57 protein-coding genes (2 of these 57 only partly in view) are annotated in these 55,557 nt (G+C 65.6%); 32 read left to right on the forward strand and 25 right to left on the reverse strand.

Annotated elements, in window-relative coordinates:
* On the reverse strand, positions 1-1,668 hold the 5' portion of the coding sequence (locus SPO_RS04760; RefSeq protein ID WP_044027942.1) for a capsule biosynthesis protein. 51 nt of this gene lie to the left of the window's left edge; 1,668 of the gene's 1,719 nt are visible here — the first part of the coding sequence; its start codon is at positions 1,666-1,668; its stop codon lies off the left edge, out of view.
* Positions 1,646-2,305 carry an ABC transporter ATP-binding protein gene (locus SPO_RS04765; protein ID WP_044027943.1) on the reverse strand — a complete coding sequence of 220 codons (660 nt, stop codon included), beginning with the start codon at positions 2,303-2,305 and terminating at the stop codon, positions 1,646-1,648. Before SPO_RS04765 ends, SPO_RS04760 begins: the two co-directional genes overlap by 23 nt.
* Positions 2,306-2,567: 262 nt before the next feature.
* On the opposite strand from SPO_RS04765, the gene SPO_RS04770 reads away from it, so the two are divergent.
* Together SPO_RS04770 and SPO_RS04775 are read left to right on the forward strand one after the other, a co-directional pair.
* A complete protein-coding gene (locus SPO_RS04770; RefSeq protein ID WP_011046699.1) occupies positions 2,568-3,194 on the forward strand; it encodes a uracil-DNA glycosylase family protein in 627 nt (208 codons plus the stop codon).
* Complete coding sequence (locus SPO_RS04775; protein WP_011046700.1) at positions 3,163-3,951, forward strand: SseB family protein; 789 nt, start codon at positions 3,163-3,165, stop codon at positions 3,949-3,951. The genes SPO_RS04770 and SPO_RS04775 overlap by 32 nt, the downstream gene beginning before the upstream one ends.
* A gap of 15 nt (positions 3,952-3,966) precedes the next feature.
* Here the strand turns inward: SPO_RS04775 and SPO_RS04780 are convergent, their stop codons facing one another.
* Together SPO_RS04780 and yghU are read right to left on the reverse strand one after the other, a co-directional pair.
* Positions 3,967-4,974, reverse strand: coding sequence for a hypothetical protein (locus SPO_RS04780; protein ID WP_044027944.1), 1,008 nt, complete (start codon positions 4,972-4,974; stop codon positions 3,967-3,969).
* Between the two features lie 263 nt (positions 4,975-5,237).
* Entirely contained in the window at positions 5,238-6,116 is an 879-nt protein-coding gene (yghU, locus tag SPO_RS04785) for a glutathione-dependent disulfide-bond oxidoreductase (RefSeq protein WP_011046702.1), read from the reverse strand.
* 222 nt (positions 6,117-6,338) lie between these two features.
* Here yghU and SPO_RS04790 point away from each other — a divergent pair, with 222 nt between their 5' ends.
* Both SPO_RS04790 and SPO_RS04795 read left to right on the forward strand, forming a co-directional pair.
* A complete protein-coding gene (locus SPO_RS04790) occupies positions 6,339-6,863 on the forward strand; it encodes a YHS domain-containing (seleno)protein (RefSeq protein WP_011046703.1) in 525 nt (174 codons plus the stop codon).
* Positions 6,864-7,164: 301 nt separating this feature from the next.
* Positions 7,165-8,943, forward strand: coding sequence for an amidohydrolase (locus SPO_RS04795; protein ID WP_230981771.1), 1,779 nt, complete (start codon positions 7,165-7,167; stop codon positions 8,941-8,943).
* 51 nt (positions 8,944-8,994) lie between these two features.
* On the opposite strand, the gene SPO_RS04800 is transcribed toward SPO_RS04795, so the two are convergent.
* Positions 8,995-9,591, reverse strand: a complete 597-nt coding sequence (locus SPO_RS04800; RefSeq protein WP_011046705.1) for a GcrA family cell cycle regulator — start codon at positions 9,589-9,591, stop codon at positions 8,995-8,997.
* 149 nt (positions 9,592-9,740) lie between these two features.
* Between SPO_RS04800 and SPO_RS04805 the strand changes: the two genes are divergently transcribed.
* Complete coding sequence (locus tag SPO_RS04805) at positions 9,741-10,532, forward strand: ABC transporter permease (RefSeq protein WP_011046706.1); 792 nt, start codon at positions 9,741-9,743, stop codon at positions 10,530-10,532.
* Between the two features lie 60 nt (positions 10,533-10,592).
* On the opposite strand, the gene SPO_RS04810 is transcribed toward SPO_RS04805, so the two are convergent.
* From SPO_RS04810 to SPO_RS04820, 3 genes are all read right to left on the reverse strand, one after another.
* Positions 10,593-11,825, reverse strand: a complete 1,233-nt coding sequence (locus SPO_RS04810) for an MFS transporter (RefSeq protein ID WP_011046707.1) — start codon at positions 11,823-11,825, stop codon at positions 10,593-10,595.
* A 197-nt stretch (positions 11,826-12,022) separates the two neighbouring features.
* Complete coding sequence (locus SPO_RS04815; RefSeq protein ID WP_044027945.1) at positions 12,023-12,907, reverse strand: DMT family transporter; 885 nt, start codon at positions 12,905-12,907, stop codon at positions 12,023-12,025.
* A gap of 164 nt (positions 12,908-13,071) precedes the next feature.
* Positions 13,072-13,437 carry a MerR family transcriptional regulator gene (locus tag SPO_RS04820; protein ID WP_011046709.1) on the reverse strand — a complete coding sequence of 122 codons (366 nt, stop codon included), beginning with the start codon at positions 13,435-13,437 and terminating at the stop codon, positions 13,072-13,074.
* Positions 13,438-13,520: 83 nt separating this feature from the next.
* Between SPO_RS04820 and SPO_RS04825 the strand changes: the two genes are divergently transcribed.
* The 6 genes from SPO_RS04825 (at position 13,521) to SPO_RS04855 (ending at position 19,184) form a co-directional block, all read left to right on the forward strand.
* On the forward strand, positions 13,521-13,778 hold the full coding sequence (locus SPO_RS04825; protein ID WP_011046710.1) for a zinc ribbon domain-containing protein: 258 nt from the start codon (positions 13,521-13,523) through the stop codon (positions 13,776-13,778).
* 240 nt (positions 13,779-14,018) lie between these two features.
* Positions 14,019-15,194, forward strand: a complete 1,176-nt coding sequence (locus tag SPO_RS04830; RefSeq protein ID WP_011046711.1) for an aspartate aminotransferase family protein — start codon at positions 14,019-14,021, stop codon at positions 15,192-15,194.
* An 88-nt stretch (positions 15,195-15,282) separates the two neighbouring features.
* Positions 15,283-16,209 (forward strand): ornithine carbamoyltransferase, encoded by a 927-nt coding sequence (gene argF, locus SPO_RS04835; protein WP_011046712.1) that lies wholly within the window; start codon positions 15,283-15,285, stop codon positions 16,207-16,209.
* A 117-nt stretch (positions 16,210-16,326) separates the two neighbouring features.
* Positions 16,327-17,244: an N-acetyl-gamma-glutamyl-phosphate reductase gene (gene argC, locus SPO_RS04840; RefSeq protein ID WP_011046713.1), complete on the forward strand. Its 918-nt coding sequence runs from the start codon at positions 16,327-16,329 to the stop codon at positions 17,242-17,244.
* Positions 17,241-18,131 (forward strand): GNAT family N-acetyltransferase, encoded by an 891-nt coding sequence (locus SPO_RS23060; RefSeq protein ID WP_011046714.1) that lies wholly within the window; start codon positions 17,241-17,243, stop codon positions 18,129-18,131. Before argC ends, SPO_RS23060 begins: the two co-directional genes overlap by 4 nt.
* 57 nt (positions 18,132-18,188) lie before the next feature.
* Positions 18,189-19,184, forward strand: coding sequence for a 2-dehydropantoate 2-reductase (locus tag SPO_RS04855; RefSeq protein ID WP_011046715.1), 996 nt, complete (start codon positions 18,189-18,191; stop codon positions 19,182-19,184).
* An 85-nt stretch (positions 19,185-19,269) separates the two neighbouring features.
* On the opposite strand, the gene SPO_RS04860 is transcribed toward SPO_RS04855, so the two are convergent.
* The 4 genes from SPO_RS04860 to SPO_RS23275 form a co-directional block, all read right to left on the reverse strand.
* The gene (locus SPO_RS04860; protein ID WP_011046716.1) at positions 19,270-20,748 is read right to left on the reverse strand and encodes an inorganic phosphate transporter; all 1,479 of its coding nucleotides are present in this window, start codon (positions 20,746-20,748) and stop codon (positions 19,270-19,272) included.
* A 92-nt stretch (positions 20,749-20,840) separates the two neighbouring features.
* On the reverse strand, positions 20,841-21,299 hold the full coding sequence (locus SPO_RS04865; RefSeq protein WP_011046717.1) for an NUDIX hydrolase: 459 nt from the start codon (positions 21,297-21,299) through the stop codon (positions 20,841-20,843).
* Between the two features lie 200 nt (positions 21,300-21,499).
* Positions 21,500-21,805, reverse strand: a complete 306-nt coding sequence (locus SPO_RS23270) for a chloramphenicol phosphotransferase CPT family protein (protein ID WP_230981772.1) — start codon at positions 21,803-21,805, stop codon at positions 21,500-21,502.
* Positions 21,806-21,809: 4 nt separating this feature from the next.
* Positions 21,810-22,046 carry a chloramphenicol phosphotransferase CPT family protein gene (locus SPO_RS23275; protein WP_230981773.1) on the reverse strand — a complete coding sequence of 79 codons (237 nt, stop codon included), beginning with the start codon at positions 22,044-22,046 and terminating at the stop codon, positions 21,810-21,812.
* Positions 22,047-22,352: 306 nt separating this feature from the next.
* On the opposite strand from SPO_RS23275, the gene aqpZ reads away from it, so the two are divergent.
* A complete protein-coding gene (gene aqpZ, locus SPO_RS04875; RefSeq protein ID WP_011046718.1) occupies positions 22,353-23,048 on the forward strand; it encodes an aquaporin Z in 696 nt (231 codons plus the stop codon).
* 114 nt (positions 23,049-23,162) lie between these two features.
* Positions 23,163-24,767 (forward strand): GMC family oxidoreductase, encoded by a 1,605-nt coding sequence (locus tag SPO_RS04880; RefSeq protein ID WP_011046719.1) that lies wholly within the window; start codon positions 23,163-23,165, stop codon positions 24,765-24,767.
* A gap of 42 nt (positions 24,768-24,809) precedes the next feature.
* Here SPO_RS04880 and hrpB read toward each other — a convergent pair whose 3' ends face one another.
* A complete protein-coding gene (gene hrpB, locus SPO_RS04885) occupies positions 24,810-27,260 on the reverse strand; it encodes an ATP-dependent helicase HrpB (protein ID WP_011046720.1) in 2,451 nt (816 codons plus the stop codon).
* 223 nt (positions 27,261-27,483) lie between these two features.
* Between hrpB and meaB the strand changes: the two genes are divergently transcribed.
* The 4 genes from meaB to SPO_RS04905 all read left to right on the forward strand — a co-directional run bounded on the left by meaB (position 27,484) and on the right by SPO_RS04905 (position 30,052).
* On the forward strand, positions 27,484-28,461 hold the full coding sequence (meaB, locus tag SPO_RS04890; RefSeq protein WP_011046721.1) for a methylmalonyl Co-A mutase-associated GTPase MeaB: 978 nt from the start codon (positions 27,484-27,486) through the stop codon (positions 28,459-28,461).
* 227 nt (positions 28,462-28,688) lie between these two features.
* The gene (rpmB, locus tag SPO_RS04895) at positions 28,689-28,976 is read left to right on the forward strand and encodes a 50S ribosomal protein L28 (RefSeq protein WP_011046722.1); all 288 of its coding nucleotides are present in this window, start codon (positions 28,689-28,691) and stop codon (positions 28,974-28,976) included.
* 200 nt (positions 28,977-29,176) lie between these two features.
* Complete coding sequence (locus SPO_RS04900; protein WP_051420317.1) at positions 29,177-29,527, forward strand: hypothetical protein; 351 nt, start codon at positions 29,177-29,179, stop codon at positions 29,525-29,527.
* Positions 29,528-29,572: 45 nt separating this feature from the next.
* Entirely contained in the window at positions 29,573-30,052 is a 480-nt protein-coding gene (locus tag SPO_RS04905) for a copper chaperone PCu(A)C (protein WP_011046724.1), read from the forward strand.
* A gap of 50 nt (positions 30,053-30,102) precedes the next feature.
* Here SPO_RS04905 and SPO_RS04910 read toward each other — a convergent pair whose 3' ends face one another.
* Positions 30,103-31,107 carry an ornithine cyclodeaminase family protein gene (locus SPO_RS04910; RefSeq protein WP_051420318.1) on the reverse strand — a complete coding sequence of 335 codons (1,005 nt, stop codon included), beginning with the start codon at positions 31,105-31,107 and terminating at the stop codon, positions 30,103-30,105.
* A complete protein-coding gene (locus tag SPO_RS04915) occupies positions 31,104-31,802 on the reverse strand; it encodes an NAD-dependent deacylase (protein ID WP_011046726.1) in 699 nt (232 codons plus the stop codon). Before SPO_RS04915 ends, SPO_RS04910 begins: the two co-directional genes overlap by 4 nt.
* Before the next feature lie 44 nt (positions 31,803-31,846).
* Between SPO_RS04915 and SPO_RS04920 the strand changes: the two genes are divergently transcribed.
* Complete coding sequence (locus SPO_RS04920) at positions 31,847-32,308, forward strand: low molecular weight protein-tyrosine-phosphatase (protein WP_011046727.1); 462 nt, start codon at positions 31,847-31,849, stop codon at positions 32,306-32,308.
* 274 nt (positions 32,309-32,582) lie between these two features.
* On the opposite strand, the gene SPO_RS04925 is transcribed toward SPO_RS04920, so the two are convergent.
* A complete protein-coding gene (locus tag SPO_RS04925) occupies positions 32,583-33,548 on the reverse strand; it encodes a LysR family transcriptional regulator (protein ID WP_044027946.1) in 966 nt (321 codons plus the stop codon).
* A 77-nt stretch (positions 33,549-33,625) separates the two neighbouring features.
* On the opposite strand from SPO_RS04925, the gene hisD reads away from it, so the two are divergent.
* Positions 33,626-34,927: a histidinol dehydrogenase gene (gene hisD, locus SPO_RS04930; RefSeq protein ID WP_011046729.1), complete on the forward strand. Its 1,302-nt coding sequence runs from the start codon at positions 33,626-33,628 to the stop codon at positions 34,925-34,927.
* A gap of 47 nt (positions 34,928-34,974) precedes the next feature.
* Here the strand turns inward: hisD and SPO_RS04935 are convergent, their stop codons facing one another.
* Together SPO_RS04935 and SPO_RS23065 are read right to left on the reverse strand one after the other, a co-directional pair.
* The gene (locus tag SPO_RS04935; RefSeq protein WP_044027947.1) at positions 34,975-35,292 is read right to left on the reverse strand and encodes a hypothetical protein; all 318 of its coding nucleotides are present in this window, start codon (positions 35,290-35,292) and stop codon (positions 34,975-34,977) included.
* Positions 35,293-35,577: 285 nt separating this feature from the next.
* Positions 35,578-36,825 (reverse strand): hypothetical protein, encoded by a 1,248-nt coding sequence (locus tag SPO_RS23065; protein ID WP_158454157.1) that lies wholly within the window; start codon positions 36,823-36,825, stop codon positions 35,578-35,580.
* A gap of 106 nt (positions 36,826-36,931) precedes the next feature.
* Between SPO_RS23065 and lepA the strand changes: the two genes are divergently transcribed.
* On the forward strand, positions 36,932-38,731 hold the full coding sequence (gene lepA / locus SPO_RS04950) for a translation elongation factor 4 (protein ID WP_011046731.1): 1,800 nt from the start codon (positions 36,932-36,934) through the stop codon (positions 38,729-38,731).
* A gap of 1,003 nt (positions 38,732-39,734) precedes the next feature.
* On the opposite strand, the gene SPO_RS04955 is transcribed toward lepA, so the two are convergent.
* From SPO_RS04955 to SPO_RS04965, 3 genes are read right to left on the reverse strand one after another with little or no spacing between them, the layout of a single operon-like run.
* On the reverse strand, positions 39,735-40,529 hold the full coding sequence (locus tag SPO_RS04955) for a metal ABC transporter permease (RefSeq protein WP_044027949.1): 795 nt from the start codon (positions 40,527-40,529) through the stop codon (positions 39,735-39,737).
* A complete protein-coding gene (locus tag SPO_RS04960) occupies positions 40,529-41,299 on the reverse strand; it encodes an ATP-binding cassette domain-containing protein (RefSeq protein WP_011046733.1) in 771 nt (256 codons plus the stop codon). The genes SPO_RS04955 and SPO_RS04960 overlap by 1 nt, the downstream gene beginning before the upstream one ends.
* Positions 41,296-41,775, reverse strand: a complete 480-nt coding sequence (locus SPO_RS04965) for a transcriptional repressor (protein ID WP_011046734.1) — start codon at positions 41,773-41,775, stop codon at positions 41,296-41,298. The genes SPO_RS04960 and SPO_RS04965 overlap by 4 nt, the downstream gene beginning before the upstream one ends.
* Positions 41,776-41,868: 93 nt before the next feature.
* Here SPO_RS04965 and SPO_RS04970 point away from each other — a divergent pair, with 93 nt between their 5' ends.
* Entirely contained in the window at positions 41,869-42,831 is a 963-nt protein-coding gene (locus tag SPO_RS04970) for a zinc ABC transporter substrate-binding protein (RefSeq protein WP_044027950.1), read from the forward strand.
* Positions 42,832-42,843: 12 nt separating this feature from the next.
* Here SPO_RS04970 and SPO_RS04975 read toward each other — a convergent pair whose 3' ends face one another.
* The 3 genes from SPO_RS04975 to SPO_RS04985 all read right to left on the reverse strand — a co-directional run bounded on the left by SPO_RS04975 (position 42,844) and on the right by SPO_RS04985 (position 44,823).
* Positions 42,844-43,902 carry a YeeE/YedE family protein gene (locus SPO_RS04975; protein ID WP_011046736.1) on the reverse strand — a complete coding sequence of 353 codons (1,059 nt, stop codon included), beginning with the start codon at positions 43,900-43,902 and terminating at the stop codon, positions 42,844-42,846.
* Positions 43,903-43,965: 63 nt separating this feature from the next.
* Positions 43,966-44,301, reverse strand: a complete 336-nt coding sequence (locus tag SPO_RS04980; protein ID WP_044027951.1) for an ArsR/SmtB family transcription factor — start codon at positions 44,299-44,301, stop codon at positions 43,966-43,968.
* Positions 44,302-44,445: 144 nt separating this feature from the next.
* Entirely contained in the window at positions 44,446-44,823 is a 378-nt protein-coding gene (locus tag SPO_RS04985) for a regulatory protein (protein WP_011046738.1), read from the reverse strand.
* A gap of 95 nt (positions 44,824-44,918) precedes the next feature.
* On the opposite strand from SPO_RS04985, the gene SPO_RS04990 reads away from it, so the two are divergent.
* The 11 genes from SPO_RS04990 to SPO_RS05040 all read left to right on the forward strand — a co-directional run bounded on the left by SPO_RS04990 (position 44,919) and on the right by SPO_RS05040 (position 54,823).
* A complete protein-coding gene (locus SPO_RS04990) occupies positions 44,919-45,656 on the forward strand; it encodes a cytochrome c biogenesis CcdA family protein (protein ID WP_011046739.1) in 738 nt (245 codons plus the stop codon).
* A gap of 27 nt (positions 45,657-45,683) precedes the next feature.
* Positions 45,684-46,259 carry a thioredoxin family protein gene (locus SPO_RS04995; RefSeq protein ID WP_011046740.1) on the forward strand — a complete coding sequence of 192 codons (576 nt, stop codon included), beginning with the start codon at positions 45,684-45,686 and terminating at the stop codon, positions 46,257-46,259.
* 130 nt (positions 46,260-46,389) lie between these two features.
* Positions 46,390-46,863 carry a sulfur oxidation c-type cytochrome SoxX gene (soxX, locus tag SPO_RS05000; protein WP_044027952.1) on the forward strand — a complete coding sequence of 158 codons (474 nt, stop codon included), beginning with the start codon at positions 46,390-46,392 and terminating at the stop codon, positions 46,861-46,863.
* 42 nt (positions 46,864-46,905) lie between these two features.
* Complete coding sequence (gene soxY, locus SPO_RS05005; protein WP_011046742.1) at positions 46,906-47,322, forward strand: thiosulfate oxidation carrier protein SoxY; 417 nt, start codon at positions 46,906-46,908, stop codon at positions 47,320-47,322.
* 33 nt (positions 47,323-47,355) lie between these two features.
* A complete protein-coding gene (gene soxZ, locus SPO_RS05010; protein WP_011046743.1) occupies positions 47,356-47,685 on the forward strand; it encodes a thiosulfate oxidation carrier complex protein SoxZ in 330 nt (109 codons plus the stop codon).
* A 77-nt stretch (positions 47,686-47,762) separates the two neighbouring features.
* A complete protein-coding gene (gene soxA / locus SPO_RS05015) occupies positions 47,763-48,614 on the forward strand; it encodes a sulfur oxidation c-type cytochrome SoxA (RefSeq protein ID WP_011046744.1) in 852 nt (283 codons plus the stop codon).
* A gap of 101 nt (positions 48,615-48,715) precedes the next feature.
* Positions 48,716-50,419, forward strand: a complete 1,704-nt coding sequence (gene soxB / locus SPO_RS05020) for a thiosulfohydrolase SoxB (RefSeq protein WP_011046745.1) — start codon at positions 48,716-48,718, stop codon at positions 50,417-50,419.
* A gap of 78 nt (positions 50,420-50,497) precedes the next feature.
* Positions 50,498-51,781 (forward strand): sulfite dehydrogenase, encoded by a 1,284-nt coding sequence (gene soxC / locus SPO_RS05025; RefSeq protein WP_011046746.1) that lies wholly within the window; start codon positions 50,498-50,500, stop codon positions 51,779-51,781.
* Positions 51,765-52,808: a c-type cytochrome gene (locus SPO_RS05030; RefSeq protein ID WP_011046747.1), complete on the forward strand. Its 1,044-nt coding sequence runs from the start codon at positions 51,765-51,767 to the stop codon at positions 52,806-52,808. The genes soxC and SPO_RS05030 overlap by 17 nt, the downstream gene beginning before the upstream one ends.
* Positions 52,809-52,811: 3 nt before the next feature.
* Entirely contained in the window at positions 52,812-53,522 is a 711-nt protein-coding gene (locus SPO_RS05035; RefSeq protein WP_011046748.1) for a c-type cytochrome, read from the forward strand.
* A 38-nt stretch (positions 53,523-53,560) separates the two neighbouring features.
* Complete coding sequence (locus tag SPO_RS05040; RefSeq protein WP_011046749.1) at positions 53,561-54,823, forward strand: NAD(P)/FAD-dependent oxidoreductase; 1,263 nt, start codon at positions 53,561-53,563, stop codon at positions 54,821-54,823.
* Between the two features lie 24 nt (positions 54,824-54,847).
* On the opposite strand, the gene SPO_RS05045 is transcribed toward SPO_RS05040, so the two are convergent.
* A protein-coding gene (locus SPO_RS05045; RefSeq protein ID WP_011046750.1) for a GlxA family transcriptional regulator crosses the window boundary here: on the reverse strand, positions 54,848-55,557 show its 3' portion. It continues 295 nt past the right edge of the window; only the last 710 of its 1,005 coding nucleotides appear in the window; its start codon lies off the right edge, out of view; its stop codon occupies positions 54,848-54,850.

The raw sequence follows: 55,557 nt of genomic DNA on the forward strand, positions 1-55,557 counted from the left end.
GTAGATACCAGCAAACAACAGGAATGCCAAAATCGTATTTTCGAAGCTGCGCGGATAGCTCGGTTCGTCGCTGGGCACCGGATTGACCGAAATGGTCAGATAGCGCACCTGACGGTTGGCCTCCATCCGGGTGGTTTCCATTTGCTGCAAGGCACCTTGCAGCATCATGTCCCGGCTGGCCAGGTCAGCTTGGGCCATCTGGATGCGCACGCTGAGCCGGGCCAGCGAGTTTTCGCCACTCGAGGTGTCCAGCATCCGGGCGTTGAGATCGTCCAGCACATCGTTGAGGCGGGCGATATCGGCGCGGGCGCCATCCACCTTGGCCTTGCTGGGGCGCGGGTTATCGAGCAGCGCGGCCAGTTGCAGCTCTTTTTCCTGCAACTGCACCTCGACCTGATCAATGCGGCCACGCAGGCTGGCGATCACGCTTTCGGGATCCAGCAGCGCGCCCTGCTGTTGCAGCTCGACCAGCGCTTCCTGCGCCTTGCGCCGCTCTTTCTGCGCATCCTCGAAACTCTTGCGGGCCTCGCGCATCTGGTCTTCGCGCTTCTGGCCGGACAGGTTGTTGACCCGGCTTTCGGCATAGGACAGCAGGCTGTTCGAGAAATCGGTGGCGACCTGCGGATCGGGGGCGGCGACCTCCATCCGGATCACGCCTTCGGTCGGGTCATAGCCGATGGTCACGATCCGGGAATAGACCTTATAGGCCTCCTCGTTGGTGGCATCGGGTGCGAGCCGCTGGATCGGGTCGATCTCTGCTTGCTGGAAATGCGCCTTGAAGTTCTGGTCGCGATCCAGAAGCAACATCGCCTCTTTCGACTCCAGGAAAGACTGGACCGAGATCGAATCCTGGCTGGTGGCAAATTGCGTACCGGCAAAGAAGCCGCCGACCCCGCCCAGCGAGCCGTCGGCCTGAAGGATCACGAATTCCGATTTGCTGGCATACATCGGCGTGGCGACCACGTAGAAGTAATAGCCCGCGATCAGCGTCGGCAGGAACACGAAAAAGGCCAGCCGGGTCAGCAGCTGCATCATCTTGCGCCGGCGGCGGCGCATGATGTCCTGTTGGATGCGGCCAATCTCCATCTCGCGCCGCTGGGTCGGGCTCAGCTCGGTCGAGGGCAGCATCTGGCGCGGCTGTACCGTCTGCGGCAGCTGAACCTTCGGAACCTCTTCCTCGTCGCGGCCGGCATTGGCAGGTTTTGCGCTGTCCTTGCCACGCTGCACCACCAGATCCAGCATGTTGCCACGTTCCAGCGGATCGATACCGCGGGCGCGCAACTGGCGCACCGCCTCGTAATCCGAGGTGACGGGCAGGTTGTGTTTCTGTGCCAGACGCCGGGCCATGCGCAGCTGGCGACCGGTCAGCCCCTCGCGCTTGATCGCGTCGATATCGCTTTCGGCGCCGGTTTCAGCGGCGGAGGAGACCTGTCCCTCCATCGGCTTGGGGGCGGCAGGCATCGCGTCGGGGCTGGGGCGTTGCGGACGAACGGGGGTGTTGCCGGGTTGCGGCGCTGCGTCGGCGTGGGGCGCGTCGCCCTGCGGGCGCAGCGGCGAGATATTGGCCACCGATTGGGGCCGCACAGGTGCCGCGACACCCTCTTCGGCGCCCGTGGGGGCGCCGGTCCGGCGGATGCGGAATTTCTTAGCCTTGGGTTTGGTAGTCATAGAGCTGTTTCGCTTCTTCCAAGGTGTCGAATACGTGCAGTTGGCCGTCCATCAGAACGGCCGCCTGCCGGGCGAATTGTTCCAGCGTGGCGGGCTGGTGCGAGACGATGACAATGGTGGTGGTGCGCAACCGCTCTTCGAGGATGGCGCCCGCCTTCTTGTTGAACTCGACATCGGTCGAGGCGGGCATGCCCTCGTCGATCAGATACATGTCGAAATCCAGCGCCAGCATCAAGGCAAAGGAGAACCGCGCCCGCATCCCCGAGGAATACGTGCCCAGCGGCTGGTCGAAATACTCGCCCAGACCACACAGCCAGCGGCAATAGGCTTCGATGTAATCGGGGTCCATCCCGTAGAGCCGGGCGATATAGCGCGAATTCTCCATCGCCGACAGACGGCCCACGACACCGCCCATGAACCCCAGCGGAAACGAGATATTGCAGCCACGGCGGATCACGCCTTCGTCCGGCTTTTCCAGCCCTGCCATCATGTTGATCAGGGTAGATTTTCCGGTCCCGTTCGGCGCCAGGATGCCCATCGACTTGCCCAGCTCCACCCGGAACGAGACACGGTCCAGGATCACTTTGCGTTGTGTTCCTGTCCAGAAGGACTTGCTGACGTTTTCGAACTCTAGCATCTGCTGTCTGCTACGGCCCAATGTGAGATGTTTTGCATGGCGGTCAGGCCACACCTGTTAATCCCCCGTCCGGGCGGGAGTTGTCTACCGGCCTACAGGGGGAATTTGGCTACATTATGTCCAAATGTGAAACAAAAACTCAATCGCCTCGCGGATGCGTGTGCCATCCGGTTCCCGATCACAACAGGTTGACATCATGCAGGGCTGCCCAGGCCATGGGGTCGGGTTATCCTGGGGCGGCGACAAGACCGGAGCCAAGCCGATGACCGACCCCGCCGACCGGCCCCTGATCGAGCGGATCAGAGCCTGCCGCCTGTGTGCCGACCGCTTTGCGGCCACGCATACCGCGCATGAACCGCGCCCGGTGGTCTGGTTCCGGCCCGGTGCGCGCCTGCTGATCGCGGGGCAGGCACCGGGTGCGCGGGTGCATGCCTCGGGGCGGCCCTTCACCGACCCTTCCGGCGACCGGCTGCGCGACTGGCTGGGGATCGGCGAGGAGACCTTCTATGACAGGTCGCGGGTTGCCGTGGTGCCAATGGCGTTTTGTTTCCCGGGCTACAACAGTCAGGGCGCCGATCTGCCGCCGCCGCCGGTTTGTGGAAAGACCTGGCACAATCAGGTGATGGGCGAACTGGGTGAGATGCCGCTGAGTGTTCTGGTGGGCGGGCATGCGCTCAAATATCATCTGGGCGCGCGCAGCCCGGTGACCGAGACGGTGGCCGCCTGGCGGGACCATGCGCCGCGCGTCTTTGCCTTGCCTCATCCGTCCTGGCGCAATACGGGATGGCTCAGGAAAAACCCGTGGTTCGAGGCCGAGTTGCTGCCGGTCCTGCGTGCACGGGTCAAAGAGGTGCTGAATGAGCCAGACCGGAGCGCAAACCCCGATTGACCGCGCCCATGCGGAAATGGAGACAAGCGACACCGCCCGCCTGCGCTTTTTCGAGCGGTTGGGCGATGCCGAGCTGTTCCTGCTGCTGACCGAAGAGGCGCGCGGCGAGAACCTTTCGCCTGAACTCTTCGACCTGGCAGACGGCCGATTTGTGCTGGCCTTCGACCGCGAGGAGCGGCTGGCCGCATTTGCCGGCCGTCCCGCACCCTATGCAGCTTTGTCGGGCCGGGTGCTGGCGGCGATGCTGGCGGGGCAGGGGATCGGGCTGGGGCTGAACCTGGATGTGGCGCCCTCGGCCATGCTGATCCCGGCCGAGGCGCTGGCCTGGCTGGCCGAGACACTGGGCCATGGCCCCGATCAGGTCGAGGCGCGAATCACCGAAGTCACCGCGCCGGGCGGCCTGCCCGAGGCGCTGCTTTCGGCGCTCGATGCCAAGCTGGTCACTGCCGCCGGTCTGGCGCAGGGCGCCTATCTGGCCGGTGTCGTCTATCAGGATGGCGGGCGCGGGCATCTCTTGGGCTTTGTCGAGGCGCGCGAGGGGGCCGAACCCGCGCTGGCCAAGGCCGCGTCCGAGGCGCTGACCTTTTCGGGGATCGAGGCCGGGGCGATGGATGTTGGCTTTTTCACCGCTGCCGACCCGATGGCCGCCACCCTGTCGCGGGTGGGGCTGCGCTTCGATCTGCCCGAGCCGCCCGAGCCGCCGCGCGGCCCTGCGGCGCCGGGCATGGACCCGGATGCGCCGCCCCGTCTGAAATAGGGCGGCGCCGCCCGGTCAGGCCGGGTATTGCGTGATCACGATCGGGCCGTCATTGGGCCCCAGCGCCTGGGTCAGCAGGGTGCCGTTGGCCTCGTATTGCAGGCACAGCTGCCAGATCTGGAACGTCACCTTGTCCGCCCCCGGCGGCGTGATGTTGACGCCATAGCTCGACGTGGTCTGCTGGCTGATCGCCAGGCTGTGCGCCGTGGTCGAGGTATGCGTGAACGAGGTCGAGAGTTGCGCGCTGATCCCGAACAGCGCCTTGTCGATGCCGCCGCCGCCGATGCCCACGGTCAGGCCCAGTGTCTCGGCGAAACTGTCGGTCTCGGTATCGGTGCTGGTATTGCCCGAGGTCACCGCGATCGAGCGGTTATAGGTGTTGCCGGGGTTCAGCTCTCCGGCGCCGATCTGCTGCCAGAAATAGCTGGCGCTGATCGGCACATTGGCGGTGCTTACACCGACGGCGGTGATCCACAGCCCCTGCTGGCCGCTGTCCGAAATCACGATGGTGTTCTCGCCCTGCACCATCTTGGCGGCATCCAGCACAAAGGTCTCGTCATGCCAGTTCTGGTTGGCGACGAACTGGTTGGATACCACCTGCTGCCCGTTGACCGAAACGCTGATGTAGCTCTGGCTGCCGGTGGTGTTGGGGTTCGCCACCCCGGCGCAGGTGACGGTCAGAGTGACATTGGTCGCCTCGGCCAGTTGCAGCGCGAAATTGGCGCTGCCGCCCGATTGCAGGTTCCAGAACCCGGTCGAGGGCGCGAACCCGCTGTAGAGCGGCATGCTGAACAACGCGGTACGCGAGGGGTTGGCGGTGTTGAAGGCGATGGATTGCGGCGGCACCAGCTGCGAACTGGCATTCTGGAGCAGCGCCGGCGTGGTCGGGCTCTGGGCAAAGATGCCATCGCCGCTCGGGCTGGGGGGCGGGGTCGTCACGGTCCAGCCAAAGACCGAATACGAGAAATCCGAGCCCGCATCGAGCAGCATGCAGGGAAGGTCCTGCGTCATCGCCATGTTCATATGGTATCTCCTGAAACTCTTGACCAGCGACGCATCGTTGCGCCGTGCCACAGGGATGACCGGATCGGCCCCGCCGCTCAACGCCGGGCTGCGCGCGATTTTCGCCTATTTCGAAACGAAAAGACCGGGCCGCAGCAGGGCGCGGTCCGGTCTTGTGATCTGGCACACAGCGGGCCTTCGCCCGGCTGGGTGGAGGGGGCAAAAGGCCCTGATTCTGTTTGGCATTTTCCTAAAATGCCACGCATCTTCGGGCGCCCGTTGGCTCAGCTTGGGTTCGACTCCAGCTTGTCCTGGGTGCGGGTGTCGAAATCGCTGGCGTCATGGCGCTCGCGCAGCTGGTATTTCGGCTCGCCCGAGACGCGGTTGACCATGCGGCCACGGCTGACGCCGGGGCGGGCATCCAGTTCACGCGCCCAACGCATCACATGGGTATAGCTTTCGGCATCCAGGAATTCGGCCGCGTCATAGGCCCGGCCCAGCACCAGCTGCCCGTACCAGGGCCAGATCGCCATATCGGCGATGGAGTATTCCTCGCCCGCGATAAAGGGGTGTTGCGCCAGTTGCCGGTCCAGCACGTCGAGCTGGCGCTTGACCTCCATCGCGAAACGGTTGATCGGATATTCGAACTTCTCGGGCGCATAGGCATAGAAATGGCCAAAGCCGCCGCCCAGATAGGGCGCGCTGCCCATCTGCCAGAACAGCCAGTTCATCACCTCGGTCCGGGCCGGGCCCGATGCGGGCAGGAAGGCGCCGAACTTCTCGGCCAGATGGAACAGGATCGAGGCGCTTTCGAACACCCGGACCGGCTCGGGGCCTGAGCGGTCGAGCAGGGCGGGTATCTTGGAGTTGGGGTTCACATCGACAAAGCCCGACCCGAACTGATCGCCCTCGCCGATATTGATCAGCCAGGCATCGTATTCGGCGCCTGCATGCCCTGCGGCCAGCAGCTCCTCGAACATCACCGTCACCTTGACCCCATTGGGCGTGCCCAGCGAGTAGAGTTGGAACGGATGCTTGCCGACCGGAAGCTCCTTGTCATGGGTCGCGCCCGCGATGGGGCGGTTGATATTGGCGAACTGGCCGCCGTTTTCCTTGTCCCAGGTCCAGACGCGGGGCGGGGTATAGGGTGTGTGTTCGGTCATGGCTTTCGTCTCGAATGTTTCAATTCCGGGCGGCGGCGCCCGTTCTGGCAGAGCTAGGGGCCGGAATGGCAAAGTCCAACCTGCCTGCGGGGAATGCAACTGAAACAATTCGGTGCCCGCGCTCACGATGTGCCAAACTCACCTCACAGCCGCGCGAGGTCGGCTGCGGGACGGGGCGGGGCAGGTTATCTTTCGCTCAATGCTTATCAGAGGAGTTCATCCATGAAACGTCTCGTTCTTGCCCTTGCCGCCGCCGTGATGACCGCGCTCGCCGCGCCCGTGCTGGCCGGGCCGCAATATCTGGACGGCACCGGCTTTGCGGTGTCGGGGTATGACGTCGTCGCCTATCGCGGCCTTGCCCAGGCGCCGGTTGGTCAGGCCCAGCCCGAGGCGGTCAAGGGCCGTGCCGACATCACCGCCGAATGGAACGGCTCGACCTGGGCCTTTGCCAGCGCCGACAATCGCGACAAGTTCCTTGCCAATCCGGCCTATTACGCTCCGCAATATGACGGCCATTGCGCCTATGGCGTGTCCAAGGGCGGCAAGGTTCCGGGCAATCCGAACCTGTGGCGCATCGTCGATGACAAGCTGTATCTGAACATCACCAAGAACGTGGTCGGATTCTGGGAAGAGGACATTCCCGGCAACATCAACAAGGCCCAGGGCAATTGGCCGGGGATCGAGACCAAGGCGGCCTCGACCAGTGTGATCCCCGATTTCACCTCGGCGGCGCCGGTCAAGAACTGACCTCCTCCGGATCGGATTTGACTGTCACGAGTGCGGGCCCGGGGTTTTCCCCGGGCCTTTTTTGGACGGAACTGGCAAGATCCTTGGACGACGCGACCCAAACCAACGATTCTGTGGTATGAATCGCAACGCCCGGTTGTATCGTTGAAGCAGTCATTGGCTGCATACCAGGAGGATCCTTGTCATGTTTCCGACCGACCGTCGTTCCGTCTTGCGTGTTCTTCTCTGGGGGTCCGCCGCCTTCCTGCCCTCCCATTCTGCACGGGCCTTGACCAATTCCCTCAGCGATCTTGGGGGAACCATGGTCCAAAACGCCGATGCCGTGATCTATACCGCGCGAGAGGTTGTCACGCTCGACCCCGCGCGCCCGACGGCGCAGGCGGTGGCCGTGCTGGGCGACCGCATCCATGCCGCCGGTACCCTGTCAGAGGTGACCGCAGCGCTGGATGGCCATCCTTACCGTGTCGATGACCGATATTCAGGGCATGTGATCGTTCCGGGCTTCATCGCGCAGCACGACCACCCTATTCTGGCGGCCCTCACCATGGCCTCGGTCATCCTCTCGATCGAGGATTGGGTCTTGCCGGGCGGAACGGTTCCGGCGGTTCGCGACAAGGCCGATTTCATCGCGCGCCTGACCGAGGCCGTGTCTGCGGCGCCAACTGCGGACGAACCGATCCTGACCTGGGGCTATCATCCGTCCTTTTACGGCAGGCTGACCCGGTCGGATCTGGACGCGATCAGCACTCAACAGCCGATCCTCGCCTGGGCGCGCTCCTGTCACGAGATGGTGCTCAACTCGGCCGCTCTGGCGCGCGGCGGCGTGACGGCAGACACGGTTGCCGGATTCTCAGACACCGCGCAGGAACAGTCGAACTTCGACGAGGGCAGGTTCTGGGAGCAGGGGTTTTTTGCGGTATTGCCGAACATCGGCAGCATGGTCGCCTCGCCCGAGCGGCTGCGGGCGGGATTGGAACTGTCGCGCGATTACATGCGCGCCAAGGGCATAACCATCGGCAATGAACCGGGCGGGATCCTTTCGAAACAGGTGCAGGACGGAGTGAATGCCGTGTTCGGCGCGGCCGACATGCCGTTCCGCTGGTCCTTTATGGCCGACGGCAAAAGCCTGATTGCGGCACAGCCGGACGATGCCCGGGTGATCGCTGATACCGAGGCTCTGGCGGGCTGGTACGGCGGGATGACCAGCCTTGCGCCCAAACAGATCAAGCTGTTCGCGGACGGGGCCATTTACTCGCAGCTCATGCAGGTACGGGATCCGTTTCTTGATGGGCACAAGGGCGAATGGATGATGGATCTCGACCAGTTCCAGCGCGCGTTCCGCGTCTATTGGGATGCCGGTTACCAGCTCCATGTCCATGTCAACGGTGACGCCGGGCTGGACCGGGTTCTGGACACGCTGGAAACCAACCTGCGCCGCACCCCCCGCGACGACCATCGAACAACCATCGTCCATTTCGCGGTGAGCGGCGCCGATCAGGTGCTGCGCATCCGGGATCTCGGGGCCATCGTCAGTGCCAACCCCTATTACGTCGCGGCCCTGGCGGATAATTACGGCGAGGTCGGCCTGGGACCCGATCGGGCCGACAACATGGTCCGCCTCGGCGATGTCGAGGCCGCGGGCATCTCATGGTCGCTGCATTCGGATATGCCGATGGCGCCTTGCGACCCGCTCTTCCTGATGTGGTGCGCGGTCAACCGGGTCACCTCGTCGGGCCGCGTCGCCGGTCCGGCCCAGCGCGTCAGCGCCGAAACGGCGCTGCGCGGGGTGACGATCAACGCCGCCTATTCCCTGAAGCTGGAACACGAGATCGGCAGCATCGAGCCGGGCAAACGGGCCAATCTCACCATTCTCGGGGACAACCCGCTGACAGTGGACCCCGAGAAGATACGCGACATCGCCGTCATCGGTACCGTGATGGAGGGACGTGATTTTCCGGCGCAGTCGGACCGGCGCAAGGCGTCGCTGGATATGCCGCGCAACCCGGAGGCGTCTCAAGAGTTCGCCGTGGCGGCCCTGGACCACGCTATGCGGGTGGCGCACGGCCACGAAGGCAACTGAAACGAAAACACCCGCACCGATGGTGCGGGTGTTCGTCGTGAACAAAACGTCTCAGCGGCGACGGTCGCGGCGCGAGCTCATCGGCTGGAAGGCCACACCCACATGCGCCTCGCAATAGGGTTTGCCCTGTTGCACGGGCAGGCCGCAGAACCAGAAATCCTCGGTCGCGGGGTCGCCCACCGGCCATTTGCAGGTCCGCTCGGTCAGTTCCATCAGGCTTAGCTTCTTCGCCTTCTTCTCGACCTCGTTGACCTTGGCCAGCGCCTCGGGGCTGATCTCGTTGGCCGAGGGCTGCGGCGGCAGTGGCTGGCCGGCCGGGATGATCTGCTTGCGCGCTGGAATCGGCTTGATCTCGGCCGGCTGCGGCGCGGGGGCCGGATCAGGCGCGGCGCGCAACGGTTCGGGGCGCGGAGCGGGTTTGGGCTTGGCCTCGGCCCGGGGGGTTGCGGCGGCGGGCTTTTCCTTGGTCTCGGCCTTGGTCGAGGCCGGCGCGGCGCCCGAGCTGCGGTTGGACAGGCCCAGACGGTGCACCTTGCCGATGACCGCGTTGCGGGTGACGCCGCCCAGTTCCTTGGCGATCTGGCTGGCCGACTGGCCCTCGCCCCACATTTTCTTGAGCAGTTCGACGCGCTCGTCGGTCCAGGACATGGTTTGCCTCTCAAAAGCGGGAAAGCGGCCCCAGAGCTGCGGGCCGCCTTCGGAAATTGTCTCAGCGCCCTATTCTAGTCACTGCGGGCCGGGTTACAAGGCATTTCGAATCGGAAAGACCAGCGTGGCGACAAGCGGGAGAGAGGACGATGGAACTGGGGATGCGGCGGTTCGGACGGGTGAACTGGCTGGGGCTCTATACGCTCGCCGCGCGCGAGGTGATGCGCTTTCTGGTGGTGTGGACCCAGACCCTGCTGGCCCCGCTGGTGACGGCGGGCCTGTTCATGATGATCTTTTCGCTCGCGGTCGGGTCCGGGCGGGGCGCGGTGATGGGGGTGCCGTTCCTGACCTTCCTGGCGCCGGGGATCCTGATGATGACGGTGATCCAGAATGCCTTTGCCAATACCTCCTCCTCGGTGGTGATTTCCAAGGTGCAGGGCAATATCGTCGATACGCTGATGCCGCCGCTTTCGGCGTTGGAGCTGCTGTTGGGCTATCTGGCGGGCGCGGTTGTGCGCGGGTTGCTGGTGGCGGTGGCAATCGCCGCGGCGCTGGTACTGGTGCTGGGCATCGTGCCGGCGCATCCGCTGCTGGCGCTGGGCTTTGTGGTGCTGGGCGCCGGGTTCATGGGGGCGCTGGGGCTGGTCGCGGGGATTTACGCCAACAAGTTCGACCAGATGGCGGCGATCACCAATTTCATCGTCACGCCGCTGGCGTTTCTGTCGGGCACTTTCTATTCGGTCGAGGCGCTGCCGCCGCTGCTGGAGCGGTTGACCCATGCCAATCCGGTCTTCTATCTGATCGACGGTCTGCGTTTTGCGGTGATCGGCGTTTCGGACAGCCCGCCGGCGCTGGGTTTGACGGTCTGCCTGGGGGCCACGGGCGCCGTGTGCCTGCTGGCCTGGGTGCTGCTCAAGCGCGGCTATCGGCTCAAGGCGTGAGGCCGCCGGAATTCTGCAAGAATTCCGGGCCGTTTTCCGGGCCGGAAAACGGCGCCCGCCTCAGGCGTCGGCGAGCGAACCGGGCTCGAGGCGGATGCGGGGGCGTCCAAGGCGCGGATGCATCCGTGCCGCGATGGTAAAGGCGCCGAACAGCCCCGCCCCCCCGGCGACGAAAATCCCCGCAACCGGCGCGGCCAGCAGCACCAGCCAGGCCACGCCCGGCGTCAGGATCCCCGAAACGTCGCGATAGCTGGAATAGATCGCCGACATCTCGGTGCGCTCGGAGGGTTTGACCGCCATCAGGAACGGAAGCCCCGCGCAGATATCGAGCACGATCAGCCAGAACGACCCAAGCATCAGCAGGCCCGCGGCAAGCGGCGGCCAGCCCGACAGCAGCCCGGCAGTGGCAAAACACAGACCGGCCCCGGCAAAGCCGGTGCGGACCGCGCTTTTCAGCGAACGCGCCTGCACCCAGCGCAGGATCAGCGGCGCAGCAAACAGCATGCCGTTGGTGATCGACAGCATGATGCCTCCCAGTTGGTCGCCCAGGCCCGACTCGATGGCGAAGATGGGCAGATAGACCACATAGACCCACCAGCCGCAGGACCGGATCATCGCAAAGAGATACCCCGCTACCAACCGGGGCTGGGCAAAGAAACGGGGCAGGAAGGCGAGCGGATTGCGCGCCGGGCGGCGGGCACGGGTGATCATCTTGCCATTGCCCAGCCTGAGCGCCCAGAACAGCGCCAGCATTGCCAGCGCAGCAACGCCGCTGATCACGAAAGGGGCGGGCGGCCAGATCTCCATCAGCAGGACCCCCGCCATCGGTCCGACGGTCCAGCCAAGCGCGCTGTAGAACATGCGGCTGGTCTCGCACCGGCCCAACTCCACCCGCTCGATATAGTCGAGCACATAGGCGTTGAAGCAGATGAAGCAGACAACGGCGGCAACGGTGTTGCAGGCCAGTGCTGCGATCGTGGTCAGCGGCGTGCCTTGCACCGCCAGCCCGGCCCCGGCGACGAACAGCAGCGCGCCCGCCGAATAGGCCCAGCGCCGCGGCAGATAGCGGATCAGGCCGGGCACCATCAGCCCGGCACCCAGTGACAGGAAGCCGATCAGGAAATAAGCCATCGAGACCCGCTCGGCATCGCCAAGCGCGCGGTACATGATCAGCGGAAAGACCGAAATCAGGATGCCGCGTACCACCGCCTCGAGCCCGGCCAGCAGCCCGAAATCCCGCACCGAGGGGGCGGGGGAATGGCGGACCCATTCGGGAATTCGGCGTTCATGCATGATACTTGCTTCCGGGTTTTGCTCAGCCGCAGGATCGGCGCGAATGATGCCCGGGTCTTGGCGGTTTGCGACCTATCCGTCGCGTCAAGGCCAGTCGGGCGGATTATGTCCCAGGGGTGTTCTGGGTTTGGGGGCGCTGCCCGCGGCGCCCGGTGGGTGCCTCTCCTGGAGTATTTCGGGCGAAATGAAGCGGCTGGTCAGGGCCTGCGGACCCGCCCCTCGCGCCAGGCCAGTGTCAGGGCGCCCGTCAGGATGATGGCGGCGCCCCCCAAGCTGATCGCATCGGGCCAGACCTGGAAGACGGCCAGATCATAGAGGGCGGCAAAGACCAGAGTCCCGTAACTGAAAGGCGCGACAAAGGAGGCATCGGCCCGGGCCATGCCGTTGACGAAACAGATCTGCGCGCAGGCCATCAACAAGCCGATCCCGGCCAGTGCCGCCCATTGCGCGGGCAGCGGTGCCTGCCAGACCGGCCAGACCGCGAGACTGGCGATCGCCAGCCCCATGGCATTGTTGACCAGCAGGATCTGGATCGGACGTTCGCGGCCCGCAAGCTTCTTGATGAAGATGAGCTCCATCCCCATCACCGCCGCTGCCGCCAGTGCCAGCAGGGCGGCGGGTTGGAAACTGCCGGGTGTCGGGCGCAGAAGGATGAGGGCGCCCACCAGCGCGATGACCGCCGCGCCCCAGCGCCATGGCCCGACGCGTTCGCCCAGAAGCGGGATCGCCAGCAGCATGCCAAAGACCGGGTTCAGAAAGGCGATCGCGGTGGCGTCGGCCATCGGGATATAGGCAACGGCGGCAAACATCAGCGTCACCCCCGCCCAGCCAAAGCTGGTGCGGCCCAGATGCAGGCCCCAATGGGGCCGGCTCAGCCGGGGCCGCGTCGCGGCCACGATCGACAGGATCACGGCAAGGGCAAAGAGAAAGCGTCCATGGCTGATTTGCAGGGCCGGCAGGGCAGGGCCCAACGCGCCGGTTCCCAACGCCTTGGCCAGCAGGGTCGTTCCCGCAATGAACGCCGTCGCCGCAAAGATCAGCGCAGCGGCAAGGGCGGGATTCTGCGGCTTGGGTTCGAACATGGTGTATCGGTGCTGCATCTGCCGGGAGATGGCAAGGCAGGAAGAGTTCGCCACCGGCCGAATTCGAGCATGCGCTGCTGCCTTGATCGCGCCGTTCCTTCTTGCGCCGATCGTGACGCTTGCACGGCTCACCGCTGGGCACGGTCCGCAGTTGGCGCCCGCCGCTAGCGCAGGCGGGGCGTTGCCGCCAAAGCCGCGCGCGCCTGACGCAGGCTGTCCAGGAACCGTTCGGCCCGGGTGATGCGCGCCTCGACCTCGACGATGCGCGCGTCCAGAAAGGCCTCGCCATCGAACCCGTCGGGATCGGCGGCCTGCAACTGGCCCATCAGCATGGCCAGATCGGCAATGCTCATGCCCGCCGCTTGCGCGTCGGCGATCTGGTCCAGGGTGATCAGCGCCTCTTCGGGATAGTCGCGATAGCTGTTGGTCGCCTCGGCGCCCGGTTCGGATTGGATCAGCCCCTGTCTTTCGTAAAACCGCAGCGTGTCGCGGCTCAGCCCGCTGCGCCGTGCAAGTTCTCCGATCCGCATGGCCGGCCTTTCAAAACCATTGACTCTACTCCATGGTTTTGATCCTATGACAGGACCGACACCGAATTCAAGGGGCAAGGATCATGGGACAGACCTGTCAAAGCTGCGGCATGCCGCTCAGCAAGGACCCGGCCGGTGGCGGCAGCGAGGCGGACGGCGCGCGCAGCACCAAATGGTGTTCGCTCTGCTATGAAAACGGCGCCTTCCGGCACCCCGATGCGACCTATGAGGAGTTCCAGGCCCATTGTGTCGAGGCGCTGGTGGGGCAGGGCATGCCGCGTATCCTGGCCTGGGCCTTTACCCGCGGGATGAAGCGGTTGGATCGCTGGCGCGCGGCCTGACTTCCGCTTTGTTTCTTTTCCCCCTTCAAAAGGGGTTTTCTTTGCGCGAATCCTCCGTTATGGAACGCGCCATGATCAAACACGCCCATATCCCGTCCCTTCGACGCCGACGTGCAGCCGCCTGAGCGGCCGTTTGATCCTGTGTGCCAGATTTCCCTGCACGCACCCTGCTTCCAGACATTGACCTGACCGCCCCGCTATGCCCTGCATCGGGGACAACCCTCAGACAAGGATGATCCCATGATTCCGTCCGTCCTGCCGACCTATACCCGCGCGCCGCTTCACTTCGTGAAGGGCGAAGGCGCCTGGCTGACCGAGGCGGATGGCCGACGCTTCCTCGACCTTGGTGCCGGCATCGCGGTGAACGCGCTGGGCCATGCCCATCCGGCCCTGGTCAAGGCGCTGACCGATCAGGCGCAGAACCTGTGGCACGTGTCCAACCTCTACCACATTCCGCAACAGCAGGCGCTGGCCGACAAGCTGGTGGAGCATACCTTTGCCGATACGGTGTTCTTCACCAATTCCGGCACCGAGGCCTGTGAACTGGCGGTGAAGATGGCGCGCAAGTATTTTTACGACAAGGGACAGCCCGAGCGGGTCGAGATCATCACTTTTGATGGCTCCTTCCATGGCCGCTCCTCGGCCGGGATCGCCGCTGCGGGTTCCGAGAAGATGGTCAAGGGCTTCGGCCCGCTGCTGCCGGGTTTCGTGCATCTGACCTTTGGCGACCTCGACGGGGTGACCAATGCGATCACTGACAAGACCGCCGCGATCCTGATCGAGCCGGTGCAGGGCGAGGGTGGCATCCGCCCGGTTCCCGATGCAGACCTGAAGGCGCTGCGCCAGATCTGCGACGATCATGGCCTCCTGCTGATCCTGGACGAGGTGCAATGCGGCGTGGGCCGGACCGGACGGTTGTTTGCCCATGAATGGGCAGGGATCACGCCCGATATCATGATGGTGGCCAAGGGCATCGGCGGCGGCTTCCCGCTGGGCGCGGTGCTGGCCACCGAAGAGGCGGCAAGCGGCATGACGGTGGGCACCCATGGCTCCACCTATGGCGGCAACCCGCTGGGCTGTGCCGTGGGCTGCGCGGTGATGGATCACGTGGCTGACCCGGATTTTCTGGCCGAGGTCAACCGCAAGGCGGCGCTGCTGCGCCAGCGGCTCGAAGGGCTGATTGCCACCCACCCGAATGTGTTCGAAGAGGTGCGCGGATCGGGCCTGATGCTGGGGCTGAAATGCAAGGCGTCCAATCTCGATGTGGTCAAGGCCGGCTTTGACAATCTCGTCATCACCGTACCCGCCGCCGACAACGTGGTCCGCCTGCTGCCGCCGCTCACCCTCACCGAGGAGGACATCGCCGAGGCCTTCACCCGTCTGGATGCCGCGGCGACCCAGGTCGACGCCGCCTGATCTTCATTTCGCTAAAAATACTCCGGGGAGTCGCCGTCAGGCGACGGGGGCGGCGCCCCCATCCCCGACCACAAGAAAGCCTAAAGACATGAATCACTTTCTCGATATCCACAAGACCGACGCCGCCGACCTGCGGGCCATGATCGACCAGGCGGGCGCCATGAAACAGGCCCGCCTGGGCCGGCCCAAGGCCGCGCCCGATGACGAACAGCCCCTCAAGGACCGGATGGTGGCGCTGATCTTCGAGAAACCCTCGACCCGGACCCGCGTCTCCTTTGACGTGGGCGTGCGCCAGATGGGCGGGCAGACCATGGTGCTCTCGGGCAATGACATGCAGCTTGGCCATGGCGAGACCATCGCCGACACCGCCCGCGTGCTGTCGCGTTATGTCGACATGATCATGATCCGGACCTTTGATGAATCGGTGCTGGCCGAGATGGCCGAATATGCCGATGTGCCGGTGATTAACGGGCTGACCGACCGCAGCCACCCCTGCCAGATCATGGCCGATGTGCTGACCTATGAAGAGCATCGCGGCCCGATCGCGGGCAAGAAAGTGGTCTGGACCGGCGACGGCAACAATGTCTGCTCGTCCTTCCTGCATGCCGCCGGTCAGTTCGGCTTTGACCTCACCTTTAGCGGCCCGGCCCAGTTCGACCCGGAAGAGGAATACATGGGCTTTGCCCGCCAGAAGGGCTCGAAGATCGTGATCGAGCGCGACGCGGTCAAGGCGGTCGAGGGCGCCGATCTGGTGGTGGCCGATACCTGGGTGTCGATGCATGACGCGCAATCGGCCAAGGAACGGCGCCACAACCTGCTGCGCCCCTATCAGGTCAATGCCGAGCTGATGCGCCATGCCAAGCCCGACGCGCTGTTCATGCACTGCCTGCCCGCCCACCGCGAGGAGGAGGCCACCTCCGAGGTGATGGACGGCCCGCATTCGGTCATCTTCGACGAGGCGGAAAACCGGCTACATGCGCAAAAGGCGATCATGCGCTGGTGCCTGGGCGCCTGATCGGCCTCCCGGCCTCTCACTGAACGGATACACCACCGGAAAGACAGACCGGACCCCGCCCTGGCGGGCCGGTCCCGGCATGCCCGCTTTCCGCCTTGGACACAGGGAAACCCGACCATGACATACAAGGTCTTCATCGACGGCGAGGCCGGCACGACCGGCCTGCAAATCCGCGCCCGGCTGGAGGGGCGCGACGATATCCGGCTGATCACGCTGGGCGACGCCGACCGCAAGGACACCCGCGCCCGGCTCGCCGCCTTTGATGCGGCCGATGTCGGCATCCTCTGCCTGCCCGATGCGGCGGCGGTCGAGATCGTGGCACAGCTGGCTGGCACCGGCACCCGGCTGATCGACGCCAGCACCGCGCATCGGGTCGATCCCGGCTGGGTGTTCGGCTTTGCCGAGCTGGACAACGACCTGCGCGCCCGGATCGCCGGTGGACAGTTCGTCTCGAACCCGGGCTGCTATTCCACCGGCGCCATCGCGCTGCTCCATCCGCTGGTCAAACGCGGGTTGATCGCCGCCGATCAGGCGCTCGCCATCAATGCCATCAGCGGCTATTCTGGTGGCGGCAAGGCGATGATCGCCGAGTTTGAAAGCGGCAAGACCGATGGCCCCTTTGTCTATGCCACCGAGCAGCGGCACAAGCACCTGCCCGAGATCGTCGCGCATGCGGGCCTGACCCGGCAGCCGGTGTTCGTGCCCTCGGTCGGCCCCTATGAGCAGGGCATGATCGTACAGGTGCCGCTGCCCTTTGTCGAACCGGGGCAGGGCGCTGCGATCGAGGCGGCGCTGGCCGATCACTATGCCACCAGCCGCTTTGTCTCGGTGGTTTCGCCTGACCATTATGGCGCGCGCATCGACCCGCGCCGCCTGAACGGGACCAACCAGCTGGAGCTGTCGGTGCATGGCAATCTCGACACCGGTGGCGCGGTGCTGCTCGCGCTGCTTGACAATCTGGGCAAGGGCGCCTCGGGCGCGGCGGTGCAGAACCTCAACATCATGCTGGGTCTGGACGAGGGGCTGGGGCTGTGAGCGCGGTCGACCTGCTGCTGACAAGGCTCGAGGGCGAATATGCCATCACCCGCCGCCCCTCCGCTGCGCCATTGCCCGGCTGGCAGGAAGGCCCCGGACTGATCAGCGTCACCCGGGCGCCTGACGAGACCTCGATCCTGTGCCTGTCGGAACGGGTGCCCGAGGGCGAGACCACGGCACGCGGTTGGCAGGCGCTCCGGGTTGAGACACTGGCCGCGCTCGACCAGCCCGGCGTGGTGCTGGCGGCGGTAGAACCGGTGTCGCGCTCCGGTCTGGGGGTCTTCGTCACCTCGACCCATGATCGCGACTACCTGCTGGTGCGCGCCGGGCAGGCAGCCCGGGCCGAGGCCGCCTGGATCGCCGCCGGGCACAACGTTTGCGAGGGCGGCGTCACCCTGCGCCGCGCCGGGCCGCAGGATGCCGAGGCGCTGGCCACGCTGCATTTTCAGGTCTGGCAGGAAACCTATGCCCGCATCGCCCCGCCCGAAGTGCGGCTGGCGCTGAACAAGGTCCGCCGCACCGCCTATTGGCGCGACCGGCTGGCCAGCGGCGATGACACCGTGATCGCCCTGCGTGACGGCGTGGCGGTCGGGCTTGCCGCCCTGTCGCCCAGCGGGGTTGAGGAGTTCGACGGCTGCACCGAGCTTGACCATCTCTATATCGCCGCATCGGCCCGGCGCTCTGGGCTGGGCGCGCGCCTGCTGGGGCTGGCCCGGGCACAGGCGGCCCTGGCGGGTGCGCCGCGCCTGATTCTGGCGGTGGTGCGCGACAATGCCCCGGCGCGCGCCTTCTACCAGGCGCAGGGCGGGGCGGTGCTGGCCGAACGGCAGGACAAGGGCCCGCTCTGGCGCTCGGACAATCTGATCTTCGGCTGGGCCACCGCCTGACCCGTTGCGCCGATGCCGCCGCAGGCGCATGATACTGTGGCAAGGGGGGATGGGACCATGCGGATCGTGATCGCCGGGGCGGGCAGTATCGGCTGTTTTTGCGGTGGCTTGCTGGCGCTCGGCGGGCACGATGTCACCCTGCTGGGTCGCGCACCCCTGCTGGCGCGGATTGGCGCTCATGGCTTGCGTCTGAGTGATTATGGCGGGCTCGACCTGCACCTGGGCGCCGACCGGCTGACGCTGGCCACCGATCCGGCCTGCCTTGCGCAGGCGGAGCTGGTGATTGTCACGGTCAAGACACCCGCCACCGCCGAAATGGCCAGCGCAATCGCGACCCATGCCCCGGCATCCGCCCCGGTCCTGTCCTGGCAGAACGGTTTGGAAAACACCCGCCAGCTGCGCGCCCGCCTGCCCGGGCGCGACATCCGCGCCGGCATGGTGCCCTTCAACGTGGTGCCGTTGGGCGAGGCGACATGGCACCGGGCCTCCTCTGGCGATATCGTGATCGCGGCCGGCCCTGGTGGGCTTGGCGCGGCGCTGACGGTGCCCGGCCTGCCGGTCGCCGAGAGCCTGCGGATCGAGGCGGTGCAGTGGGGCAAGCTGGTGATCAACCTCAACAACGCGCTTAACGCGCTGTCGGGGCTGACCCTGGTCCAACAGCTCGCCGACCGCAGCTGGCGCCGCCTGATGGCCGCGCAGATGGCCGAGGCGCTGGCCGTGCTGCGTGCCGCCGAAATCCCGGTTGCCGCGACCACCCCGCTGCCGGCCTGGACCACGCCGCATATCCTGCGCCTGCCCAACACTCTCTTCACCCGCATCGCCGCGCGCATGCTGACGGTGGATCCCAGCGCGCGCAGTTCGATGGCCTATGACCTTGAAGCCGGTCGCATGACCGAGATCGCCAGCCTCCAGGGCGAGATCATCCGGCTGGGCCGCGCCCATGACGTCGCCACCCCGATCTGTTCGCGTGTCGCCGCGCTGATCGACGCGGCAACCCATGACGGGGCAGGCCCGCCCCGGCTCACCGTCGCCCAGATCGCACCGCCCGGCTGACACGGCTGTCTCTTCTTCTGTTTGCAAATACCTCGGAGCGCGAGGCAGAGCCTCGCAATCGCGCCCTCATCACCCGCGCAAAGGCTCAGACGAAGCTGTTCAGGATCGAGAAGATCACACCCGACATCAGCGCCGCCGCCGGAACCGTGATCACCCAGGCCGCCACGATGGTCATGAAATGCGAGCGCCGCACCAGCTTGCGCCGGCGGCGCTCTTCCAGCGGCAGGCGCTGCGCGGGCGGGCGGCTGTTGCGGCCGTTGCGCAGCCGGCGCTCGGAATGCCATTCGCGATAGAAGCCGACGCCGAACACTCCGCCCACCGCGATATGGGTCGAGCTGACCGGCAGGCCCAGCCAGCTGGCCACGATCACCGTGATCGCCGCAGACAGCGCGACGCAATAGGCCCGCATCGGGTTCAGCTTGGTGATCTGGCTGCCCACCATGCGGATCAGCTTGGGTCCGAACAGGAACAGGCCGAACGAAATGCCAAAGGCACCGATCACCATGACCCAGAAGGGAATGGCCACCTTGGCGGCAAAACTGCCCGCCTGGCTCACATGCACGATGGCCGCCAGCGGTCCCACCGCATTGGCCACGTCATTGGCGCCATGGGCAAAGCTCAACAGCGCCGCCGAGAGCACCAGCGGCAGGCCGAACAGCGCCTTGATGGATTTGGTGCGGTTCTCCATGCCTTCGGATTTGCGCCGGATCCAGGGGATCGTCACCGCCCAGACCAGCAGGGCGGTCGCCAGCCCGATCATCAGGGCGGTCTGCAGGTCGATCTTGACGATCTTCTTGATGCCCTTGACCGAAAGGTAGATGGCAAAGGTACCCGCCATCACTGCCACCAGGATCGGTACCCAGCGGCGCGCGGCGGCGATCTTGTCGGGCGCATACTGGATGCGATGCTTGATCAGGGCCAGAAACAGCGCCGCAATCACACCGCCGAGAAGCGGAGAGATCACCCAGCTGGCGATGATCGCGCTCATGGTCGACCAGTCCACCGCCGACATGCCGGCAGCCGCGATCCCCGCGCCCATCACACCGCCCACCACCGAATGGGTGGTGGACACCGGCGCACCGACCCAGGTGGCCAGGTTGACCCACAGCGCCGACGAGATCAGCGCCGCCATCATCGCCCAGATGAAGACCTGTGTATCTGCGACGGATTGCGGGTCGATGATCCCCTTGGAGATGGTCGAGACCACATCGCCGCCCGCCAACAGCGCGCCGGCGCTTTCGGCCACCGCGGCGATGGCGATCGCCGCGCCCATGGACAGCGCATTGGCGCCCACTGCCGGACCCATGTTGTTGGCCACGTCATTGGCGCCGATATTGATTGCCATATAGGCGCCAAAGGCCGCCGCGGCGACCACCACGATCCCGCCCGGCGTGCCGCCCAGCGCGACCATGGCGGCCAGGGCCGCCAGCACGATAAAGGCCAGCGCGATGCCGGTCCCCACCAGGGGGCGCGAGGCATAGGCGGTCGCGGTCTCCATCCGGCTGATCCGGTTCAGGTCGGCATCCAGCCGACCCCACTGGGGCTTGCTCTTGCGGTCGCTCATGATGTCCTGTCCGGATGCGTGCGGGTCGCGCGCGGCTTAGACCGCGCGGCCGCGCCACGCAACCGGGCTGACATAAAAATGTCGTAGGGCTGTTACAATTGCCGCAAAAGGTCCTGCAACTGCGGTTCCTGCACCATGTTGGCGGCCTCCGACGGCGCGACCCAGCGCAGCTTGCGGCGACCGGCTTCGGGGTAGCTGTCCGAGATCTCGTCCACCAGCATCCGATAGACATAGGTCTCGACCGGCTCGACCGTGCCATTCTTGCGCCGCTTGCCATAGCCAAAGACGCCGACCGGCTCGTCCTCGACCCGGGCCCGGCGCACGCCGGCCTCTTCCCAAGCCTCCTGCAGCGCGGTTTCGGGGCCGCTGAGCCCTTCGATAGGCCAGCCCTTGGGCACGATCCAGCGCCCGGTGTCCAGGCTGGTGATCAGCAGCACCTCGGGCCCGCCGGTGGCGGGGCGCAGGCATAGCGCGGCAACCTGCGTCCGCTTGGGGCGCAGGAACATGGGGCGGACCAACTCGGTCCAGGCATTCAGGACTCGTGACTTCATCTGCTCAACCTCGGCGCCTGTTCTGTCGGAGTTTGGCGCTTGTGGAAATATGACCGATATTTGTGTGTTTTGTGTGAAAAATCAACAAATAACTTTGAAAACATGGGGAATCCAGCGATACCAGCCCAAAATTCGGGCATTTTCGCGCATCCACAGCGAAGACGCCCGCAGGGCGGATGAGCGATGCGCCGGGACCAGGTCTAATCTGCCTGCGGTATCGCAAACTCCGATACCCGCCGCCCGCTGCACCAGACTTCCAGCAATCGCGCTACATTGGCGTCGATCCCAGTGCCGCTCTGCAACTCCAGATCGTAACGCCGCCCGGCATGGATCGTCTCGAAATCCCGCCGGGCACTTCCCGGAGGTCGGTCGCCCCGTGCCACCTCGCGCCGTTGCAGTTCTGTCAGCGGGCAATGCAGGGCGACAAAGAACACGTCGTGCGGCGCCAGCAGGCGGCGCAGGGCGGCATCCCAGCCGGGCGTGTCCAGAATATGTTCGAGGATCACGTCATTACCCCGCATCCGCATAGGCGGCTACCGAGCGGTGAAACCCGTCGAACACCGCCGCTCGGGCCGCGCGCCAGTCGAAATCGCCCGATCTGAACCGCGCCACCGGGATCATGCCACTATCGCGCAGATGGTCGATCGAGGCATGCCAGAACGGGCTGTCGAGCCGGTCCAGCAGCGCCCGCGCCAGGCTGGTCTTGCCGCTGCTGGACGCACCGTGAAGAAAGATGATCCGCGCCATGTGCCTTCTCCCCGCTCCCCGCCGCGCCTGCAAAAGGGTCATCGCATCGCCGTCGCCAAACGGCAAGTGGGCGAGCTGGAAACGCGGAAACAGGCATGGCAGGCGACCCCGCCCCTATCCGCGCGGGGGAGGACGAGGCGCAATTTCCCCGGATACTTGTCCCGCCGGACAGTCCAAGAAAGTTGACGCAGAGAGATTTCTTTGGACTTACTATCTGATCCGCAAGCGCTTTTCGCCCTTGTTTCCGGCGTATCGCGGCCTTTGCGGTCGGTGATCTTCGTACCGGTTTCCCCAAGGGAGGACTTTATGACCAACAAACTAATTGCAGAAGTTTTCGGAACCTTCTGGCTGGTGCTCGGCGGCTGTGGCAGCGCCGTGCTCGCGGCCGGAGTTGCGGATGTAGGGATCGGCTGGGCGGGCGTCAGCCTGGCCTTCGGTCTCACCGTGCTGACCATGGCCTATGCCGTCGGCCATATCTCGGGTGGCCATTTCAACCCGGCGGTGTCGCTGGGCCTGATGGTGGCGGGCCGGTTCGACGGCAAACTGCTGCTGCCCTACTGGGCGGCACAGGTGGTCGGGGCCATTCTGGCCGCGCTTGTTCTATACATCATCGTCTCGGGCGGCGCGGGCTTTACCGGCGTTGGTGGCTTTGCCTCCAACGGCTATGGCGAGGCCTCGCCCCAGGGCTATTCGATGATGTCGGGCCTGGTGATCGAGGTGGTGCTGACCGCCTTCTTCCTGATCATCATCCTGGGCGCCACGTCCAAGGGCGCCCCGGCAGGGTTCGCACCCATCGCCATCGGTCTGGGCCTGACGCTGATCCATCTGGTGTCGATCCCGGTGACCAACACCTCGGTCAACCCCGCCCGCTCGACCGGCGTGGCGCTGTTTGCCGACGGCCCGGCGCTGGCACAGCTCTGGCTGTTCTGGGTGGCACCGCTGATCGGTGGCGCCCTGGGGGCGGTCCTGTGGAAGGTGATCGCCGGTAAAGACGCGGATTGAGCCCCGCTTAGATGACAACCAGTTCCGCCGCGCCCGTGCCGCGCGGCGGAGGCTGAACAGGCCCCATTGCATCCCCCGTCTCAATCGGCAAGCTGGCAGACGAGGGAGAGCGACATGACCGAGCAGCTGGCAGGCGATTACGACTATATCATCGTAGGCGGAGGTACCGCCGGATGTGTGCTGGCCAACCGGCTCAGCGCCGATCCAAAGACGCGTGTGCTGCTGCTTGAGGCGGGCGGCAAGGGCCATTACCACTGGGTGCATATCCCGGTGGGCTACCTTTATTGCATCGGCAATCCGCGCGTCGACTGGATGATGAAGACTGCCGCCGAACCCGGTCTCAACGGTCGCAGCCTGGTCTATCCGCGCGGCAAGGTGCTGGGCGGCTGCACCTCGATCAACGGCATGATCTACATGCGCGGGCAGGCGGCAGACTATGACGGCTGGCGGCAGATGGGCAATACCGGCTGGGGCTGGGACGACGTACTGCCCTATTTCCGCCGCTCCGAGGATCACCACAAGGGCGAGAGCGACCTGCACGGGGCCGGGGGCGAGTGGAAGGTCACCACCCAGCGCCTGAGTTGGGAGATCCTGCGCGCCTTTCAGGAGGGCGCGCGCGAGTTCGGATACGAGCCGACCGAGGATTTCAACAGCGGTACCAACGAGGGCTCGGGCTTTTTCGAGGTCAACCAAAGAAACGGCGTGCGCTGGAACACCACCAAGGCATTCCTGCGCCCGGCGATGAACCGGCCCAACCTGCGGGTGCTGACCCGGGCCGAGACGCAGCGGCTGATCCTCGACGGGAAGCGTGTCACCGGGGTAGCGTTTCGACATGGCGGGCAGGATCGGACTGCCACCGCCCGGGCCGAGGTGCTGCTTGCCGCGGGCGCCATCAACTCGCCCAAGCTGATGGAGCTGTCCGGTATCGGCCAGCCCGACCGCCTCTCGGCGCTGGGCATCGCCCCGGTGCATGACCTGCCGGGCGTTGGCGAGAACCTGCAAGATCATCTGCAGATCCGCACCGCGTTCAAGGTCTCGAACACGCCGACCCTGAACGAGACGGCCAATTCGCTGACCGGCCGCATCGGCATCGCGCTGAAATATGCACTGACCCGCTCGGGCCCGCTTAGCATGGCGCCCAGCCAGTTCGGCATGTTCACCAAATCCGACCCTGCGCTGGAAACGCCGGACCTGGAATACCATGTGCAACCGCTGTCCACCGACCGCCTGGGCGACCCGCTGCATGCCTTCCCGGCCATCACCGTTTCGGTTTGCAACCTGCGTCCCGAAAGCGTCGGCGATTGCCATATCACCAGCGCCAAGACCGGACCGCAGCCGCATATCCGGCTCAACTATCTGAGCGCCCCGCGCGACCAGCAGGTCGCGGTGGCGGCCGTGAAACAGGCCCGCCGGATAATGACGGCGCGCGCGCTCGCGCCCTATGCGCCGCAGGAATTCCTGCCCGGCCCGCAGATCGCCAGCGATGCCGATCTGCTGCGCGAGGCGGGCAACATCGCCACCACGATCTTTCACCCGGTGGGCACCTGCAAAATGGGTAACGACCCCATGGCGGTGGTCGCCCCGGATTTGCGCGTGCACGGGCTGGCCGGTCTGCGGGTGGTCGACGCCTCGATCATGCCGAAGATCGTCAGCGGCAACACCGCCTCTCCGGTCATCATGATCGCCGAAAAGGCCGCTGAGATGATCCGCGCGCTCTAAGGCAGGCGCGAGATTTTTCGACGAAAAATCTCTGCCCGGGCCTCACCCTTTGCGCGGTTTGGCCCTGAGCGTCGGATCGGCCTCGCGCGGGTCTTCGGGCCAGGGATGTTTGGGGTATTGCGCGCGCATGTCCTTGCGCACATCGGCATAGGAGCCATCCCAGAATCCCGGCAGGTCGCGGGTGATCTGGATCGGGCGCTGAGCGGGCGAGAGCAGCGTGATCTTGAGCGGCACGCCCGCCACCATCGGATGCTGCGTGACGCCGAACATTTCTTGCAGGCGCACCGAGATTTCCGGGACCTCGCGTTCGTAATCGATCGGCACCTTGCGCCCCAGCGGCGTGATGAAGGCCCCGGGCGCGCGCGTCTCCAACTCCTGGCTCTGGCCCCAGTCGAGCCGCGCCTTGAGCGCGGGCAGCAGGTCGAAGCGTTTCCAGTCCTCGGCGCTACGGACCCCCTGCAGCATCGGCTGCAGCCAGTCCTCGATCGTGCCCATCAGCCCAGGCTCGGAGAAATCCGGCAGATCGGCGCCGCTGGCCCGTACAAGTTCCACCCGCCGCGCCAGCCGGGCGGCGGGGGCGCTGAGCCTGAGGCCCAAATCACGCACCCCGTCGAGCATGGCGCGCGCAACAGCCTCGTCGGGCACCTCTTTCCAGATCCGGTCGCTCAGGGTGATGGCGCCCAGTCGCTCCTGGTGCCGGGCGATGACCCGGCGCTCGCGCCGGGACCATTCGCAAAGGTCGTTCCGGGTGATCTGGTCGGCAAAGAGCTCGCGCAGTTCACCTTCGGTGATCCGCGCCGCCATGCGGATACGGGCCTCGCGCGGGTCGCCGTCGGTGTCGATTGCGACCAGATAGGGTGTGTTGGCCAGTGCCTCGCCCGGGTCGAGCGCCGCGCCCTTGCCGCCCGACAGGACGAAACGGGGGGCCTCGCCCTTGCGGCGCTGGCCGATCCGGTCGGGATAGGCGAGCGCCGCCATAGCCGCGGGGCTCATCCGCCCTGCGGGCGTCTTCGCCTGTTTTTCCAACCGCCGCGCCTCGGCCCTGATCCGGTCGAGCACGCCCATGTTGACCTCGTAGGGGCGTTCGCGCCGGAACCGGGACGGGTCGCGCAGTGCCGCGAGCCGCAGGTCTAGATCGGCGGGCGCGCCGCGCAGGGGATCGCGTTCGGCCATCAGCGCCGCCAGCGGGGCGGCCTCGCGCCCCGCAAGCGCCAGCATGTGTCCCAGCCGTGGATGCAGGGGGAGTGCGGCCAAGACCCGTCCGTGATCGGTGATCCGGCCCTGCGCATCGATCGCGCCCAGGAATCCCAGCAGTGCGCGGGCCTCGGCCAGTGCCGTTTCGGGCGGCTGCGTCACGAAACCCAGCGCGCCCGGTTCCGCCCCCCAGAGCGCCAGTTCCAGCGCAAGACCGGTCAGGTCCGCCGCCTCGATCTCGGCAGGGGGGAAGGCAGCAAGCGCGCCCTCTTCTCCGCGCGTCCAGAGGCGGTAGCAGATGCCCTCGGCCACACGTCCCGCGCGGCCTGCGCGCTGGGTCGCCTCGGCCCGGGTGACCCGTTCGGTGACCAGCCGGGTCATGCCCGAGCCGGGGTCGAAGCGCGCCCGCCGCGCCTGTCCCATATCGACCACCACCCGGACATCGGGGATGGTCAGCGATGTTTCAGCGATCGAGGTCGCCAGCACCACATTGCGCCCTTCGGTTGCGGGCCGGATGGCGGCGCGTTGCGCGGCAAAGGGCATGGCGCCGAACAGGGGCCGCAGGGTGCAGCTGTCGGGCAGGCGCGCCGAGAGCAGCGTTTGGGCGCGGCGGATTTCCCCCTCGCCGGGCAGAAAGACGAGCAGGCTGCCCCCCAGATCGCGGGTCTCGGCCTCGGCCTTTGCGACCAGGTCGGCCAGCGCCTCGACCCGGCGGGCGCGCGGCCCCAGCGGGTGGTCGAGCCAGCGGGTCTCGACCGGATAGGCGCGGCCTTGAGAGGTGACCATCGGCGCATCCATCAGCGCCGCCACCGGCCCGGCGTCGAGCGTGGCCGACATCGCCAGCAGGATCAGGTCGTCGCGCAGCGCCTCGGTCACTTCGAGACACAGCGCCAGGCCCAGATCGGCATTGAGCGAGCGTTCGTGAAACTCGTCGAAGATCACCGCGCCGATGCCGGGCAGATCGGGCTCGGCTTGCAGCATGCGGGTCAGGATGCCTTCGGTCACCACCTCGATGCGGGTGGCGTTCGTCCGTTTCGCCTCGCCCCGGATGCGATAGCCCACGGTCTGGCCCACCGGTTCACCCAGCGTCTCGGCCATCCGCTCGGCGGCGGCGCGCGCGGCCAGGCGGCGCGGTTCCAGCATCACGATGCGGCCATTGGTCAGGCCAGCCGAGAGCAGGGCCAGCGGCACCCGTGTGGTCTTGCCCGCGCCGGGCGGGGCCTGCAGCACGGCGCGCCCCTGCGCCCGCAGCGCGGAGATGAGGTCTGGCAGGGCGTCGTCGATGGGCAACCGGGTCATGCCGCCTTATCGCCAAAGCGGCGGGGGCAGGTCCAGAGCCAATCGGGCGGTTCCGGATGAGGAGCGGTGGCGCCTTTGAGTATTTAAGACCAGAAAGAAGCAGCAGGGGCAGCGGCGGGGCTTCCGGGGGGCGATAGAGGGACAATCCGGCGCATCCGGTGGGTCGGCTCTGGACAAACCGGGGCGCGCTCCGTCATGCAGGGCAAAATTCGCGAGGACCGGCATGGATATCACACAGCTTGGCGATAGGATACTTTCGGGCGACCGCCGTGCGCTGGCGCGGGCGATCACGCTGGTCGAGAGCCGGCGGGACGATCACCGCGCCCAGGCCGCGTCGCTGCTGGATCATCTTGCCGGCGCCGGGCGCCAGGCGCTCAGGATCGGCCTGTCGGGCACGCCGGGCGTTGGCAAATCCACCTTCATCGAAAGCTTCGGCATGATGCTGATCGGGCAGGGGCTGCGGGTGGCGGTGCTGGCGGTCGACCCCAGTTCGGCGCGCTCGGGCGGGTCGATCCTGGGTGACAAGACACGGATGGAGCGGTTGTCGCGGGAACGGGCCGCCTTTATCCGGCCCTCGCCCAGCCAGAGCCATCTGGGCGGGGTCGCGCGCCGCACCCGCGAGGCGGTCAGCCTGTGCGAGGCGGCGGGCTTCGATGTGGTGCTGATCGAGACGGTCGGTGTGGGGCAGTCCGAAACCGTGGTGGCCGAATTGTCCGACCTGTTCCTGCTGCTGCTGGCGCCCGCCGGCGGTGACGAGTTGCAGGGCGTCAAACGCGGCATCATGGAAATGGCCGACCTGATCCTGGTCAACAAGGCGGATGGTGAGCTGAAATCGACCGCGACCCGAACCTGTGCCGATTATGCAGGGGCACTGCGCCTGTTGCGCAAGCGGGTGCAGGACCCGCCGGGCTTTCCCAAGGCGCTCACCGTCTCGGCGGTCGAGGAGCAGGGGCTGGACGCCGCCTGGACCGAGATGCGCGCCCTGTCGGATTGGCGCCGCGAGAACGGGCACTGGACGGCCAACCGGGCCGAACAGGCGCGCTACTGGTTCGGGCAGGAAGTCCGCCATGCCCTGCTGGCACAGCTGGACACACCACAGGCCCGGGCCGAGATGGATCGGCTGTCCACCGCCGCCGCCCAGGGACAGCTGACACCCGCCAGCGCGGCCGAGCAGATGCTTGCCTTTCTGCGGGAGGGGTAGTGCTTTCCTCTTGCCACAAATATCCCCGCCCCAGGCTTGGCCCGGCACGGGCCATCCCTGTCGGCCAGGGAGGCATGGGACAGGGCAAAGAATCCGCGCCAGCCGTCTTGACCCCTGCCGCGATTCCCACTACACGCATCCAACCAGTTTTCGGGCGCGACTTCGGGTTGCGCCCCTTGTGATTTGACGGATGCTTCGCCCCGTCACCAGATACGAAGGAAGAGACCATGTCGCGCCGTTGCGAACTGACCGGAAAAGGCCCGATGACTGGCAACAATGTCAGCCATGCCAACAACAAGACCCGCCGTCGTTTTCTGCCCAACCTGAACGACGTGACCCTGCAGTCGGAAACCCTGGGTCGCGGCGTCAAGCTGCGCATCTCGGCGGCTGCCCTGCGCTCGGTCGATCACCGTGGCGGTCTGGACGCCTTCCTGGCCAAGGCCAAGGACGAGGACCTGTCCGATGCCGCGCTGAAGGTCAAGAAAGAGATCGCCAAGGCGCAGGCCGCGGCCTGATTTTTCTGATCCACTGATTTCGGGAACCCCGTGCGCCTTGCGCACGGGGTTTTTCGTTTCACGGGCGGAACCGGAAAACGACACGTTTTCCGGCCCGATTTCCTTTGGAAATCGGCCCCCTGACAGACCGGCGTCCTGCTGTCGCAGGAGGTCTTTTGCCCTTGCGGAGCGGGTATCGAGAGCAGATATCGGGACGCAGGATGATGACCCCTTTGCGGATATCCCTTGCGCTTGCGCTCTCGCTGCTTGTCGGGCTGACCGGTCAGGGGCTGGCCAATTCGCGCGGGATGAGCGCCGCGGTCGATCAGATGGAGATCTGCACCGGCACCGGGCCTGTCATCCTCTATGTGGATGCCGACGGGCAGCCGACCGCCCCGCCGCATTACTGTCCGGACTTTGCGCTGATGCTGCTTGGGGCGCTGTTGCCCGATGCCGCAGTGGCGCCCACGCCGCCGCAACTGGCTCTGCCTGCGCCGGACCGGACGCAACCCAGCCTGATTACCCGTACCCTCTCAGCCGTTCCGGCGCGCGCGCCGCCGGTCTTGCTCTGACCCGTTTCGATACAGACAGATCAAGACATGCCAAGGAGAGAGACCATGTCGCTGAAATCCAGATTGCTGGCTGCTGCCGCCACCCTTACCCTTGCCGGGGCCGCCTGGGCCGGTGAGACCATTGTGATCGACGATGCCTATGCCCGCTCCTCGGGCGCCAATGCCAAAGCCGGTGCCGCCTTCATGATGATCCAGAATACCGGGGCCGAAGACGACCGCCTGATCGACGCCCGCTCCGAGGTCGCCGCCAGGGTCGAACTGCATACCCACAAGATCAACGAGCAGGGCGTGGCCAAGATGATGCATGTGCCCGAAGGCTTTGTGATCCCCGCCGGTGGCATGCACCCGCTTGCGCGCGGGGGCGATCATGTGATGTTCATGGGGATCAAGGTGCCGTTCGCGCAAGGCGCGACAGTGCCGGTCACGCTGGTCTTTGAAAAGGCCGGCGAGATCGAGGTGGAAATCCCGGTCGACCTGGAGCGCCAGGACGGCGGTCATGGCCACATGAAGAAGAAATCGAACTAGGCCAGGGGGCACGCCTGTCTTCAGGCTGCGCTGCAGCCCTCATCCATGCGTCAGGCCGGGCTTTGGCCCGGCCTGGTTGCGTCTGGCCAAGCGGTATCGCGACCGGCACCCAGGCTTTGTGCGCGATGCAGGGCCAGCGCGGCCAGTGCAAAATCGGCGATCGCGGGGCCGCGAAACAGGAACCCTGCGCGGCGCGACGGATCGTGCCGGTTGACGTTTGTGCTGTGCAAGTCTTCACCCAGCAATGCCGCGAGATCGCCGCCTACCCGCGCGGGGTCGATCATCGGCCTGGGATTGGCAGCCTCTTGCGCCAGATCGTCGATATAGAGCGGATCAAGCGCCGCCATCCCATCGGGCTGCCAGGGCAGGCCCGTATCGGTCAGACTGGCAAAGGCGCCGGGTTTCAGCCAGCGGGCATCCAGAAACGGCGTCATCTGATGATCGAGGGTGACCGAAGAGACCACCAGATCGGCGTCGGCGATGGCCTGGTGCGGATTGTCTGCGATCTCTGCCTGCAGCCCCCGCGCGCGGGCGGCCGCGCTCAACCGCGCGATGTTCTCGGCCCCGCGCCCGAGAATCACCGCCCTTTGCAGGGGAAAGAGATCGCAGAGTGCCGCGAGATGGGCGCGTGCCTGGGCGCCGGCGCCGATAAAGGCCACCACCCGTGCCGCCGGATCACCCAGCCGCCGCGCCACCAGCGCGCTGAGACCGGCGGTGCGCATCCGGGTGATCCAGCCCGCCTGCATCAGGGCCCGCAACTGGCCGGTCTCGCTGTCCTGAACCAGCAAAACGCCCTCGGTTCCCGGCAGCCCGCGTGCCGGGTTGTCGGGGCTGACCATCACCGATTTCACCACGGTCAGGGCCGGGCTGTTTCCGGTCGCCAGCGTCGTCATCACATAACGCCCGTCACCGGGCAGCAACGCCGATTTCGGCGCCACATGCACGGTGGCGCGGATTTGTGCGCGGATCGCGGCCTCGAGCGCTGTCTGAATCTCATCCGTAGTGATCCCCAAGGTGTCGAGATCGGGATCGGACAGGATCAGAAAGTCGCTCATCCCCTTTGGTCCAGCAGGTCGCACACCCATTGTGGAACGATCCGGCTGGCGGGGCCGAACCGGGTTTCGTCGAAATTCGACACCACCGCCGAAGGGTCGAGGTTCAGTTCCACCGTGCGCGCGCCGCACGCGGTCGCCTCTTGCACGAAGCCCGCTGCCGGATAGACCTGCCCCGAGGTGCCGATGGCGGCAAACAGATCGGCGCTGGCCAGGTGGTCATAGATCGCGTCCATGAAATAGGGCATCTCGCCGAACCAGACCACACCGGGCCGGGCCGCGGGGCGGGCACAGGCGGGGCAGGGGGTGGTGGTGTCCATCGTCTCGGGTGCCAGCCAGCGGTGCCCGCAGATGGCGCAGAGCGCGCCGGCCAGCGTGCCATGCATATGGATCACGTCGCTGGCGCCGCCCGCTTCGTGCAGCGCGTCCACATTCTGGGTGACGATCACGACCTCGCCGGGCCAGTCCCGTTGCAACCGTGCCAGCGCGGTATGGGCGGCATTGGGCCGGGCGGCGGCGGCCTGCACCCGGCGGGCGTTGTAGAAGGTGTGCACCAGCTCTGGATCGCGGGCAAAGCCCTCGGGTGTGGCCACATCCTCGAGCGGATATTTCGTCCAGATGCCGTCCGCGTCGCGAAACGTGCCCAGCCCGCTTTCCGCCGAGATACCGGCACCTGTCAGAATGACGATCTTTCTCATACCGCTCCGCTCGCCTATAGGTTCTGGGGAAACAGGAGCCCCGCATGACCCACCGTATCCTCTTTGTCTGTCTAGGCAATATCTGCCGCTCGCCGGCGGCCGAGGGTGTGTTCCGCGCCCTGATGCCCGAAGTCGGGACCGACAGTGCCGGAACCGGTGGCTGGCATGTAGGTGAACCGCCCTATGGTCCGATGCGGGCAGCGGCCGCGGCGCGCGGCATCGACCTGTCGGATTTGCGGGCGCGCCAGTTCGTCGCGGGTGATTTCGGCCGGTTCGACCTGATTCTGGCGATGGATGCGCAGAACCTGGCCGATATCGAGGCGCAGCGCCCGGCAGGCAACGGGATACCAGTACGGCTGTTCACCGACTATGCGCCCGAGAGTGGCGCCACCCATGTTCCCGATCCCTATTATACCCGCGACTTCGACGGGGCGCTGGATCTGATTGAAGTGGCCGCGAGGGGCCTGCGGCAACGGCTGGCAGAGGGGGCGCTGCTGCCACTGTGAGGGGCCTCGCAGCGGGGCGGGCGGGGCGCTCCTCCACCCTTGCGGGTGTCCTCGCTTTGCGGGTCCTGACGGCCGCTCTGGTGCCCTGATCCACTTGCACCTTAAGGAAACCCGAAACTGGTCGCTTATCTTGCGCAAACTCGTTTGCGCCCTCTTGCTTGAACGGGCCCTGGCGTTGCTTGATCCGGTCGAAACGCTTCTTTGAAACGGTGCGCCCGATGTCCCGACCCTTCCGCACGCAGCGAGGACGCCCGCAAGGGCGGAAGAGCGGTGCTCAGCTCTCGATCACGCGCAGCTCGCCACCCAGCCAGGGCAGGCGCGCCACCGCCGGGTCGATGATCTGGCTTTGCACCAGCCGCCGCATCGTCTCGGCCACGTCGCGCGGCACCCGGTCGGCCCAATCGGCCCCGGCAAACAGCGAGATGCGTCGCGAGAAGGCGGCAAAGGGCAGGGCAAAGGCCTCGACCTCGTCATGAAAACGCTCTGCCCGCATAAAGCCCAGCGGCGTCGTCACCGCCCAGCCCAGCCGCCGCGCGACCATAGCCATCAGGGCCAGGTGCGAGCCGATCTCGAAGCGCTCTTCAAAGTCCAGTTTCTGGCGGGCCAGATGCGCCTCGATCTGGCGTCCGATCAGCTGTTCGCGAGCATAGCGCAGCAGCGGCAGCCCCTGCAGGGATGCCAGCATGTCGCCCCCCTTGGAGACCACGCCGCGCGGTGCCACCAGGATGAAGGGATCGCGCACCAGCGGGTATTCGATGATGCCGTCATGCACCTCGCCCGAGGTCGCGGCCACCGCTATGTGCAACCGCCGCGCTTTCATCGCCTCGCTGATCTCGTGGCTGGGCGCGGTGATCAGCTTGAACCGGCACTTGGTCAGGCTGTCGGCAAGCAGGGTTGCCAGCCGCGGGGTCAGATCGTTGTCGAAATCGTCGATCAGCCCCATGCTGAGCGTGCTCAGATGGGTCAGGTCCATCACCGTCAGCTCGCTTTGCGCCAACCGCAGCTGGCTCAGCACCGTTTCGGCGCGCGGCAGAAAGGCGCGACCGGCGGGGGTCAGTACCATCGGGCGGCGCCCGTGATCGACCAGATCGGTGCCAAGCGCCTGTTCCAGATTGCGCAGCTGTTGGCTGACGGCAGGCTGGCTCAGCCCCGTCAGGGTCGAGGCCTGGGCCACCGATCCGGTGCGCGACAGCGCCTCGAACACTTCCAGACCACGCAGGGTCACGCCTTTCATCAGCATCACGATCGCTCCGATCAGTTTTGCATTTTCTTAAGCTATCCTGACCTTAGGTCAAGTGAGGAAAACAGGAACACGCCATGACGATCACGGTTTTGAAATCCGCCCCCGGCCTGCCGCCCGCCCCACAGGGCGATGCGGCGGATGTGGTGCAGGTGATGCTGGCGCGCCTGCGTGCCGAGGGCGAGGCCGCCGCGCGCGACTATGCCGCGCGGCTCGACGGCTGGAGCGGCGAGATCGTGGTCAGCCCCGATCAGGTCGCGCGCGCCAGCGAGCAGGTGCCCGAGGACCTCAAGACCCAGATCCGCTATGCCCATGACAACATCCGCCGCTTTGCCGAGGCCCAGCGCGCCTCTGCACTGGATTTCCAGACCGAGCTGCGCCCGGGCCTGATCGCGGGGCAGAAACAGATTCCGCTGGCGGCGGCGGGGGCCTATGTGCCGGGCGGGCGCTATGCCCATATCGCCTCGGCGCTGATGTCGATCGCCACCGCCCGCGCCGCCGGGGTGGGCCAGATCACCGCCGTTTCGCCGCCACAGGTGGGGCGTGGGGTGCATCCGGCGATCCTCTATGCGATGTCGCTGGCGGGCGCGGACCGCATCCTGGCGCTGGGCGGGGTGCAGGGGGTGGCGGCGCTGGCCTTCGGCCTGTTTGGCGCGCCGCCCGCCGATATCCTGGTCGGCCCGGGCAATCAGTTCGTGGCCGAGGCCAAGCGCCAGCTGTTCGGCCCCGTGGGCATCGACATGTTCGCCGGCCCCACCGACAGCCTGGTGATCGCCGACTCCACCGCCGATCCGCTGACAGTGGCATGGGATCTGGTGGGGCAGGCCGAGCATGGCTACAACTCGCCGGTCTGGCTCGTCACCGACTCCGCCGCGCTGGCCGAGGCTGTGCTGGCCCATATCCCCGGCTGCATCGCCGATCTGCCCGAACCCAACCGTTCCAGCGCCCAGGCCGCCTGGGATGCCTTGGGCGAGGTGATCCTGTGCACCGACCGCGAGGAGATGGCCGCCACCGCAGATCGCTATGCGCCCGAGCACCTGCATGTGCAGGCCGCCGATCTAGACTGGTGGCGCGGACGCCTCTCGGCCTATGGCTCGCTGTTCCTGGGCGAGCTGACCACCGTGGCCTTTGGCGACAAGGCCAGCGGCCCCAACCATGTGCTGCCTACCTCGGGCGCGGCGCGCTATACCGGCGGGCTCAGCGTGCACAAGTTCCTGAAAACCGTGACCTGGCAACAGGTCGCGCCGCAGGCGCTGCCCGATCTGGCCCGCGCCACCGCCACCATCTCGCGTGCAGAGGGGATGGAGGGGCACGCCCGCACCGCCGATATCCGGCTGGAAAAACTGCGCCCGACGCTCAGGCAAGTCGGCACGGGCTGAAACGGCGTAAGGCGGGCTTCAGCCCGCCATCGCTCTTGTCAGATAAGTTACTGGCAGATCGCCTGCGCCAGCTCGCCAAAGGCCTTGTAGCGCTTCCACAGCGCCTCGTCGCTACTCTTGTCCGACATCCGAACCACCTGGGCCTGATGCGGGTCGCTGAACCATTTGGCGACCTTGCGCCGCTCGCTGCGGTTCAGCGCCTTGTTTGCCGCTTCCTGGATGCAGCCGCAGCGCTCAATGGTGGCGGCGTCGCGACCGCTCTGCCGGCAGGCCTGATTGATCACGCCCGGCGCGGCACTCGCCTGCACCGGCACCATCGTTGCCAAAAGGGCAGCGCCCAGCGCCCCCGTCAAAATCCGTCTCACGTCCTGGCCTCTTGCTCTGCCACGGGGTCTGCCGCCCCGCCTGTCGGGCGACACTATGGCAAAAGAGTCACCAGGGATCAATCGGCTGCGGTAAATGGAATGTGAGGGTGGCGCGAATGTGAACGACCAAGCCCCGGGCCGCGTTCGTAGGGTGGGCAATCCTGCCCACCGCCCCCGAGATGTCAGGCAATGGTGGGCAAACTGCCCACCCTACGGCGTTGGATTAGAAAGCGCCTGAAACTCGGATTGAACAATGCGCACGGATCGGGCGACGGGAAAGTGTCATCACCCGGGTGGCAGGGTTTTGACAAAGGCCCAGATTGCCTTGGCGACCTGTTGGATGCCCTCATTCTGCGCCGCCAGAGATGCGACCGCTATTGGTGCGCCCAACTTGACGACGGCTTTTCCGGCCTCTTTTGAGGCTTCGGTCAAGGCGAGGTCGATCTTGCCCCCGCAATAGGACGCAATCCGCACCGAGATATCCAACAGCGCCTTGGCGATTTTCTTGAGTTTGCCCAGCGATGGTTCGGGCTTGGTAATCTCGGCTTCCAGCGCCTCAATCTGATCCCAGATCAGCACGAAATCGCCACGCACAGCCTGCTGAACCCCGTCGTTCAGAGGCGGCCCGCCATTGTCGCCGATCAGACTTGTTGAGGAGAGTGCCATCCGAGGCGGCAGCGTGGCCTTCAAGGCGGCGATTTCGTGTTCAAGCTCGAAGAGGCGTTCGATCCGCGCGATCTCCTGCGCCACCGCCTTGGGGCCAGCCTTCCAGATGGCATCGTCGATCAGGGCGACCTGGCGTTGAAGTTCCCAGTCAAGAGGCTTGCCGTCGAACATGCCGCGATACCATCTGGCCCAGAAGGCCCAGGGCGTGCCGGGGGCGGCCTCTTCGAACGTTTCTACCGCTTCGGACACCTTCTCTGGAACCTGGGCGGGCCAGAGCGGTGTGGCAAAGATCTGTTGGCTCTGATCCGGCGCGGCGGAAAGGGCGGCGGAGTCGGCGGAGAGGGCGGCGGAGTCGGCGGAGAGGGCGGCGGAGAGGGCGGAGCGGGCGGCGGAGTCGGCGGAGAGGGCGGCGGAGCGGGCGGCGGAGTCGGCGGAGAGGGCGGCGGAGAGGGCGGAGCGGGCGGAGAGGGCGGCGGAGTCGGCGGAGTCGGCGGAGAGGGCGGCGGAGAGGGCGGAGCGGGCGGAGCGGGCGGAGAGGGCGGCGGAGTCGGCGGGGTGGGCGGCGGAGAGGGCGGAGCGGGCGGCGGAGAGGGCGGAGCGGGCGGCGGAGGCGGCGGAGCGGGCGGCGGAGACGATTTCCCTTGTGTCGTGGGTCGGCCATGTGCCCGCGACCCCCGACACAAGATTGGCCCGCAGGCAAGCCAAAAGGAAGACACTGCCATCGAAATTCTCGTCAACGTGATCACGGTAGCGAAAGGTATAGGGCGCCACGCGCAGCGCGGCCCGCGCGGCAAAGCCGACCCGTGCCCGATGGGGCAGGGCGCGCAGGAATTCCTCCAGCTCTTCTTCGTTGTTTACGTCACCCATATCACCCCTGACCCTGTCCCGCGTCAGCTTGCCGGGGGGCGCCCTTGTGCGCAAGGGCTCACGAGCCTATTGACCAAGGCTCAAATCCTCATCATATGCCCAATCCATGACAGACCTCGCCCATATCCGCAATTTCTCCATCGTCGCCCATATCGACCATGGCAAATCCACCCTTGCCGACCGGCTCATCCAGGAGACCGGGACGGTGCAGGATCGTGACATGAAGGAGCAGCTGCTCGACGCGATGGATATCGAGCGCGAGCGGGGCATCACCATCAAGGCCAACACCGTCCGCATCGACTATACCGCCGACGATGGTCAGGCCTATGTGCTGAACCTGATCGACACGCCGGGCCATGTCGACTTTGCCTATGAGGTCAGCCGTTCGATGCGCGCGGTCGAGGGCTCGCTTCTGGTGGTGGACAGCACCCAGGGGGTCGAGGCGCAGACGCTGGCCAATGTCTATCAGGCCATCGACGCCGACCACGAGATCGTGCCGATCCTCAACAAGATCGACCTGCCCGCCAGTGAATGCGACCGGGTGGCCGAACAGATCGAGGATGTGATCGGCATCGACGCCTCCGGCGCGATCCGGGTCAGTGCCAAGACCGGCGTCGGCATCCACGAAACGCTTGAGGCCATCGTCAAGCACCTGCCCGCGCCCAAGGGCACCCGTGACGCGCCGCTCAAGGCGATGCTGGTCGACAGCTGGTATGACAGCTATCTGGGCGTTATCGTGCTGGTGCGCATCATGGACGGCGTGCTGAAAAAGGGCATGCGGGTCAAGTTCATGTCGAACGGCACCCTGCACCACGTCGACCGCATCGGCGTGTTCCGCCCCGCCATGCAGATGATCGACAGCCTCGGCCCGGGCGAGATCGGCTTTCTCACCGCATCCATCAAGCAGGTGCGCGACACCCGCGTCGGCGACACCATCACCAATGACCGCAACGGCACCGAGGTCGCGCTGCCGGGCTTCAAGCCCGCCCAGCCGGTGGTGTTCTGCGGCCTCTTCCCGGTGGACTCGGCCGAGTTCGAGGATCTGCGCGACGCCATCGAGAAACTGGCGCTGAACGACGCCTCCTTCTCTTACGAAATGGAAACCTCGGCCGCGCTTGGCTTTGGCTTCCGCTGCGGCTTCCTTGGCCTTTTGCATCTCGAGGTCATCCGCGACCGGCTGGAACGCGAATACGATATCGAGCTGATCACCACCGCGCCCAGCGTGGTCTATCACGTCTTCATGAAAGACGGCGAGATGCGCGAGCTGCACAACCCCGCCGACATGCCCGACCTGTCCAAGGTCGACCATATCGAGGAGCCGCGGATCAAGGCCACCATCCTGGTGCCCGACGAATACCTGGGCGATGTGCTGAAACTCTGCCAGGACCGGCGCGGCATCCAGCAGGATCTGAGCTATGCCGGCTCGCGCGCCATGGTGGTCTATGACCTGCCGCTGAACGAGGTTGTGTTCGACTTCTACGACCGGCTGAAATCGGTGACCAAGGGCTATGCCAGCTTCGACTACCAGCTGACCGGCTATCGCGAGGACAGCCTGGTGAAAATGTCGATCCTGGTGAATGACGAGCCGGTGGACGCGCTGTCGACCATGGTCCACCGCGACCGGGCCGAGGCGCGCGGGCGGGCCATGTGCGAAAAGCTCAAGGACCTGATCCCCCGCCACATGTTCAAGATCCCGATCCAGGCGGCCATCGGCGGCAAGGTCATCGCGCGCGAGACCCTCTCGGCGCTGCGCAAGGACGTGACGGCGAAATGTTATGGCGGCGATGCGACCCGGAAACGCAAGCTGCTGGACAAGCAGAAGGCGGGCAAGAAGAAGATGCGCCAGTTCGGGAAAGTGGATATCCCGCAGGAGGCGTTCATTTCAGCCCTCAAAATGGACAGCTGAGGCTGTCCCTCTTCACACCGGTCGCGGCCTCACGCCCGTAGGGTGGGCAGTCCTGCCCGCCACGCTTGATGCGCCTGTGCGGTGGGCAAAATGCCCACCCTACGCTTGCTCATTTTGAGTGACGGTGGGCGAAAGCGGTAGGCGCAGCCTGGCGCGTGCCCGCACGCCCGAGAGTTGAGTGAGTCGGGACAGCTAAGGCTGCCCCTCTTGCGGGACAGTCCCGTAGGGTGGGCAGTCCTGCCCACCATGGGTGATGCGTTCGTGCGGCGGGCAAAATGCCCACACCAAGCTTGCAGTTTAGACCTTCCGAACCACTTCTATTAATGCCGCCAAGTAGTAATCCTTAGGCGTTTAATTCAACTATTAAATTCACAGTCATTACACCAATAACACCTAGGAACAAAGCTGTTAGCACGGCAGCGATGCTTACTTGCGTAAGCAAGCTCCTACGCGCACCAAGATGACCTCCAATATGAAAACGGTGGGTAATTTTCTCAAACACCAATAATCCGATCATTATTGCGCATAGGTTCAACAGAGAAAGGCCCAAAGGAATGTATCCGTTCGGAACAGCCTTTGGTACACCAAAAGGGAATAAGAGCGGAGCTATGAATGTGGCCAAAATTTGCATAAGCAACAAAGACATGAGCACGCTTAGCACGGCTAGAAAGGGAACTGTTTTCAAGAAGTGCCTCAGGGTTCAGGTGGCAATCCGATGACGACGAAGTCAGTCTTTGGAACGACAGGTATCAGGCAGAGGTTGAGGTAATCAAGATACAATCAGTGCTTGTAAGTTTCGCGCATTTATACCTGTGGCGGCACAGTTCAACGCATGATCGCAAAAATTGGCTGCGCTGCCTCCGATCTCTGCAACGACACCTCCGTCGGGTGGGATTCCATCCCCACGCTTCCTCACCAAAACCGCCCGTTCGGCCGCTCCTCGGCGCGGGTCATCTGGTCTTGCGGACAGGGGGCGTTGTCTAGTGCGTAGTCTGTTCGACCCTCACCGCCCCCGCACCAGGCCTCGCGCCAGTGTGGTCACGATAAAGCTCAGCGCGGCGACGCAGACGATGCTGGGGCCTGCTGGTGTGTCGAACAGGTACGCGCCGTATAGACCGGCCAGCGCCGACAGCCCGCCGATGCCCGCAGCCCCCAGGGCCATGCCCTCGGGCGTGCCCGACAGGGGCCGGGCGGCGGCGGCGGGAATGACCAGAAGTGCGGCGATCAGCAGCACGCCCACCACCTTGATCGCCACCGCAACCACCACCGCCAGCGCCAGTGTCAGCCAGGTCTCGGCCCGGCGCGGATCGACCCCGGCGGCATGGGCCAGATCGGGGTTCAGCGTCGCGATCAGCAGGTCGGACCAGCGCCACAGCGTCAGCCCCAGCACCAGCGCGCCGCCGCCCCAGATCACCGCCAGGTCACCGCGTGACACCGCCAGGATATCGCCGAACAGAAAGGCCATCAGGTCCAGCCGCACATCGGCCAGCAGCGACACCGCCACCAGCCCCGCCGCCAGCGCCGTATGGGCCATCACCCCCAGCGCCGTATCCATCGCATAGCCGCGCCCGCGCATCAGCGTCACCGCCGAGGCCATCAGCACCGCCGCCAGCACCACCGCCGGCAGGATCGGTGCCGACAGCGCCAGCGCCAGCGCCACGCCCAGCACCGCCGCATGGGCCGTCGCCTCGCCGAAATAGGCCATCCGCCGCCAGACCACGAAACAGCCCAGCGGCCCCGAGGCCAGCGCAACGCCCGCGCCCGCAAGCGCTGCACGGATCATGAAGTCGTCCAGCATCACCGGTCTCCGTGTGGATGCATATGCTCTGCGCCATGGTCGTGGCCGCAGTCGTCGTCGTGGCGATGGCTGTGCTGGTGGCGGTACAGCGCCAGCGCCCCCCGCGTGCCGGTGCCGAACAGCGCCCGGTATTCCGGCGCGTCGGCCACCACTTCGGGCGTGCCCTCGCAGCAGATATGGCCGTTCATGCACAGCACCCGGTCCGAGGCGGCCATGACGACGTGCAGATCGTGGCTGACCATCACTACCGCGCAGCCGAGGTCTTGGCGGACCTCTTCGATCTGCTCGTAAAATGCCGCCGATCCGGGCTGGTCCAGCCCCTGTGTCGCCTCGTCCAGCAGCAGCAGGTGCGGGCGTTCCAGCACCGCGCGCGCCAGCAGCACGCGCTGGAACTGGCCGCCCGACAGATCGGTCATCTGCCGGTTGGCCAGATCGGGCACGCCGGCGCGGGCCAGCGCCTCGGCGGCGACATCCTGCGGCACCCGGCGCGGCAGGCTCAGGAACCGGCTGACGGTGATCGGCAGCGTCGCGTCGATCGCCAGTTTCTGAGGCACATAGCCGATGCGCAGACCCGGCGCGCGGATCACCCGGCCCGAGGCCGCGGGCAGGGCGCCGATCAGCGCCCTGAGAAAGGTGGATTTGCCCGACCCGTTGGGGCCGACGATGGTGACGATCTCTCCCGCTGCCACGGCGACCGAGATATCGGCAAGCACGGTGCGTCCGTCGACCCGGATGCTCAGCCCCTCGGCGGCAATGACCGGCGTGTTCATGCGGCCTGACCCGCGCAGCCGGGGCAGAGCCCCTCGGCCTCGACCACGATCCGTTCGATGGTGAACCCGGCCTCGGCGGCGGCCTTGCCCAGGCGGCCCTGTTCCAACTCGGTTCCCGCCTCGGCCACCGCCTTGCAGTTGCGGCAGATCAGAAAGGCAGGCACGTGGTCCTCTTCGGGATGGGCGCAGGCGGTATAGGCGTTCAGCCGCTCGATCCGGTGGGCGAACCCGTTCTGCACCAGGAAATCCAGCGCCCGATAGGCCACGGGAGGTTGCGAGCCCAGCCCGTCGGCGGCGAGAATGTCGAGGATTTCATAAGCGCCCATGGCCCGGTGACGGTCCAGCAGGATTTCCAGCACCCGGCGGCGCACCGGGGTGAATTGCAGCTTGTGCGCGGCGCAGTGCCTTTCGGCCTGATGCAGCGCCGTGGCGATGCACTGGCTGTGGTCGTGACGTTCGAAACCTTTGGCGGTCATGCGGGCCTCCCGGCGAATTTCAGGCTTGATATGTTATAACATCCCCGATATCAAGCCGCACAGATTGTTACACTATAACATACCGAGGTGCCCATGACCCGACTTTCCCTCTCTGCGCTGCTGTTGACCTGCGCCACGCCCGTTCTGGCCGAGGCGCCCAGGGTCGCGGTCGATATCGCGCCACTCCATTCGTTGGTCGCGCAGGTCATGGCAGGGGTGGGAGAACCCGATCTGATCGTGCGCCCGGGCGCCTCGCCCCACAGCTACGCCCTGCGCCCGTCCGAGGCGCGGGCGCTGCAACAGGCCGATCTGGTGATCTGGGTCGGCGACGACCTGACCCCCTGGCTGGAAAAACCGCTGATGGCGCTGTCGGACGCGGGGCGTCAGATTGCCTTGCTAGATCATCCGTCGACGGCGCGGCTGGCTTATCGCGATCTTGCCCATGACGGTCATGACGACGCGCACACGCAAACAGGTCATGACGATCATGACCATGCGCAAGAGGCGCATGAAACCCATGACGACGATCACGACCACAGCGGCACCGATCCGCACGCCTGGCTCGATCCGGGCAATGCCAGCGCCTGGCTGTCGCTTCTGGCCGAGGAACTGGCCGCGCTCGACCCCGGTCATGCCGACCGCTACCGTGCCAATGCCGCCGAGGCGCAGGCCCGCCTGGCCGAGCTGACGATTCAGATCGCGACCGAGTTGCAGCCGATGCAGGGCAAACCCTTTATTGCCTTTCACGACGCCTATCAGTATTTCGAGCGCCCCTTTGGCCTGACGCTGGCCGGAACCGTGTCGCTGGGTGATGCCAGCAGCCCCAGCCCGGCGCGGCTGGCGCATCTGCGCGAAGAGGTGGTGGAAGAGGGGGTGAGCTGCGCCTTTTCCGAACCGCAATACAACACCGCGCTGCTGGAAACCGCGGTCGAGGGGACAGGCGCGGCGATCTTCGTGCTCGATCCGCTGGGCGCGGGGCTGGAGCCGGGACCGGCGCTTTATCCGCAGATGCTGCGCGACATGGCGGCAAGCTTTGCCGCCTGCGCGGCGCAGTGATCGGGGCCGGCGTTATTCGGCGGCGCTGAACCCTTCGATCAGCTGGCGCAGCCCCAGGGCGGCGCCGGCGAAGATCGCCAGAAAGGTGACCGGGGCGCTGATTGCCAGCAGGCTGAAGGCGGTCAGCCCCTGGCCCACGGTGCAACCCATGGCGATGACCGCGCCGGTGCCCATGATCGCGGCGCCCAGGATCTGGCGGCGCAATTCGCGCGGATCCTCGCAGGCCTCCCAGCGGAAATGGCCCTTGATCAGCGAGCCGATGAAGGCCCCGGCCCAGACCCCGGCAACCGAACCCACCGCAAAGGACAGCGGGCGCACTGAACCGGTCATCGCATAGAGGATGGATTCGCCCACAGGTGCCGAGAAGCTGTGCGACACCACCTGCAACCCATCGAACCCGTGTTGATAGACCCAATAGCTGCCGGCCCAGCCGCCAACGATTGCCGCCGCGACCACCAGCGACCAGAAGATGGATTTCGGCTCTTGCCGCATGTCCCGTGAGCTAAGCGCGCCCAGGCAGAGGATCAGCCCGATGCCGATGCCGATCACATGCACCGGCAGGCCGGTTAGCGCATGGGCATGGTGGGCCAGCCCCGGCGGCAGGTCGCCGGCGACCTCGATCTGGGGAAACAGCAGGTTGCGCAGCGGTGCCAGCGGCCCGGCCAGGGTGACATAGGTAAACACGCCCATAACCAGCACGATGACAAAGGCGCGCAGATCGCCACCACCCAGCCGTGCGATCGAGCCGTAGCCGCAATTGCCCGCCAGCGCCATGCCATAGCCGAACATCAGCCCGCCCAGGATCGAGGCCAGCGGCATCCAGCGGATCGACAGGTAATAGCTTTGCCCCGGATCGAGCCAGCCCAGCCCCATCAGGCCGAAACTGCCTGCCATGGCGGCGCCGATGGCCAGCACCCACATCCGCATCCGGACGTCTGAACCGCCATAAAGCAGGTCCTCGATCGCGCCCAGGGTGCAGAACCGGCCCAGGCGCGCGGCCAGGCCCAGGGCAATGCCGCCCACAAGGCCAACCAGCGCCACGGCCTGACTGTCACTCAGCCAAACAAGCATGTTTTCCTCCCCACGCTCCGGTGGCCGGTTCCGCTTGGTGGCGACCGGAACCGGGTGGGCGGCTCAGTCGTTGTTGCAGAACAGGTCGTAGACCACTTCCAGTATCCGCCGCGGCCGTTCATCTGCCAAGCGGTAATAGATCGCCTTGCCTTCGCGGCGCGGAATCACCAGACCTTCGAGCCGCAGCCGGGACAGTTGTTGCGAGACCGCCGCCTGACGGGCGGCCAGCAGCTCTTCCAGCTCGGTCACCGATTTCTCGCCCGACACCAGATGGCACAGGATCATCAGGCGCCCTTCGTGGCTGATCGCCTTGAGGAAATTCGACGCAGTCGTGGCGTTGTCGACCATCTTGTCGAGTTCATCATCGGCCATATCGGTCGAAAACTGCGGAAGTGCCATGTCTCGTGTCCTTGTTCCCGGGGCGGTCCCGGGCTGTGTCTCAAGCGTCAACCCTCTGTCTGGCGCGCCGGGCGCCCTTTAGCCGATTTGTCGCGGGCAATCCACCATCACACGCGAATATGTTTGCTCCTGTTGCCGTCCCGCCTAGCTGCTGCCAGGCTTTTTGGGGACAAAGCCCGCATGGTCGACCAGCAGCTGTTCCAGCAGCGGCCAAAAGAAATCCTCGCCCGGATAGCCTTCGAGCCGCGCCAGCTCGCGCCCGTCCTCGACGATCAGAAAGGTCGGGGTAAACACCACCCGGCGCGCGGTTTCCAGATCGGCGGGGATCGCCCGCAGATCGACCCGGCGCAGCGGGGCAAAGGCGCCCTCGGCGGTCTTGGGATAGATCGGCGCGATTTCCTCGTTCCAGCGGGCGCACCACTCGCAGCCATGCTGCTCGACCATCACCAGTTCCGCCGCCAGAGCGGGCAGGGCAAGCACTGCCGCCAAACCGGCGGCCAGGAGATTTCTTGTCATGCCCATTCGTACACCGTTGACCTTTCGCTTACACAAAACATAATTTGAATGTGTGAATAGATCAAGCCGCGCACATGCGCCGCGCATCACAAGGCCGACAGATGTTTGAAATCTCCTATCTGGGTGCGCTGTTTGCCGGGTTGCTCAGCTTCTTTACCCCCTGCGTGCTGCCGATGGTGCCGTTCTACCTGTCTTATATGGGTGGGCTCAGCATGGCCGAGTTGCGCGGCGACGGGCGCATCGCGCCGGGGGCGCAGCGGCGGCTGATCGTGTCATCGGTCGCCTTTGCGGCGGGGGTGACCTCGGTCTTCATGATGCTGGGTATGGGGGCGACCGCGCTGGGGCGGCTGTTTGGCACCTATCTGGACACGCTGTCCTGGGCGGCGGCGGCGATCCTGGTGGTGTTCGGCCTGCATTTCCTGGGGGTGATCCGGGTGCCGCTGCTCTATCGCGAGGCGCGGATGGACAGCACCATGCCCGCCTCGACCCTGCTGGGGGCCTATCTGATGGGGCTGGCCTTCGGCTTTGGCTGGACGCCCTGCGTGGGCCCGGCGCTGGCGGCGATCCTGATGATTGCCAGCGGCATGGGCGAGATCTGGCGTGGCGGCCTCTTGCTGCTGGTCTATGGCATCGGCATGACCGCGCCCTTTGTGGTGGCCGCCTTTTTCGCGCGCCCCTTCCTGGGCTGGGTGCAGCGCCATCGCGCCGCCTTTGCCTGGGTGGAAAAAGGCATGGGGGCAATGCTGATCCTATTTGCTATCCTGATCGTGACCGGCGGCGTGAACTGGATCGCCGACGCGATGATCCGCTGGGTTCCCGGCTTCTCGGCACTGGGCTGAGGGGCGGGCTGATTGCGAGGTGAGGAGATGAGACGGTTTCTGGCAATTCTGGGCCTGCTGGCCCTCACAAGCGGCGCTCAGGCGGAACTGGGCGATGACGGGCTGCACAAGACCGCCTGGATGCGTGACACGTTCAAGGACCTGCGCGAGGATCTGGACGAGGCCAATGCCGAGGGCAAGCGCCTGGTGCTGTTCTTCGAACAGCGCGGCTGCGTCTACTGCGCCAAGATGCACAAGGAGGTGTTTCCCCGGCCCGAGGTGAGCAGCTATATCGAAGAGAACTATTTCGTGGTGCAGCTGAACCTGCATGGCGATATCGAGGTGACCGACTTCGATGGCGAGGCGCTGTCGGAAAAGGACATGGCCCGCAAATGGGGCATCCTGTTCACGCCGACGATTCTGTTCCTGCCCGAAGAGGTGGCCGAGGACCAGTCGGCCCAGCAGGCGGCGGTGGCGATGATGCCCGGCGCCTTTGGCGCGGGCACCACGCTGGACATGTTCACCTGGGTCGCCGAAAAGCGGTATGCGCTTGATAACGGTGAGGATTTCCAGCGCTATCACGCGCGGCGCATTCAAGAGCGCAGCAATGGATCTACGGACTGAGTGTCAGGCGCAACAAAATTCCAATTCATATTTGTGAATTTGATGTTGCGTCCGGGGCGGTTCGTGGCCTACGGTATACCGAGCGAGTTTCGCCACGTGCGCAGACACGTGGGAGCCAATGGGAGGACACATGAAAACAACTATTCTGACGCTGGCCGCCGCGTTGATCAGTGGCGCAGCCTGGGCGGGTGAAACCGCGCCGGGCGATGTGGTCTATGCCGACGGCGCCGTCGAGGCATCGCTGACCGGAACACCCGGCGATGCGGCAAACGGTGCCATGGTCGTGGGCTCGAAGAAGCACGGCAACTGTGTCGCCTGTCACCAGGTCGGCGCGCTCGCCGATGTGCCCTTTCAGGGCGAGATCGGACCGGCGCTCGACGGGGCCGGCAGCCGCTGGAGCGAGGCCGAGCTGCGCGGGCTGGTCGCCAATGCCAAGCTGACGTTCGAAGGGTCGATGATGCCGTCCTTCTACCGGATCGACGGCTATATCCGCCCGGGCGATGCCTATACCGGCAAGGCGGCCAAGGGCGCGCTCACGCCGCTGTTGTCGGCGCAAGAGATCGAAGATGTGGTCGCATTCCTCGCGACCCTCAAGGACGAGTAAGCCATGCGGCAGCCGCGTGGCGACAAACAAAGGAGAGCAACGATGGATTTCTCACGTCGTGACACCCTGGGCCTGGCCCTGGGCGCAGCGGCCCTGACGGTGCTGCCGTTCCGCGTGAACGCCGCCGCCGAGGACCGGATCGCCGAGTTCACCGGCGGTGCCGAAATGGGCGAGGGCGGGCTGACCCTGACCGCGCCCGAGATTGCCGAGAACGGCAACACCGTGCCGATCGAAGTCAGCGCCCCCGGCGCGGCGGCGATCATGGTTCTGGCCATGGGCAACCCGACCCCGGGCGTGGCGCAGTTCAACTTCGGTCCGCTGGCGGCCGCACAGGCGGCCTCGACCCGTATCCGCCTGGCCGGGACCCAGGATGTGGTCGCCATCGCCAAGATGGCCGACGGCTCCTTCGTCAAGGCCAGCTCGACCGTAAAAGTGACCATCGGCGGGTGCGGCGGCTAAGCCCGCGCGTCCGACAATCAGGAGACAAGACACATGGCATCTGGTGTTAAACCCCGCGTGAAGGTCCCGAAATCGGTAGCCGCCGGCGAGGCGATCACGATCAAGACCCTCATCAGCCACGCGATGGAAAGCGGTCAGCGCAAGGACAAGGAAGGCAACGTCATTCCGCGTTCGATCATCAATCGCTTCACCTGTGAATTCAACGGCCAGTCGGTGATCGACATCACCATGGAACCGGCGATTTCCACCAACCCCTATTTCCAGTTCGATGCGACCGTGCCCGAGGCGGGCGAGTTCGTGTTCACCTGGTATGACGATGACGGCTCTGTCTACAACGACAACAAGTCGATCACGATCGCCTGATCCGCGGTCCTAGGCAAAAGATGCTGCTGCCCGGTGCGCGAACCGGGCGCGGCCAATCACCCAAGGGAGGAATATGGATGAAAGTCAGGGCAATGACCGCGATTGCCGCGTTGCTGGCCGCGCCTCTGGCGGCGGTGGCCGGCCCGGACAGCGATGAGCTGGTCGTCAACGGCGAGATCAACATGGTCACCCAAACCGAAGCGCCCGCCCATCTGGATGGCGCGCTGTCCGAGCTGTACTCGGGCTGGCGTTTCCGTTCGGACGAGACCCAGGCGCTGCAGATGGATGACTTCGACAACCCGGCGATGGTCTTTGTGGACCAGGCGCAAGAGGCGTGGGACACCGCCGATGGAACCGAGGGCAAATCCTGCGCCTCGTGTCATGGCGATGCCGCCGACAGCATGGCGGGCGTGCGGGCGGTCTATCCCAAGTGGAACGAGGCCGCCGGCGAGGTGCGCACGCTTGAGGCGCAGGTCAACGACTGCCGCGAAAACCGCATGGGCGCCAAGGCGTGGAAATATGACGGTGGCGACATGGCGTCGATGACCGCGCTGATCTCGGTGCAGTCGCGCGGCCTGCCGGTCAATGTGGCGATCGACGGCCCGGCCCAGGCAACCTGGGAGATGGGCAAGGAAATCTATTACACCCGCTACGGTCAGCTGGAGCTGAGCTGCGCCAATTGCCATGAGGACAATTATGGCAACATGATCCGCGCCGACCACCTGAGCCAGGGGCATATCAACGGGTTTCCGACCTATCGTCTGAAGAACGCCAAGCTGAACACGTCCCATGCCCGCTTCAAGGGCTGCGTGCGCGACACCCGTGCCGAGACGTTCAACCCCGGCAGCCCCGAATTCGTGGCGCTGGAGCTTTACGTCGCCAGCCGTGGCAACGGCCTGTCGGTCGAAGGACCCTCGGTCCGCAACTAACACCCGGGCCCCGCACCGGATCACCGGTGCGGGGCCTTTTTTGTCCAGACAAATTCACTTTTGTGAATTTGTGATAAAAACGATCAGGAAAAGGCTGCCTCATGATCTCCCGTCGCGATTTTCTTCAGGTTTCCATGGCCGCATCGGCCCTGGTGGGGGCCTCCGGCTTTGGCAATTGGTCCCGGCTGGCCGCGCAGCAGGCGCTGACCCAGGACCAGCTCTTGGAATTCGACACGTTCGGCAACCTGACCCTGATCCATATCACCGACATCCACGCCCAATTGATGCCGATCTATTTCCGCGAGCCCGAGGTGAACCTGGGCATCGGCGCGGCCAAGGGGCAGATGCCCCATATCACCGGCGCCGATTTCCGCCGCTTCTACGGGATCGAGGATGGCAGCCCCTCGGCCTATGCGCTGACCTATGACGATTTCTCGTCGCTGGCCCGGACATATGGCCGGGTGGGCGGCATGGACCGGGTCGCCAACGTGGTGAACGCCATCCGCGCCGACCGGCCCGACGCGCTGCTGCTGGACGGCGGCGATACCTGGCACGGCTCCTATACCTGCCACCACACCGAGGGGCAGGATGTGGTCAACGTGATGAACGCGCTGAAGCCCGATGCGATGACCTTTCACTGGGAATTCACCCTGGGCACCGACCGGGTCACCGAACTGGTCGAAAGCCTGCCCTTTGCCTCGCTGGGCCAGAACATCTTTGACGCCGAATGGGACGAGCCGGCAGAGCTGTTCAAACCCTACAAGTTCTTCGAACGCGGTGGCGTCAAGGTCGCGGTCATCGGCCAGGCCTTTCCCTATATGCCGATCGCCAACCCGGGCTGGATGTTTCCCGAATTCTCCTTCGGCATCCGCGAAGAGAACATGCAGGCCATGGTCGACGAGGTCCGCGCCGAAGGAGCCGAGGTCGTCGTGGTGCTGAGCCATAACGGCTTTGACGTGGACAAGAAGATGGCGGGCCGGGTCACCGGCATCGACGTCATTCTCAGCGGCCACACCCATGACGCGCTGCCCGAACCGGTGCTGGTGGAGCAGACCTATGTGATCGCCAGCGGCTCGAACGGCAAATTCGTCAGCCGGGTCGACCTGGATATCCGCGATGGCCGGATGATGGGCTTGAAACACAAGCTGATCCCGATCTTTTCCGACGTGATCGCCCCCGACCCGCAGGTCACCGCCCTGATCAACGCGCAGCGCGAGCCGCATATCGACCAGCTGCGCGAGGTGATCGGGCGCACCGCCGATGATGCGCTGCTCTATCGTCGTGGCAATTTCAACGGCACCTGGGACGACCTGATCTGCGACGCTCTGATTTCCGAGCGCGACGCCGATATCGCCATGTCGCCCGGCGTGCGCTGGGGGCCGTCGATCCTGCCGGGGCAGGAGATCACCCGCGAGGATATCTGGAACGTGACCTCGATGAGCTATGGTGCCGCCTATCGCACCGAGATGACCGGCGAGTTCCTGCATGTGGTGCTCGAGGATGTGGGCGACAACCTGTTCAACCCCGACCCTTATTATCAGCAGGGCGGCGACATGGTGCGTGTCGGCGGGCTGGGCTACCGCATCGACGTGACCAAACCTCAGGGCAGCCGCATCAGCGACATGACCCTGCTGAAGACCGGGGAACAGATCGACCCCGCCAAGAACTACGTCGTCGCCGGCTGGGCCAGCGTCAACGAGGGCACCGAAGGCCCGCAGATCTGGGATGTGGTCGAAAACCACATCCGCAAACTGGGCACCGTCAACGTGACCCCGAATACATCGGTCGAGGTCGTGGGCGCCTGAGGCGCTCACAACCGGCCAAAATTTTTTGAGCGATTGCATTCACATACGCGAATGCAGTGATGCAAAGGAGGCAACAGTATGAGTGAAAGCTCTGGCAAGCACAGCCCGTCGCGCCGCCGGTTTCTGACCAGTGTCGCGGCCGCCGGGGCGGGGGCCGTGGCGGCGGGCGCGGCACGGGCCGCAGGCCCCGATCCGCTGATCACCGAGGTTCAGGACTGGGCGCGCGCCACCGGTGACGGTGTGGACGCGACCCCCTATGGCCTGCCCATCGAATACGAGGGCGACGTGATCCGCCGCAACGTGGAATGGCTGACCGCCGACACGATCAGCTCGATCAACTTTACCCCGATCCATGCGCTCGATGGCACGATCACCCCGCAGGGCTGTGCCTTCGAACGGCACCATTCGGGCGCCATCGCGCTGAAGAAGGAAGACTATCGCCTGATGATCAACGGGCTGGTCGATACGCCGCTGGTCTTCTCCTATGCCGATCTGGAGCGTTTCCCGCGCGAAAACCACGTGTATTTCTGCGAATGCGCGGCAAACTCGGGCATGGAATGGGCTGGTGCCCAGCTGAACGGCGCCCAGTTCACCCATGGCATGATCCATAACATGGAATATTCCGGCGTCTCGCTGCGCACCCTGCTGGAAGAGGCAGGTTTGAGCGCGGCGGGCGATCTCAAGGACAAATGGGTCTATGTCGAGGGCGCCGATGCGTCGTCGAACGGGCGCTCGATCCCGATGGAAAAGGCGCTGGATGACGTTCTGGTTGCGTTCAAGGCCAATGGCGAGGCGCTGCGCAAGGAACATGGCTATCCCGTGCGCCTGGTCGTGCCCGGCTGGGAAGGCAACATGTGGGTCAAGTGGCTGCGCCGGATCGAGGTGATGGACGGCCCCGTGGAAAGCCGCGAGGAAACCTCGAAATACACCGACACGCTCGAGGATGGCACCAGCCGCAAATGGACCTGGGTGATGGACGCGAAATCGGTCGTCACCTCGCCCAGCCCGCAGGCGCCGATCACCCATGGTGCCGGCCCGCTGGTGATCACCGGTCTGGCCTGGTCGGGCCGCGGCGCGATCACCGGCGTCGATGTCTCGATCGACGGCGGCAAAAGCTGGCAGCCCGCCCGCCTGGCGGCGCCGGGACAGGACAAGGCGCTGACCCGGTTCTATCTGGATACCAACTGGGACGGCTCCGAGATGCTGCTGCAAAGCCGCGCCCGCGATTCCAGCGGCTATGTGCAGCCCACCAAGGCGCAGCTGCGCGAGGTGCGGGGCCTCAACTCGATCTATCACAACAACGCGATCCAGACCTGGTGGGTCAAGGCAAACGGAGTGGCCGAAAATGTCGAAGTTTCCTAAGCTGACCCTTACCGCATCGCTCGCCGCGCTGATGCTGTCGGCGCCGGCCTGGGCGGGTGAATTCGGCCTGGGCCGCCCGGCTCTGCCCGAAGAGATCGCCGCATGGGATCTCGACGTCAGCCCCGATGGCACCGGTTTGCCCGCAGGTTCGGGCTCGGTCGAGGATGGCGAGATGGTGTTTGCCGACAATTGCGCCATCTGCCACGGCGATTTTGCCGAGGGTGTCGACAACTGGCCCAAGCTGGCCGGGGGCATGGGCACGCTCGACCGCGACGATCCGCTCAAGACCGTGGGCTCCTACTGGCCGCACCTGTCCACTGCATGGGACTATGTGAACCGCTCGATGCCCTTCGGGAACGCGCAGTCGCTCAGCCCGGACGAGGTCTATGCCATCGTGGCCTATATCCTCTACTCCAACGATCTGGTGGATGACGATTTCGTGCTCTCCAACGAGAACCTGGCCGCGTTCGAACTGCCCAACGCGGAGGGATTCATCATAGATGACCGCGAAACCGCCGAGGCGCATTTCTGGACGGCCGAGCCCTGCATGGAAAACTGCAAGGACACGGTCGAGATCACCATGCGTGCCCGGGTGCTGGACGTGACGCCGGATGCCGGTGGCGCCGAGGAGGCCTCGGCAGAGGCCGAGGAGGCCCCCGTGACCGAAGCGGCGGCCGAACCCGCGCCGGTGGCAGAGGCTGCGCTTGACCCGGCACTGGTGGCCGAGGGGGAGAAGACCTTTAAGAAATGCAAGGCCTGCCACCAGGTCGGCGAGGGCGCCAAGAACAAGACCGGCCCCACGCTGAACGGGATCGTGGGCCACGCAGCCGGTGCGGTCGACGGGTTCAAGTACTCCAAGCCGATGCAGGCTGCCGGTGAAGGCGGGCTGGTCTGGACCGAGGCCGAACTCGCCGCCTTCCTCGCCAAGCCCAAGGCTTACATGAAGGGCACCAAGATGTCCTTTGCCGGGCTGAAGAAGGACGAGGATATCGCCGCCGTCATCGCATACCTGAAGAGTTTCGAGTAGGCGATGCGCTGGCTGGGAGGAGCGATACTGGCCGGGGCCGCCCTGACGGGGGTGGCCCGGGCCGACGAGACCGCGCGTGACATCGGCGATGCCGCGCGCGGGGAGGAGCTGTTTCAGGTCTGTGCCAGCTGTCACCAGGTGGGCGAGGGGGCCGAGCACGGCACCGGGCCGCATCTGAACGGCATCTTCGATCGCAAGGTCGCCCAGTTCGAGGATTTCGACTATTCCCCGGGCATCCTGCGCGCCCGGCGCGACGGGATGGTCTGGGATCTCGAACATCTCGATGCCTATCTGACCAATCCCAAGACCCTGGTCTCGGGCACCAACATGGACTTCGCGGGCCTGCCTGATCCGCAGGACCGCGGCGACATCCTGGCCTATCTGCGCCGGTTCTCGGCCAGTCCCCAGAACATCCCCGAGGCGGCGCCCACTGCTCTGAAACAGGATGTGGAACTGGCACCCGAAGTGCTGGCCATGGTGGGCGATCCCGAATATGGTGAATACCTGTCCACCGAATGCACCACCTGCCATCAGGTCGATGGCGAGTATGACGGCATTCCGGTGATCACCGGCTGGCTGGCCGAGGATTTCGTCCTTGCCATGCATGCCTACAAACTGAAGATCAGGCCACACCCGGTGATGCAGATGATGGCCGGGCGGCTGTCGGACGAGGAGATCGCGGCCCTGGCGGCCTATTTCGAAGCGCTGGAGTAACCTCCGGCGCTCATTTGTTTCTTGGAGGAGGAAACCCGATGACATTGAACAGACGTACATTCCTGGGCACCGGCGTCGCCGCGGCGGCGACGCTTCAGGCGCCGATGGTGCTGGGCGCGGGCAAGCCCCGTGTCGTGGTCGTGGGCGGCGGTGCCGGCGGCGCCACCGCGGCGCGCTATATCGCCAAGGGGGCTGACGGGGCCATCGACGTGACCCTGGTCGAACCCACCCGCAGCTATTACACGTGCTTCTTCTCGAACCTCTATATCGGCGGTTTTCGCGAGCTGTCGAGCATTGCCCATTCCTATGGCAAGCTGGCCAGCGAATACGGCATCAACGTGGTGCATGACTGGGCCGTGGGCATCGACCGCGACGCCCGCACCGTCAGCCTGGCAGGGGGCGGCGTGCTGCCCTATGACCGCCTGATCCTGAGCCCCGGTATCGACTTTGTCGATGGCGCGGTCGAGGGTTGGGACCTCAGCGCCCAGAACAAGATGCCCCATGCCTACAAGGCCGGATCGCAGTCGGAACTGCTCAAGGCGCAGATCGAGGCGATGCCCGAAGGCGGCACCTTCGCGATGGTGGCGCCGCCCAACCCCTATCGCTGCCCGCCCGGACCCTACGAGCGGGTTTCGATGGTGGCGCATGTGCTGAAACAGCGCAATCCGACTGCGAAGATCATCGTGGCCGACCCCAAGCCGAAATTCTCGAAGATGGCGCTGTTCCAGGAGGGCTGGAACACGCATTATTCGGGTATGGTCGACTGGATCGGTCCGGACTTCGGCGGCGCCAATGTCTCGGTAGATCCCGATGCGATGACCGTGACCATCGACGGCGAAGAGACCAAGGTCGACGCCTGCAACGTCATCCCGGCGATGAAGGCGGGCCGCATCTGCGAGATCGCGGGCATCAACGAGGGCAACTGGGCGCCGGTCATCGGCCATACGATGCAAAGCCGGATGGACGAGAACATCCACGTGCTGGGCGACGCCACCAATCAGGGCGACATGCCGAAATCGGGCTTTTCGGCCAACAGCCAGGCCAAGGTCGCGGCGATGGCGGTGCGCGCGGCGCTGACCGGGACCAAGATGTTCCCGGCCAAGTTCTCGAACACCTGCTGGTCGCTGATCGGCACCGATGACGGGGTCAAGGTCGGCGCCACCTACGAGGCGACGGACGAGAAGATCGCCAAGGTCGACGGCTTCATCAGCGCCACTGGCGAAAGCGCCGAGCTGCGTCAGGCCACCTATGAGGAGAGCATCGGCTGGTATGCCGGCATCACCTCGGACATGTTCGGCTAAACGGCCGCGTGGGGCGTGGTCCGCTCAGGACCACGCCTTGCGGAAGGAATGGGGCGAGGCGCCGTAACGGGCGCGGAACTGCCGCGACAGGTGGCTGGTATTGGCAAAACCGGTGGCGGCAGCGATCTCGGCCACGGTCATGTTGGTCTCGTTGAGAAAGATGAACGCGCGTTCGATCCGCAGGTTGAGGTAGAACGCCATCGGCCCCTGATCCAGATAGCGTTTGAACAACCGCTCCAGCTGACGGCGCGAGATGCCCAGCCGGTCGCACAGGTCGTCATTGGTCAGCGGCTCCTCAAGTTCCGCCTCCATCAACTCGATCGCCTTGATCAGCGCGGGATTGCGGCTGCCGATCGCCACCGACCGGGCCGAGCGCTGCGGCGATTGCCGCCCCGAGCGCATGTGGATGCACATGTCGGCCACCACGATGGCCAGTTTGGGCCCGTGCTGCTTTTCAATCAGCGCCAGCATCATGTCGATGGCGGTATTGCCGCCGCCACAGGTGGTGATCCGCCCGTCCAGCTCGTAGATGTTCGGGGTTGGGGTCAGGTTCGGAAAGGCCTCGGCAAAGCCGGGCTGGTTCTCCCAATGCAGGGTGAAACGACGTTCCTCCAGCAGCCCCGCCCGGGCCAGGGCAAAGGCGCCGGTACAGATACCGCCAAGGGCGCTGCCGTGGCGGTATTCCCGCCGCAGCCAGGCCAGCACGGCGGGCGAATAGCTCTTTTCCGGCTCGA

Source organism: Ruegeria pomeroyi DSS-3 (assembly GCF_000011965.2).
Taxonomy (GTDB): Bacteria; Pseudomonadota; Alphaproteobacteria; order Rhodobacterales; family Rhodobacteraceae; genus Ruegeria_B; species Ruegeria_B pomeroyi.

Coding starts and splice junctions, on each gene's coding strand:
- SPO_RS04765 (WP_044027943.1), bottom strand. CDS start 2,305: ATGCTAGAGTTCGAAAACGTCAGCAAGTCCTTCTGGACAGGAACACAA.
- SPO_RS04770 (WP_011046699.1), top strand. CDS start 2,568: ATGACCGACCCCGCCGACCGGCCCCTGATCGAGCGGATCAGAGCCTGC.
- SPO_RS04775 (WP_011046700.1), top strand. CDS start 3,163: ATGAGCCAGACCGGAGCGCAAACCCCGATTGACCGCGCCCATGCGGAA.
- SPO_RS04780 (WP_044027944.1), bottom strand. CDS start 4,974: ATGAACATGGCGATGACGCAGGACCTTCCCTGCATGCTGCTCGATGCG.
- yghU (WP_011046702.1), bottom strand. CDS start 6,116: ATGACCGAACACACACCCTATACCCCGCCCCGCGTCTGGACCTGGGAC.
- SPO_RS04790 (WP_011046703.1), top strand. CDS start 6,339: ATGAAACGTCTCGTTCTTGCCCTTGCCGCCGCCGTGATGACCGCGCTC.
- SPO_RS04795 (WP_230981771.1), top strand. CDS start 7,165: ATGGTCCAAAACGCCGATGCCGTGATCTATACCGCGCGAGAGGTTGTC.
- SPO_RS04800 (WP_011046705.1), bottom strand. CDS start 9,591: ATGTCCTGGACCGACGAGCGCGTCGAACTGCTCAAGAAAATGTGGGGC.
- SPO_RS04805 (WP_011046706.1), top strand. CDS start 9,741: ATGGAACTGGGGATGCGGCGGTTCGGACGGGTGAACTGGCTGGGGCTC.
- SPO_RS04810 (WP_011046707.1), bottom strand. CDS start 11,825: ATGCATGAACGCCGAATTCCCGAATGGGTCCGCCATTCCCCCGCCCCC.
- SPO_RS04815 (WP_044027945.1), bottom strand. CDS start 12,907: ATGTTCGAACCCAAGCCGCAGAATCCCGCCCTTGCCGCTGCGCTGATC.
- SPO_RS04820 (WP_011046709.1), bottom strand. CDS start 13,437: ATGCGGATCGGAGAACTTGCACGGCGCAGCGGGCTGAGCCGCGACACG.
- SPO_RS04825 (WP_011046710.1), top strand. CDS start 13,521: ATGGGACAGACCTGTCAAAGCTGCGGCATGCCGCTCAGCAAGGACCCG.
- SPO_RS04830 (WP_011046711.1), top strand. CDS start 14,019: ATGATTCCGTCCGTCCTGCCGACCTATACCCGCGCGCCGCTTCACTTC.
- argF (WP_011046712.1), top strand. CDS start 15,283: ATGAATCACTTTCTCGATATCCACAAGACCGACGCCGCCGACCTGCGG.
- argC (WP_011046713.1), top strand. CDS start 16,327: ATGACATACAAGGTCTTCATCGACGGCGAGGCCGGCACGACCGGCCTG.
- SPO_RS04855 (WP_011046715.1), top strand. CDS start 18,189: ATGCGGATCGTGATCGCCGGGGCGGGCAGTATCGGCTGTTTTTGCGGT.
- SPO_RS04860 (WP_011046716.1), bottom strand. CDS start 20,748: ATGAGCGACCGCAAGAGCAAGCCCCAGTGGGGTCGGCTGGATGCCGAC.
- SPO_RS04865 (WP_011046717.1), bottom strand. CDS start 21,299: ATGAAGTCACGAGTCCTGAATGCCTGGACCGAGTTGGTCCGCCCCATG.
- SPO_RS23275 (WP_230981773.1), bottom strand. CDS start 22,046: ATGGCGCGGATCATCTTTCTTCACGGTGCGTCCAGCAGCGGCAAGACC.
- aqpZ (WP_011046718.1), top strand. CDS start 22,353: ATGACCAACAAACTAATTGCAGAAGTTTTCGGAACCTTCTGGCTGGTG.
- SPO_RS04880 (WP_011046719.1), top strand. CDS start 23,163: ATGACCGAGCAGCTGGCAGGCGATTACGACTATATCATCGTAGGCGGA.
- hrpB (WP_011046720.1), bottom strand. CDS start 27,260: ATGACCCGGTTGCCCATCGACGACGCCCTGCCAGACCTCATCTCCGCG.
- meaB (WP_011046721.1), top strand. CDS start 27,484: ATGGATATCACACAGCTTGGCGATAGGATACTTTCGGGCGACCGCCGT.
- rpmB (WP_011046722.1), top strand. CDS start 28,689: ATGTCGCGCCGTTGCGAACTGACCGGAAAAGGCCCGATGACTGGCAAC.
- SPO_RS04900 (WP_051420317.1), top strand. CDS start 29,177: ATGATGACCCCTTTGCGGATATCCCTTGCGCTTGCGCTCTCGCTGCTT.
- SPO_RS04905 (WP_011046724.1), top strand. CDS start 29,573: ATGTCGCTGAAATCCAGATTGCTGGCTGCTGCCGCCACCCTTACCCTT.
- SPO_RS04910 (WP_051420318.1), bottom strand. CDS start 31,107: ATGAGCGACTTTCTGATCCTGTCCGATCCCGATCTCGACACCTTGGGG.
- SPO_RS04915 (WP_011046726.1), bottom strand. CDS start 31,802: ATGAGAAAGATCGTCATTCTGACAGGTGCCGGTATCTCGGCGGAAAGC.
- SPO_RS04920 (WP_011046727.1), top strand. CDS start 31,847: ATGACCCACCGTATCCTCTTTGTCTGTCTAGGCAATATCTGCCGCTCG.
- SPO_RS04925 (WP_044027946.1), bottom strand. CDS start 33,548: ATGCTGATGAAAGGCGTGACCCTGCGTGGTCTGGAAGTGTTCGAGGCG.
- hisD (WP_011046729.1), top strand. CDS start 33,626: ATGACGATCACGGTTTTGAAATCCGCCCCCGGCCTGCCGCCCGCCCCA.
- SPO_RS23065 (WP_158454157.1), bottom strand. CDS start 36,825: ATGGGTGACGTAAACAACGAAGAAGAGCTGGAGGAATTCCTGCGCGCC.
- lepA (WP_011046731.1), top strand. CDS start 36,932: ATGACAGACCTCGCCCATATCCGCAATTTCTCCATCGTCGCCCATATC.
- SPO_RS04955 (WP_044027949.1), bottom strand. CDS start 40,529: ATGCTGGACGACTTCATGATCCGTGCAGCGCTTGCGGGCGCGGGCGTT.
- SPO_RS04960 (WP_011046733.1), bottom strand. CDS start 41,299: ATGAACACGCCGGTCATTGCCGCCGAGGGGCTGAGCATCCGGGTCGAC.
- SPO_RS04965 (WP_011046734.1), bottom strand. CDS start 41,775: ATGACCGCCAAAGGTTTCGAACGTCACGACCACAGCCAGTGCATCGCC.
- SPO_RS04970 (WP_044027950.1), top strand. CDS start 41,869: ATGACCCGACTTTCCCTCTCTGCGCTGCTGTTGACCTGCGCCACGCCC.
- SPO_RS04975 (WP_011046736.1), bottom strand. CDS start 43,902: ATGCTTGTTTGGCTGAGTGACAGTCAGGCCGTGGCGCTGGTTGGCCTT.
- SPO_RS04980 (WP_044027951.1), bottom strand. CDS start 44,301: ATGGCACTTCCGCAGTTTTCGACCGATATGGCCGATGATGAACTCGAC.
- SPO_RS04985 (WP_011046738.1), bottom strand. CDS start 44,823: ATGGGCATGACAAGAAATCTCCTGGCCGCCGGTTTGGCGGCAGTGCTT.
- SPO_RS04990 (WP_011046739.1), top strand. CDS start 44,919: ATGTTTGAAATCTCCTATCTGGGTGCGCTGTTTGCCGGGTTGCTCAGC.
- SPO_RS04995 (WP_011046740.1), top strand. CDS start 45,684: ATGAGACGGTTTCTGGCAATTCTGGGCCTGCTGGCCCTCACAAGCGGC.
- soxX (WP_044027952.1), top strand. CDS start 46,390: ATGAAAACAACTATTCTGACGCTGGCCGCCGCGTTGATCAGTGGCGCA.
- soxY (WP_011046742.1), top strand. CDS start 46,906: ATGGATTTCTCACGTCGTGACACCCTGGGCCTGGCCCTGGGCGCAGCG.
- soxZ (WP_011046743.1), top strand. CDS start 47,356: ATGGCATCTGGTGTTAAACCCCGCGTGAAGGTCCCGAAATCGGTAGCC.
- soxA (WP_011046744.1), top strand. CDS start 47,763: ATGAAAGTCAGGGCAATGACCGCGATTGCCGCGTTGCTGGCCGCGCCT.
- soxB (WP_011046745.1), top strand. CDS start 48,716: ATGATCTCCCGTCGCGATTTTCTTCAGGTTTCCATGGCCGCATCGGCC.
- soxC (WP_011046746.1), top strand. CDS start 50,498: ATGAGTGAAAGCTCTGGCAAGCACAGCCCGTCGCGCCGCCGGTTTCTG.
- SPO_RS05030 (WP_011046747.1), top strand. CDS start 51,765: ATGTCGAAGTTTCCTAAGCTGACCCTTACCGCATCGCTCGCCGCGCTG.
- SPO_RS05035 (WP_011046748.1), top strand. CDS start 52,812: ATGCGCTGGCTGGGAGGAGCGATACTGGCCGGGGCCGCCCTGACGGGG.
- SPO_RS05040 (WP_011046749.1), top strand. CDS start 53,561: ATGACATTGAACAGACGTACATTCCTGGGCACCGGCGTCGCCGCGGCG.